This is a genomic window from Pseudomonas trivialis (genome assembly GCF_001439805.1).
In the GTDB taxonomy this organism is placed as follows: Bacteria; Pseudomonadota; Gammaproteobacteria; order Pseudomonadales; family Pseudomonadaceae; genus Aquipseudomonas; species Aquipseudomonas trivialis.
In genome coordinates, this window is sequence record NZ_JYLK01000006.1 from 222380 (window position 1) to 280050 (window position 57671).

The 57671-nt window shown below is 63.0% G+C and carries 48 protein-coding genes (2 of these 48 running past the window's edge); 15 read left to right on the forward strand and 33 right to left on the reverse strand.

Annotated features, from left to right (window positions below; translation table 11 throughout):
- Positions 1-867, reverse strand: partial view of a lipid A biosynthesis lauroyl acyltransferase gene (locus TU79_RS11775; RefSeq protein WP_057008130.1) — the 5' portion only. 69 nt of this gene lie to the left of the window's left edge; only the first 867 of its 936 coding nucleotides appear in the window; the start codon lies at positions 865-867; its stop codon lies off the left edge, out of view.
- A gap of 118 nt (positions 868-985) precedes the next feature.
- On the opposite strand from TU79_RS11775, the gene minC reads away from it, so the two are divergent.
- From minC to TU79_RS11805, 6 genes are all read left to right on the forward strand, one after another.
- A complete protein-coding gene (gene minC, locus TU79_RS11780) occupies positions 986-1723 on the forward strand; it encodes a septum site-determining protein MinC (RefSeq protein WP_057008131.1) in 738 nt (245 codons plus the stop codon).
- A 199-nt stretch (positions 1724-1922) separates the two neighbouring features.
- Positions 1923-2735, forward strand: coding sequence for a septum site-determining protein MinD (gene minD / locus TU79_RS11785; protein ID WP_057008132.1), 813 nt, complete (start codon positions 1923-1925; stop codon positions 2733-2735).
- 3 nt (positions 2736-2738) lie between these two features.
- Entirely contained in the window at positions 2739-2993 is a 255-nt protein-coding gene (gene minE, locus TU79_RS11790) for a cell division topological specificity factor MinE (protein WP_003175252.1), read from the forward strand.
- A 96-nt stretch (positions 2994-3089) separates the two neighbouring features.
- Positions 3090-3725: an RluA family pseudouridine synthase gene (locus TU79_RS11795; protein ID WP_057008133.1), complete on the forward strand. Its 636-nt coding sequence runs from the start codon at positions 3090-3092 to the stop codon at positions 3723-3725.
- Positions 3726-3837: 112 nt separating this feature from the next.
- Complete coding sequence (locus TU79_RS11800; protein WP_057008134.1) at positions 3838-5127, forward strand: M18 family aminopeptidase; 1290 nt, start codon at positions 3838-3840, stop codon at positions 5125-5127.
- Between the two features lie 105 nt (positions 5128-5232).
- Positions 5233-7404: a mechanosensitive ion channel family protein gene (locus TU79_RS11805; RefSeq protein ID WP_057008135.1), complete on the forward strand. Its 2172-nt coding sequence runs from the start codon at positions 5233-5235 to the stop codon at positions 7402-7404.
- Between the two features lie 106 nt (positions 7405-7510).
- Here the strand turns inward: TU79_RS11805 and TU79_RS11810 are convergent, their stop codons facing one another.
- The 5 genes from TU79_RS11810 to TU79_RS11830 form a co-directional block, all read right to left on the reverse strand.
- Positions 7511-7732, reverse strand: coding sequence for an MbtH family protein (locus TU79_RS11810; RefSeq protein ID WP_057008136.1), 222 nt, complete (start codon positions 7730-7732; stop codon positions 7511-7513).
- A gap of 82 nt (positions 7733-7814) precedes the next feature.
- Positions 7815-9215 carry an aspartate aminotransferase family protein gene (locus tag TU79_RS11815; protein WP_057008137.1) on the reverse strand — a complete coding sequence of 467 codons (1401 nt, stop codon included), beginning with the start codon at positions 9213-9215 and terminating at the stop codon, positions 7815-7817.
- 314 nt (positions 9216-9529) lie between these two features.
- Positions 9530-10297 carry an N-acetylmuramoyl-L-alanine amidase gene (locus TU79_RS11820; RefSeq protein ID WP_057008138.1) on the reverse strand — a complete coding sequence of 256 codons (768 nt, stop codon included), beginning with the start codon at positions 10295-10297 and terminating at the stop codon, positions 9530-9532.
- 120 nt (positions 10298-10417) lie between these two features.
- The gene (locus TU79_RS11825) at positions 10418-11740 is read right to left on the reverse strand and encodes an ATP-binding protein (RefSeq protein WP_057008139.1); all 1323 of its coding nucleotides are present in this window, start codon (positions 11738-11740) and stop codon (positions 10418-10420) included.
- Complete coding sequence (locus TU79_RS11830; RefSeq protein ID WP_057008140.1) at positions 11737-12432, reverse strand: response regulator; 696 nt, start codon at positions 12430-12432, stop codon at positions 11737-11739. The genes TU79_RS11825 and TU79_RS11830 overlap by 4 nt, the downstream gene beginning before the upstream one ends.
- Before the next feature lie 178 nt (positions 12433-12610).
- Between TU79_RS11830 and dsbD the strand changes: the two genes are divergently transcribed.
- The 3 genes from dsbD to dsbG are packed head-to-tail and all read left to right on the forward strand — an operon-like array spanning position 12611 to position 15917.
- Complete coding sequence (dsbD, locus tag TU79_RS11835; protein WP_057008141.1) at positions 12611-14335, forward strand: protein-disulfide reductase DsbD; 1725 nt, start codon at positions 12611-12613, stop codon at positions 14333-14335.
- Complete coding sequence (locus tag TU79_RS11840) at positions 14335-15180, forward strand: TlpA disulfide reductase family protein (protein ID WP_057008142.1); 846 nt, start codon at positions 14335-14337, stop codon at positions 15178-15180. The genes dsbD and TU79_RS11840 overlap by 1 nt, the downstream gene beginning before the upstream one ends.
- Entirely contained in the window at positions 15156-15917 is a 762-nt protein-coding gene (gene dsbG / locus TU79_RS11845) for a thiol:disulfide interchange protein DsbG (RefSeq protein ID WP_057008143.1), read from the forward strand. Before TU79_RS11840 ends, dsbG begins: the two co-directional genes overlap by 25 nt.
- A gap of 150 nt (positions 15918-16067) precedes the next feature.
- Here the strand turns inward: dsbG and TU79_RS11850 are convergent, their stop codons facing one another.
- The 3 genes from TU79_RS11850 to TU79_RS11860 form a co-directional block, all read right to left on the reverse strand.
- Positions 16068-17042 (reverse strand): carbohydrate binding domain-containing protein, encoded by a 975-nt coding sequence (locus TU79_RS11850; RefSeq protein ID WP_057008144.1) that lies wholly within the window; start codon positions 17040-17042, stop codon positions 16068-16070.
- Between the two features lie 130 nt (positions 17043-17172).
- Positions 17173-30063, reverse strand: a complete 12891-nt coding sequence (locus tag TU79_RS11855) for a non-ribosomal peptide synthetase (protein ID WP_057008145.1) — start codon at positions 30061-30063, stop codon at positions 17173-17175.
- Between the two features lie 50 nt (positions 30064-30113).
- Entirely contained in the window at positions 30114-30866 is a 753-nt protein-coding gene (locus TU79_RS11860; protein ID WP_057008146.1) for a thioesterase II family protein, read from the reverse strand.
- A gap of 300 nt (positions 30867-31166) precedes the next feature.
- On the opposite strand from TU79_RS11860, the gene TU79_RS11865 reads away from it, so the two are divergent.
- On the forward strand, positions 31167-31718 hold the full coding sequence (locus TU79_RS11865) for an RNA polymerase factor sigma-70 (RefSeq protein ID WP_057008147.1): 552 nt from the start codon (positions 31167-31169) through the stop codon (positions 31716-31718).
- 273 nt (positions 31719-31991) lie between these two features.
- Here the strand turns inward: TU79_RS11865 and TU79_RS11870 are convergent, their stop codons facing one another.
- Entirely contained in the window at positions 31992-32780 is a 789-nt protein-coding gene (locus TU79_RS11870) for a substrate-binding periplasmic protein (protein WP_057008148.1), read from the reverse strand.
- A 233-nt stretch (positions 32781-33013) separates the two neighbouring features.
- Here TU79_RS11870 and TU79_RS11875 point away from each other — a divergent pair, with 233 nt between their 5' ends.
- Together TU79_RS11875 and ppnP are read left to right on the forward strand one after the other, a co-directional pair.
- The gene (locus TU79_RS11875) at positions 33014-33556 is read left to right on the forward strand and encodes a 3'-5' exonuclease (RefSeq protein ID WP_057008149.1); all 543 of its coding nucleotides are present in this window, start codon (positions 33014-33016) and stop codon (positions 33554-33556) included.
- A 63-nt stretch (positions 33557-33619) separates the two neighbouring features.
- Positions 33620-33904 (forward strand): pyrimidine/purine nucleoside phosphorylase, encoded by a 285-nt coding sequence (gene ppnP / locus TU79_RS11880; protein WP_057008150.1) that lies wholly within the window; start codon positions 33620-33622, stop codon positions 33902-33904.
- A gap of 47 nt (positions 33905-33951) precedes the next feature.
- Here the strand turns inward: ppnP and TU79_RS11885 are convergent, their stop codons facing one another.
- Positions 33952-34758: an MOSC domain-containing protein gene (locus TU79_RS11885; protein WP_057008151.1), complete on the reverse strand. Its 807-nt coding sequence runs from the start codon at positions 34756-34758 to the stop codon at positions 33952-33954.
- Between the two features lie 39 nt (positions 34759-34797).
- The gene (locus tag TU79_RS11890) at positions 34798-35733 is read right to left on the reverse strand and encodes a chemotaxis protein CheV (protein WP_057008152.1); all 936 of its coding nucleotides are present in this window, start codon (positions 35731-35733) and stop codon (positions 34798-34800) included.
- A gap of 540 nt (positions 35734-36273) precedes the next feature.
- On the opposite strand from TU79_RS11890, the gene TU79_RS11895 reads away from it, so the two are divergent.
- From TU79_RS11895 to TU79_RS11905, 3 genes are all read left to right on the forward strand, one after another.
- Positions 36274-36723, forward strand: coding sequence for a hypothetical protein (locus TU79_RS11895; RefSeq protein ID WP_057008153.1), 450 nt, complete (start codon positions 36274-36276; stop codon positions 36721-36723).
- 262 nt (positions 36724-36985) lie between these two features.
- A complete protein-coding gene (locus TU79_RS11900; RefSeq protein ID WP_057008154.1) occupies positions 36986-37879 on the forward strand; it encodes a sensor histidine kinase in 894 nt (297 codons plus the stop codon).
- Positions 37876-38535: a response regulator transcription factor gene (locus tag TU79_RS11905; RefSeq protein ID WP_057008155.1), complete on the forward strand. Its 660-nt coding sequence runs from the start codon at positions 37876-37878 to the stop codon at positions 38533-38535. Before TU79_RS11900 ends, TU79_RS11905 begins: the two co-directional genes overlap by 4 nt.
- On the opposite strand, the gene yegS is transcribed toward TU79_RS11905, so the two are convergent.
- The 21 genes from yegS to fliO form a co-directional block, all read right to left on the reverse strand.
- Positions 38494-39414 (reverse strand): lipid kinase YegS, encoded by a 921-nt coding sequence (gene yegS / locus TU79_RS11910; protein ID WP_057008156.1) that lies wholly within the window; start codon positions 39412-39414, stop codon positions 38494-38496. The genes TU79_RS11905 and yegS overlap by 42 nt on opposite strands.
- 300 nt (positions 39415-39714) lie before the next feature.
- Complete coding sequence (locus TU79_RS11915; protein ID WP_057008157.1) at positions 39715-40107, reverse strand: DUF2802 domain-containing protein; 393 nt, start codon at positions 40105-40107, stop codon at positions 39715-39717.
- Positions 40108-40590: a chemotaxis protein CheW gene (locus tag TU79_RS11920; protein WP_003236843.1), complete on the reverse strand. Its 483-nt coding sequence runs from the start codon at positions 40588-40590 to the stop codon at positions 40108-40110.
- 79 nt (positions 40591-40669) lie between these two features.
- Positions 40670-41458 (reverse strand): CheW domain-containing protein, encoded by a 789-nt coding sequence (locus TU79_RS11925; protein ID WP_057008158.1) that lies wholly within the window; start codon positions 41456-41458, stop codon positions 40670-40672.
- Positions 41458-42246, reverse strand: coding sequence for a ParA family protein (locus tag TU79_RS11930; RefSeq protein WP_003236847.1), 789 nt, complete (start codon positions 42244-42246; stop codon positions 41458-41460). Before TU79_RS11930 ends, TU79_RS11925 begins: the two co-directional genes overlap by 1 nt.
- Positions 42247-42297: 51 nt before the next feature.
- Entirely contained in the window at positions 42298-43185 is an 888-nt protein-coding gene (motD, locus tag TU79_RS11935; RefSeq protein ID WP_057008159.1) for a flagellar motor protein MotD, read from the reverse strand.
- A 15-nt stretch (positions 43186-43200) separates the two neighbouring features.
- On the reverse strand, positions 43201-43941 hold the full coding sequence (locus TU79_RS11940; protein ID WP_003236851.1) for a flagellar motor protein: 741 nt from the start codon (positions 43939-43941) through the stop codon (positions 43201-43203).
- Positions 43941-45086 (reverse strand): protein-glutamate methylesterase/protein-glutamine glutaminase, encoded by a 1146-nt coding sequence (locus TU79_RS11945; protein ID WP_057008160.1) that lies wholly within the window; start codon positions 45084-45086, stop codon positions 43941-43943. The genes TU79_RS11940 and TU79_RS11945 overlap by 1 nt, the downstream gene beginning before the upstream one ends.
- Positions 45087-45135: 49 nt before the next feature.
- Positions 45136-47349, reverse strand: coding sequence for a chemotaxis protein CheA (locus TU79_RS11950; protein WP_057008161.1), 2214 nt, complete (start codon positions 47347-47349; stop codon positions 45136-45138).
- An 11-nt stretch (positions 47350-47360) separates the two neighbouring features.
- Entirely contained in the window at positions 47361-48149 is a 789-nt protein-coding gene (locus TU79_RS11955; RefSeq protein WP_057008162.1) for a protein phosphatase CheZ, read from the reverse strand.
- Between the two features lie 18 nt (positions 48150-48167).
- Positions 48168-48542, reverse strand: a complete 375-nt coding sequence (locus TU79_RS11960) for a chemotaxis response regulator CheY (RefSeq protein WP_015885173.1) — start codon at positions 48540-48542, stop codon at positions 48168-48170.
- A gap of 167 nt (positions 48543-48709) precedes the next feature.
- A complete protein-coding gene (gene fliA / locus TU79_RS11965; protein WP_057008163.1) occupies positions 48710-49450 on the reverse strand; it encodes an RNA polymerase sigma factor FliA in 741 nt (246 codons plus the stop codon).
- Complete coding sequence (fleN, locus tag TU79_RS11970; RefSeq protein WP_003192912.1) at positions 49447-50280, reverse strand: flagellar synthesis regulator FleN; 834 nt, start codon at positions 50278-50280, stop codon at positions 49447-49449. The genes fliA and fleN overlap by 4 nt, the downstream gene beginning before the upstream one ends.
- 105 nt (positions 50281-50385) lie before the next feature.
- The gene (gene flhF, locus TU79_RS11975) at positions 50386-51702 is read right to left on the reverse strand and encodes a flagellar biosynthesis GTPase FlhF (RefSeq protein ID WP_057008164.1); all 1317 of its coding nucleotides are present in this window, start codon (positions 51700-51702) and stop codon (positions 50386-50388) included.
- Between the two features lie 11 nt (positions 51703-51713).
- Positions 51714-53828: a flagellar biosynthesis protein FlhA gene (gene flhA, locus TU79_RS11980; protein WP_414896206.1), complete on the reverse strand. Its 2115-nt coding sequence runs from the start codon at positions 53826-53828 to the stop codon at positions 51714-51716.
- Between the two features lie 260 nt (positions 53829-54088).
- Positions 54089-54307, reverse strand: coding sequence for a hypothetical protein (locus TU79_RS11985; protein WP_231986865.1), 219 nt, complete (start codon positions 54305-54307; stop codon positions 54089-54091).
- 157 nt (positions 54308-54464) lie between these two features.
- On the reverse strand, positions 54465-55601 hold the full coding sequence (flhB, locus tag TU79_RS11990; protein ID WP_057008165.1) for a flagellar biosynthesis protein FlhB: 1137 nt from the start codon (positions 55599-55601) through the stop codon (positions 54465-54467).
- 3 nt (positions 55602-55604) lie between these two features.
- A complete protein-coding gene (gene fliR, locus TU79_RS11995) occupies positions 55605-56390 on the reverse strand; it encodes a flagellar biosynthetic protein FliR (RefSeq protein ID WP_057008166.1) in 786 nt (261 codons plus the stop codon).
- 4 nt (positions 56391-56394) lie between these two features.
- On the reverse strand, positions 56395-56664 hold the full coding sequence (gene fliQ / locus TU79_RS12000; RefSeq protein WP_003214552.1) for a flagellar biosynthesis protein FliQ: 270 nt from the start codon (positions 56662-56664) through the stop codon (positions 56395-56397).
- Positions 56665-56668: 4 nt separating this feature from the next.
- Positions 56669-57412 carry a flagellar type III secretion system pore protein FliP gene (fliP, locus tag TU79_RS12005; RefSeq protein WP_003236875.1) on the reverse strand — a complete coding sequence of 248 codons (744 nt, stop codon included), beginning with the start codon at positions 57410-57412 and terminating at the stop codon, positions 56669-56671.
- Positions 57412-57671, reverse strand: the 3' portion of a protein-coding gene (gene fliO, locus TU79_RS12010) for a flagellar biosynthetic protein FliO (RefSeq protein ID WP_057008167.1). Its footprint extends 175 nt past the window's final position; the window shows 260 of its 435 coding nt (coding positions 176-435); its start codon lies off the right edge, out of view — the gene reads right to left on this strand; it ends in the stop codon at positions 57412-57414. Before fliO ends, fliP begins: the two co-directional genes overlap by 1 nt.

Sequence of the window (57671 nt, forward strand, 5' to 3'; positions counted from 1 at the left end):
CAAATATTGCTCGGGGCATTCACGCACTGCGGCTTCGACCCACTGATTGATGCGCAGGCCGTCGACTTCATCGCTCTCGCCGGGGAAATCGGTCAATGGCGCGTGGATCACCAGACGATAGCCGCTGCCGTCGGCCAGACGCTCCTGGGTGAACGGCACCACCAGCGCCTTGCCCAGTTTGGCGAACTTGCTGGTGGCGGTCACGGTGGCGGCCTGGATGCCGAACAGCGGCACGAAAACGCTCTGCTTGGCGCCATAGTCCTGGTCGGGCGCGTACCAGATGGCGCGCCCGGCGCGCAGCAGCTTGAGCATGCCGCGCACGTCTTCGCGCTCCACCGCCAGCGAGTCGAGGTTGTGCCGCTCGCGGCCACGGCGCTGGATATAGTCGAACAGCGGGTTGCCGTGCTCGCGGTACATGCCGTCGATGGTGTGCTTCTGGCCAAGCAGGGCGGCGCCGATTTCCAGGGTGGTGAAGTGCAGGGCCATGAGGATCACGCCCTTGCCCTCCCGTTGCGCCTGCTTGAGGTGTTCAAGCCCTTCGACGTGGGCCAGGCGCGCCAGCCGCTGGCGCGACCACCACCAGCTCATGGCCATTTCGAAGAAGGCGATGCCGGTGGAGGCGAAGTTTTCCTTGAGCAGGCGCTTGCGCTCCTGGGCGGTCTTGTGCGGGAAACACAGCTCAAGGTTGCGCGCGGCGATGCGGCGACGCTCGCCGGCCACGCGGTACATGCCCGCGCCCAGCAGGCGACCAATGGTCAGCAGCGCGCGGTACGGCAATTGGGTGACCAGCCACAGCAGGCCGAGCCCCAGCCATAACAGCCAAAAACGCGGGTGAAAAAATGCAGCTCGAAAACGCGGGCGATCCATTACAGATTCCGGTAAAGACAGGGCCGCGCATTCTACAACGGTTCGACTCGGCTTGCGGCCAGTGGATGTTCTCGTTATAAGTCTCGACACTTTTCGTGACAAGCCGCTTTTGCCGACCATGAGCCAAACCGAACCGCTAGACCAAGATCCCGTGTTCCAGCTGAAAGGCAGCATGCTCGCCATCACTGTGCTGGAACTGGCCCGCAACGACCTCGACGCCCTGGACCGCCAGCTCGCCGCCAAGGTCGCCCTCGCGCCGAACTTCTTCAACAATGCCCCGCTGGTGCTGGCCCTGGACAAACTGCCCGCCGGCCAGGGCGCTGTCGACCTGCCCGGCCTGATGCGCGTCTGCCGCTCCCACGGCTTGCGCACCCTGGCGATTCGCGCCAGCCGGATCGAAGACATTGCCGCGGCCATCGCAATTGAATTGCCCGTACTGCCACCGTCCGGCGCGCGCGAGCGTGCGCTGGATCCAGGCGAAGGCGAGGTGAAGAAAAAACCGGAAAAACCGGCGGAACCACTGATCAGGCCTACAAAGATCATCACCACCCCCGTACGCGGCGGGCAGCAGATTTACGCCCAGGGCGGCGACCTTGTTGTAGTCTCCTCGGTCAGCCCCGGCGCGGAACTTCTCGCCGATGGCAACATCCATGTATACGGTCCGATGCGCGGCCGTGCACTTGCCGGCATCAAGGGTGATACCAGGGCCCGTATTTTCTGCCAGCAGTTGACCGCTGAGCTGGTATCCATCGCGGGTCAGTACAAGGTTGCCGAAGATTTACGCCGCGACCCGCTGTGGGGCGCCGGGGTCCAGGTCAGCCTGTCGGGCGATGTGTTGAACATCACCCGTCTTTAACGGATACTGCCGCATTTTCCAAGCATCTCTAGACTCTGATAGCAAAGCGAAACCGGCAATACTTGCGTAGGAATAACTGAAAGTTGGCGTCCCCCGTGGAAACCGAGTCTTTTTCCTGCACAGGCTGTCCGCCTGCAGCGAGTTCCAAGAGATGTTTTTCAGGGGCTGAAAAGTCCTTTTTCCTTAGGGGTGAAACACCTTGGCCAAGATTCTCGTGGTTACATCCGGCAAGGGTGGTGTGGGTAAGACCACCACCAGCGCCGCTATCGGTACCGGCCTCGCACTGCGCGGCCACAAGACAGTCATCGTCGACTTCGACGTCGGTTTGCGTAACCTCGACCTGATCATGGGTTGCGAGCGCCGCGTGGTGTACGACTTCGTCAACGTGGTAAACGGCGAAGCCAACCTGCAGCAGGCCCTGATCAAGGACAAGCGTCTTGAGAACCTGTACGTGCTGGCCGCCAGCCAGACCCGTGACAAGGACGCGCTGACCAAGGAAGGCGTGGGCAAAGTCCTCGCCGAACTGAAGGAAACCTTCGAATACGTGGTGTGCGACTCCCCGGCCGGTATCGAAACCGGTGCTCACCTGGCGATGTACTTCGCCGATGAAGCCATTGTGGTCACCAACCCGGAAGTGTCCTCGGTACGTGACTCGGACCGCATGCTCGGCCTGCTGGCCAGCAAGTCCCAGCGCGCCGAGAAAGGCGAAGAGCCGATCAAGGAACACCTGCTGCTCACCCGCTACAACCCTGAGCGCGTCAGCAATGGCGAAATGCTCGGCGTGGAAGACGTCAAGGACATCCTCGCAGTGACCCTGCTGGGTGTAATCCCGGAATCCCAGGCGGTGCTCAAGGCTTCCAACCAGGGCGTGCCGGTGATTCTCGATGACCAGAGCGACGCCGGCCAGGCCTACAGCGATGCGGTTGACCGCCTGCTGGGCAAGACCGTTGACCATCGCTTCCTCGACGTCAAGAAGAAGGGATTCTTCGAGCGTATCTTCGGAGGCAATTGAACAATGAAATTTCTCGACTTCTTTCGCGCCAACAAAAAGCCAAGTACCGCGTCGGTCGCGAAAGAGCGTCTACAGATCATCGTGGCGCACGAACGCGGCCAACGCAGCACCCCGGACTACCTGCCAGCCTTGCAGAAGGAACTGGTTGAAGTGATCCGCAAGTACGTCAATATCGGCAACGATGACGTGCATGTCGCCCTGGAAAATGACGGCAGTTGCTCGATTCTGGAACTCAATATCACCCTGCCCGATCGTTGATCGAACAGGCAGCCGCTGCGGCGGCTCGGTCACCTTGATCCCTGTGCGGGAACCGGGTGGTCGAGCCGCCGTTGGCGTTTGTTACGAGGCTGTTTAATGCCGCTGTCCAACATCCATATCCTGCATCAGGATGCCGCCGTCCTGGTGGTGAACAAACCGACCCTGCTGCTCTCGGTGCCCGGTCGGGCCGACGACAACAAGGATTGCCTGATCACCCGCCTGCAGGAAAACGGCTACCCCGAAGCGCGCATCGTGCATCGCCTGGATTGGGAAACCTCGGGGATCATCCTGCTGGCGCGGGACGCGGATTCCCATCGCGAACTGTCTCGCCAGTTTCACGACCGCGAAACAGAAAAAGCCTACACCGCCCTGGCCTGGGGCCAGCCGGCGCTGGACAGCGGCAGCATCGACCTGCCCCTGCGCTATGACCCACCGACCAAACCGCGCCACGTGGTGGACCACGAATTCGGCAAGCACGCGCTGACCTTCTGGAAGGTGCTGGAACGTTGCGGCGACTGGTGCCGTGTGGAACTGACGCCGATCACCGGGCGCTCGCACCAGTTGCGCGTGCATATGCTTTCCATCGGCCACCCATTGCTCGGGGATGGCCTGTATGCCCACGCGCAAGCCCTGGCCGCATGGCCGCGCCTGTGCCTGCATGCGAGCATGCTGAGCTTTACGCATCCGCAAAGTGGCGAGCGCTTGCGCTTCGAGTGCCCTGCGCCGTTCTAAAGCTGCAAATGCATTAAAAATGTGGGAGGTGGGCTTGCCCCCGCCCACATTTGTACTGTGCACTTCTGACCATCGAACGGTAAACTCCGCGCATTGCTGTCTGGAGCTATTTATGCGCGAAGCGTTGAATCAAGGCCTGATCGACTTTCTCAAGGCCTCCCCTACTCCCTTTCATGCTACTGCCGCCCTCGCCCAGCGCCTGGAAGCGGCCGGCTACCAGCGTCTCGACGAGCGCGACACGTGGACCACCGAGGTCAACGGTCGCTACTACGTCACCCGTAACGATTCCTCGATCATCGCCTTCAAGCTCGGCCGTCAGTCGCCGCTGCAGGACGGCATCCGCATGGTCGGCGCCCACACCGACAGCCCGTGCCTGCGCGTGAAACCTCAGCCCGAGCTGCAACGCCAGGGCTTCTGGCAGTTGGGTGTGGAAGTCTACGGCGGCGCACTGCTGGCGCCGTGGTTCGACCGCGACCTGTCACTGGCCGGCCGCGTGACCTTCCGCCGCGACGGCAAGGTCGAAAGCCAGTTGATCGACTTCAAACTGCCGATCGCCATCATTCCCAATCTGGCCATTCACCTGAACCGAGAAGCCAACCAGGGCTGGACGATCAATGCCCAGACCGAACTGCCGCCGATCCTTGCGCAGTTTGCCGGTGACGAGCGTGTGGACTTCCGCGCCGTGCTCACCGATCAACTGGCCCGCGAACATGGCTTGAACGCCGATGTGGTGCTCGACTACGAGCTGAGTTTCTACGACACCCAAAGCGCGGCCGTGATTGGCCTGCACGGCGACTTCATCGCCGGCGCGCGCCTGGACAACCTGCTGTCGTGCTACGCCGGCCTGCAGGCCCTGCTCACCAGCGACAGCGACGAAACCTGCGTGCTGGTGTGCAACGACCACGAAGAAGTCGGCTCCTGCTCGGCTTGCGGTGCCGATGGCCCGATGCTCGAACAGACCCTGCGCCGCCTGTTGCCCGAAGGCGAAGAGTTCGTGCGCACCCTCCAGAAATCCCTGCTGGTGTCGGCGGACAACGCCCACGGCGTGCACCCCAACTATGCCGAAAAGCACGACGCCAACCACGGTCCCAAGCTCAATGCCGGCCCGGTGATCAAGGTCAACAGCAACCAGCGCTACGCCACCAACAGCGAAACCGCAGGCTTCTTCCGCCACCTGTGCATGGCCCAGGAAGTGCCGGTGCAGAGCTTCGTGGTGCGCAGCGACATGGGCTGCGGCTCGACCATCGGCCCGATCACCGCGAGCCACCTGGGTGTGCGCACCGTGGACATCGGCCTGCCGACATTCGCCATGCATTCGATCCGCGAACTGTGCGGCAGCCATGACCTGGCGCATCTGGTGAAGGTACTCGGCGCGTTCTACACCAGTCGCGACCTGCCCTGATGTGGAAGGGGGCTCGCTCCCTTCCCACTTTTCCCGCCAAACTGGCTGAATGCCGCGTGCAATCGTACACTCGGTCAATCCGTCGTTCTCAAGGTTGACCGCCTCGTGCTTTCCCGTCTGTTCGCCCTGCCCTGCTACCTGTTGATCGCCCTACTCACTCTGCTGCCGCTCTCATCTGCACAGGCCGTGGGCCTGCCCGGCCTCTTGGGCAGTGGCACCAAGACCCAACCCCAGGCAGAAGTGCCGTTGGGCCAGTCGCTCGACGAGGTGATCAAGACCCTGGAAAACGACCAGCAGCGCACCCAACTGCTGAGCGACCTGAAGAAACTGCGGGCCGCCACGCAAAAGGCCCAGCCGGTGGCCGAGCAAGGCGTGCTGGGGTTGATCGGCAGTACGTTGACGGGCCTCGAATCACAATTCTCCGGGGCTGACAGCCCATTGGGGCGTTGGTCCAGTGAAGTCGATCAGGCCAGGGACGAATTGAGCGCCCTGATGCTACCGGCCACTGAATGGCTGCCAATCATCTTCGGTTTTGCCTTGATCCTCGCGGTGTGGAGTCTGCTGGCTGCCGCGCTGATCTGGCTGAGCCACCGGTTGCGCGAGCGCTTTGGCCTGCCCGAGGAACTGCCGCAACACCCGCGCACCTGGGACATGCTGCGCTTCGCCCTGCGCAAGCTCGGTCCGTGGCTGATCGCGTTGGTGATCACCGTGTACCTGAGCTACGCGCTGCCCTCGTCGCTGGGTAAATCCCTGGCGATGGTGCTGGCCTATGCGTTGGTGGTGGGCACCTGTTTCTCGGCGATCTGCGTGATTGCCTTTTCCCTGCTCGACGGACCGCATCGCCATCGCGCGCTGTACATCCTGCGCCATCAAGCGTTCCGCCCGCTGTGGCTGATCGGCAGTTTCGCTGCCTTCGGCGAGGCCCTGAGCGACCCGCGCATGATGCAGGCGCTGGGACAGCACCTGGCCCACACCGCCGCGACCGTGGCCAATGTGATGGCCGCGCTGTCCACCGGCGTGTTTATCCTGCGCTTTCGCCGGCCGATTGCGCACCTGATCCGCAACCAGCCGCTGTCACGCCGCCTCAATCGCCGCGCCATCAGCGACACCCTGTCGATCATCGGCTCGTTCTGGTACCTCCCGGCGCTGCTGCTGGTGGGCATCTCGCTATTTGCCACGTTTCTGTCTGCCGGCGACACCAGCACCGCCCTGCGCCAATCGTTGCTGTGCACGGTGTTGCTGGTGTTGTGCATGGTCATCAACGGCCTGGTACGCCGGCACGCCCTCAAGCCGCTGCGCGGGCACAAGCGCCATGCGCTGTACTCCGAGCGCCTGAAAAACTTCGTCTACACCCTGGCCCACCTGGCGGTGTGGCTGGTGTTCATCGAACTGGGCCTGCGGGTATGGGGCCTGTCGCTGATCCGCTTTACCGAAGGCGATGGCCATGAAATCAGCGTCAAGCTGTTCGGCCTGGGCGGCACGCTGCTGTTCGCCTGGCTGATCTGGATCCTCAGCGACACCGCGATTCACCACGCCCTGACCCGCTCGCGCAAGGGCCTGGCCAATGCGCGTGCGCAGACCATGATGCCGTTGATCCGCAACGTGCTGTTCGTGACCATCTTCATCATCGCGGCCATCGTCGCCCTGGCGAACATGGGCATGAACGTCACGCCGCTGCTGGCCGGTGCCGGTGTGATCGGCCTGGCCATCGGTTTTGGCGCGCAGTCGCTGGTGGCGGACCTGATCACCGGCCTGTTCATCATCATCGAAGACTCCCTGGCCATCGATGACTACGTGGACGTCGGTGGTCACCTTGGCACGGTCGAAGGCCTGACCATCCGCACCGTGCGCCTGCGCGACATTGATGGCATCGTGCACACCATCCCGTTCAGCGAAATCAAGAGCATCAAGAACTACTCGCGCGAGTTCGGCTACGCGATCTTCCGTGTGGCGATCCCCTACAACATGGAAATCGACGATGCGATCAAGCTGATGCGCGATGTCGGCCAGAAGATGCGCAACGACCCGCTGCAACGGCGCAATATCTGGTCGCCGCTGGAGATTCAGGGGGTGGAGAGTTTCGAGTCGGGCAGCGCGATCCTGCGCGCGCGGTTCAAGACCGCGCCGATCAAGCAATGGGAAGTGTCGCGAGCGTTCAATCTGGCGCTCAAGCGGCAGTTGGACGAGGCCGGAATGGATCTGGCGACGCCGCGCTTGAGTGTGCAGGTAGTGACGGCGGGATTGGAAAAAGACAAGTCGCAAGGCAGCGCGAATTAAACGGTGGGCGGGGCTTGCTCCCGATGGCTGAGTGTCAGCCGCTGCATGCATTGCTGACCCACCGCTATCGGGAGCAAGCCCCCTCCCACATTTTGATCTGAGGTGCTTAGGCCAACGCGGCGCCATCCATTTTCTGGCGCAGGCTCAACGGGCGCATGTCGGTCCAGGTTTCTTCGATGTAAGCCAGGCACTCCTTCTTGAAACCGCTCTTGCCCACGGTACGCCAGCCTTCCGGCACGGCTTTGTAGTCAGGCCAGATGGAATACTGTTCTTCGTGGTTGACCACTACCTGAAACAGGATGTCGTCGCGGTCAAATACTGAGGTCATTGCTGTTCTCCATCGCTCAAAGGCTGGCTGCGCACCACGCGCAGCGCTGATATCTGTAGAAACGTACCGGCCGTGTAAAAAATTAGAGGCCGGCGACGGCCGCTGCCAGGGCGCGGCCGAAGATGTCGGCCACGCGGTCGACCTCGGCGGCGGTAATCACCAGCGGCGGCAGAAAGCGCACCACGCTGCCATGGCGCCCGCCCAGTTCCAGAATCAACCCCCGCTTGAGGCATTCGCGCTGCACCAGTGGCGCCAACTGGCGATGCACCGGCGGGTGACCCTGGCTATCGGGCGCGCCGTGCGGGTCGACCAGCTCCACCCCCAGCATCAGCCCGCGACCGCGAATATCGCCCAGGTGCGGGTAATCGCGCTGCAGGATGCGCAGGTGCTCGCCGAGGCGCTCGCCCATGGCCGTCGCGTGGGCCGGCAGGTCGTGTTCCTTGAGGTAGCGCATCACCGCCGACCCCGCCGCCATGGCCATCTGATTGCCGCGAAACGTACCGGCATGGGCGCCCGGCAGCCAGGTGTCGAGCCAGTCGCGATACACCACCACCGCCAGCGGCAGGCTGCCGCCGATGGCCTTGGACAGCACCACCACGTCGGGGATGATGCCTGCGTGTTCGAAGGCGAACATCTTGCCGGTGCGGCCAAACCCGCTCTGGATTTCATCGACAATCAACGCGACCCCCGCCTGCCGGGTGATGCGGCGCAGGCCGCGCAGCCAGTCGAGGTCGGCCGGGATCACACCGCCTTCGCCCTGCACCACTTCGACAATGACCGCCGCCGGCAGCAACACCCCGGCTTCGGGATCGTTGAGCAGGTTTTCCAGGTAATGCAGGTTGACCCGCACACCCTCCGCGCCGCCCAGCCCGAACGGGCAACGGTAGTCATAGGGGTAAGGCAGAAATTGCACACCATTGCCGAGCAAGGCGCCCAAGGGTTTTTTCGGCCCCAGGCTGCCCATCAGGCTCAGCGCGCCCTGGCTCATGCCGTGGTAACCGCCCTGGAACGACAGCACCGTGCCGCGCCCGGTGGCGGTGCGCACCAGCTTCAACGCCGCTTCCACCGCATCAGTGCCGGTGGGGCCGCAGAACTGGATTTTCGCTTCCTGCGCCAGCTCGGGCGGCAGCAGGCCGAACAGGTCCTGCACGAACTGATCCTTGACCGGCGTGGTGAGGTCCAGGGTGTGCAACGGCAACTCATCGGCCAGCACTTGCTGGATCGCCTCGATCACCACCGGGTGGTTATGCCCCAACGCCAGTGTGCCGGCGCCGGCGAGGCAATCGATAAAGCTGCGGCCTTCAACGTCTTCCACGTAAATGCCCTTGGCGCGCTTGAGCGCCAGGGGAATACGCCGGGGGTAGCTGCGGGCGTTGGATTCCTGTTGGCGCTGGCGGGCCAGGAGTGGGGTTTCGTCGAACTGGTAGAGCGTTTCGGCGGGGTGCGCCGGGGTGGTTTCGATACGACTGGTAGCGACTGACATCTTTCGAATCCCTCAATACGCTGTTTGGTTGCTTGAGTTGGAAACGCATGAGGGTGGGGGGGATTTAGGGGGCTTTTCGGTTAGTTGGGCGCATATCCGATAGTTGGGTGAGCGGCGGCTTTAAGCAAACCCCCCTTGCCCCACCACTCGGCACCCCGCCTGCGTGCGGCCAGCGTGGTTGAAGGGGCGCCTGAGATCAAAAGCCGTGTGATATCCATCAGACCAATGGAGATCCCACATTTGGTCTTCGACGTGAACCGCCGCAAGGGCGGAACCCTAAGCCGCCGTGAGCTGAATAACGGATATACCCCCAATCAAAGCCCCCGATACTTCTCATTCAGGGCATACAAAATCGCACACGTCTCAGCATCCAGAACCCCACCATAATCGCGCCCGCGAAAATGCATCTGAAACGCCCGCGTGCGAAGCTCAAACGCTTGCCGGTTCGAAGCCGCCTTATACCCATACCGCTGAAACGCCCGCTCCACCTCCACTTCCGGCGGCAACCCCAGGTTGAAGCGCCGCTGATACATCATCCGGGTCGCCTCATCAAACCAGGCCCCCACCCCCGCCTCGAACAAACATCGCCACGGCAGCTGCGGCCCCGGATCACTCTTGCGCCAATACGCCACATCCGAATGCCCAAGAATGTCGGTCGGCCCCACGTGCGGATACCGCCCGAGCACATCGCGCATCAGCGCAATCAATACCTGCACCTGCTCCGGGGCATACGCAGGAAACGTGAACACACCCTTGTCATCCCGCGCCAGGTTGACAATCTCCACGCCAATCGAACGACTGTTGAGGTTGTCCCGCCCACCCCAATGACTCACCCCGGCATGCCACGCGCGCTGGTCTTCCTCCACCAGGCGAAACACGCGCAACTCGTCATACCCGGCAGCGCGATAGCCGGGTTCATGCGGGTCGGGCAACAGGTAGTGGGCGCTCACCCCATCCTGGGTAAGGGTGCGCAACGAGGAGGCAAACGGCGCGGCGGTGTAGTGCAGGATCACCTGCTGTACTCGCTCGCCGTTGCGCTGGTTGAAACCCGTAGCGGGGAAACTGCTGTCAATGACCAACATAAGAACCGTCCTTTTCAATACAGGCTGAATCGTTCAGCCCGTTCAAGCGCAAAGAAATTAACGCCATCCTGAAGGCTTGCACCCCAGGATGGCGGTAACTATCTGGCACCTGAAAAAGGATCAGCGCCGCAGCGGCATGCCCAGTTCGACGCGCAAACCATCCGGCTGACTGTCGAATGTCAATGAGCAGGAACAGCGCTGCACGATCGCCTGCACGATTGCCAGGCCCAGGCCACAGCCTTCGCTGTTGCCGTTGCGCCAGAAGCGCTGGGTCAGGTATTGCAGGTCTTCGCTGGAAATCTGCTTGCCATGGTCGCGCACGCGGAAGATCACGCTGTCGGCGGCGGTCAGCACGCTGAGTTCCACACGGGTGTCGGCCGGGGTATGGCGCAGGGCATTGTCGAGCAGGTTGCGCAGCGCGGCGACCGCCAGGCCCACCGGCATTTCCACCGGCGCGGCCGAGAGGTCGTCCGGCAGGATCAGGTCGATGCGCGTGTTGTCACCGGCATTCGCATCCTGAATCGCCAGCCTGGCGACGTCCTCGGCGCTGGACAGCACGCCATCATCGAACGACAGGCTGCCCTCCACCCGCGCCAGCAGCAGCAATTGCTCCAGCGTGCGGTGCAGGCGGTCGGCGCCCGCCTCGGCATGGGCCAGCGACTGGTCACGGGCCGCGCCGTCGGTCATGCGAGCCACCTGCAGGTGGGTCTTGATGGCCGTCAGCGGGCTGCGCAATTCGTGGGCGGCGTCGCCGGTGAGGCGGCGCTCGCGCTCAATGGTCTTGGCAATGCGCTGCAACAGTTGGTTCTGCGTGTCGAGCAGCGGTTTGAGCTCGCTGGGCAACGGGTGAATCTGCAGCGGTTCGAGGGAGTCGGCGCTGCGTCGCTTCAAGGCATCGCGCATGCGATTGAGCGGCAGCAGGCTCTGGCCGATGCCCAGCCACAACAGGCACAGGCAACCCAGCATCGCCGCCCCCACCGGCACCGAGGCCGCCAGCAGGATCGACGTGTTCAACGCTTCGCGCTCCGCATGGCGGTCGGCGGTGGTGATCAACAGGTCGCCACGACTGAGGGTGAAACTGCGCCAGGCCACGCCGTCGATCATCTGGTCACGAAAGCCGCTCTGGTGCGACTCCAGCCCCTCGTCCGGGGTGGTGTGGCTGCGCGCGAGCACTTCCCCGCGCAAGGAGCTGACCTGACAGGCCATGCCGCCGGGCACATGCAGGTGTTCGGCACTGAAGCGCGCGCCGCCGCTGACACTGGCCAGGCCCGGCATCTGCTCGGTCAGCCCCGCCACCATGCGCGCCGACGCGACCAGACGCTGGTCGAGGGAGAACATCATCTGGTTACGCAGGTCGTTGAGCATCCAGGTCGCCGCCAGCGCCCAGATCAGCACAAAAGCGGCGCCCAGCTTGAACGTCAGGCGCAGGCGCAGGCTTTTCACGAAACCTTGTCTCCCTCATCAGGACGACCTTCGTCGGCAGCGCCCAGGCGATAGCCGAGGCCGCGCACGGTCTCGACGATGCCATTGCCCAATTTGCGCCGCAGGTGATGGATATGCACATTGAGCGCGTTGCTTTCCAGCTCGTCGCTGAAGCCGTAGACACTGTCCTTGAGCTGCTCGCTGGAAAGTACCCGGCCCTTGTTGTGCAGCAAGGCCTGCAACAACGCCTGCTCGCGACGCGACAGATCCACCGGCTGGCCGCCGAGGAAGGTCTCGCGGCTGCTGGGGTCGTAGGCCAGACGGCCGTGCTCGATCAGGTTGACGCTGCGTCCCGCCACCCGGCGCAGCAGGGTTTGCAGGCGGGCGGCGAGTTCGCGCAGATCGAAGGGTTTGAGCAGGTAGTCGTCGGCACCGGCTTGCAGACCGTCGACACGATTGGTTACCGAATCCCGTGCGGTGAGGATCAGCACCGGGATTTCCAGGCCCTGGCTGCGCTGTTGCTGCAGCAGCTTGAGGCCGTCTTCGTCGGGCAGGCCGAGGTCGAGCACCATGATGTCGAACGCTGCGGCCTTGAGCATCGCCCGCGCCGCGCCGGCACTCGCCACGCGCTCCACGGTGAAGCCCTGGGCGGTGAGGCCGGCCACGATGCCGCTGGCGATCAGTTCATCGTCTTCACAGACCAGTACGTGCATGCTGAACCCTTCATGAAAGATGGCGTGATTAGAGAATGCAGGGATTAAGCGCGCATTATGCCGCCAATGTTCGCAACACCCGCTGATCCGTACACTCTAGAATAGCGCCCGGTTAATCATCGGTTAATCAACGCCACACATTGTGTGCCTCAACTTGTACTGGACTAAGGCTTGAACCATGCGGCATCTGTTTACCTTTCTATTGGTAATGCTCGCGGGATTCGCCCAGGCCGCGCCTGGCAACCCTTTCGACACCAAACCCGATTTCCTTCCGGTGGGCAAGGCGTTCACCTTTACTTCCGAGCGTCTGGAAAGTGGCGAGACCCAGCTGTATTGGCAGATTGCCGACGGTTATTACCTGTACCAGCAACGCATGAAGTTTGAGGGCCTGGCCGAAAAGCCGGCGCTGCCCAAGGGCGAGGCCCACAGTGATGAGTTCTTCGGCGAGCAGGAGGTGTATCGCCAGGGCCTGGAAGTGAAGATCCCTGCCGGCACCACCGGCCAGGTCAAGCTGGGCTGGCAGGGATGCGCCGATGCCGGTCTGTGCTACCCGCCGCAATCGATCACCGTCGACCTGGGCGGCAACCCGGCCGTAGCCGCCACCGCCCAGGCTCAGGACCAAAGCCTGGCCAGCGGCCTGCAAGAGCGCAGCCTGGGCTGGAGCTTGCTGGCGTTCTTCGGCCTGGGCCTGTTGCTGGCATTTGCCCCTTGCTCATTGCCGATGCTGCCGATTCTTGCGGGGCTGGTGGTGGGCAGTGGCGCAAGCCCGCGTCGTGGCCTGGCCCTGGCCGGCAGCTACGTGGTGTGCATGGCGCTGGTGTATGCCGCGCTGGGCGTGCTGGCCGCACTCGCCGGCGCCAACCTCGCCGCGTTGTTGCAAACCCCGTGGATCCTCGGCAGTTTCGCCGCCCTGTTTGTGATCCTCGCCCTGCCGATGTTCGGCTTCTTTGAACTGCAATTGCCAACCTGCCTGCGTGACCGCCTGGACAACGTCAGCCGCCAGCAAAGCGGTGGCAGCCTGGTGGGCGCCGGCATCCTCGGCGCCTTGTCCGGGCTGCTGGTGGGCCCGTGCATGACCGCGCCACTGGCCGGCGCGCTGCTCTATATCGCCCAGAGCGGCAATGCGCTGCATGGCGGTCTGATCCTGTTCGCCATGGGCATCGGCATTGGTGTGCCGCTGTTGCTGCTGGTGACCGTGGGCAACCGCTTCCTGCCCAAACCGGGCACCTGGATGAACGTGCTCAAGGGCATCTTCGGTTTCCTGTTTCTGGGCACGGCCGTGCTGATGATTCGCCCAGTGGTCGGCGACAGCCTGTGGCTTGGCCTGTGGGGCGCACTGGCGCTGGTGATGGCCTACTGCGGCTGGGGCCTGGCCCGTGAATACGGTCTGGCCGCCAAGGTATTTGGCGCCGGTTCCGTGGTGCTGGGCCTGTGGGGTGCGGTGCTGGTGGTGGGCGCAGCCGGTGGCAGCGACGACCTGTGGCAACCGTTGAGCGTCTACAGCGGCTCGCGCGCCGCTACCGCCGAGGCACACGACGCCTTCACCACGATCAACGACCCGGTCGCCCTGCAAAATCAACTCGACAGCGCCAGGGCCCAGGGCCAGTGGGTGCTGGTGGATTACTACGCCGACTGGTGCGTGTCGTGCAAGATCATGGAAAAACAGGTGTTCGGCAACGCCGAGGTGATGCAGGCCCTCAAGGACGTGCGCCTGCTGCGCCTGGACGTCACCGCCGACAACGCGGCCAGCCGCGAACTGCTCGGCCGCTACAAGGTGCCGGGGCCGCCAAGCTTCGTGTGGATCGGCCCCGACGGTGAAGAACGCCGCGCCCGGCGCATCACCGGTGAAGTCGACGCCGATGCCTTCCTGCAACGCTGGACTCAGACCCGGGACGCCCGCTGATGCTGACGCTGACCATTGGCACGTTCGCCATCGCCCTGAATCACATCCTGCTGATCAGCGCGCTGATTTTCGCCACCCTGGTGGGCTGGCGTGTGGCCAAGCGTGGTGGTGAGAACCCCGAGTCGGTGCTGTTCAGCCTGTTTCTGCTGGGCATGCTCGCCGCGCGGGTGAGCTTCGTGCTGATGTACTGGAGTGACTATCGCAACGACTGGCTGCAGGTGATCGACCTGCGCGACGGCGGTTTTCTCGCCTGGCCCGGCATCATCGTGCTGGTGCTCGCCGCCCTGGCGTACGGTTGGCGCCGTCCGCCCCTGCGCAAGCCACTGAGCGCGGGCGTCATCACCGGTCTGTTGTTCTGGGGCATCACCAGCCTGTCGCTGAACCTCTACGACAAGGGCTCGCAACTGCCGTCAATCACCCTGCGCACTGCCGATGGCCAGGAGGTACAACTCGCCGATTACAAGGGTGGCCCCCTGGTGATCAACCTGTGGGCCACCTGGTGCCCGCCGTGCCGCCGCGAAATGCCGGTGCTGGAACGCGCGCAACGCCAACGCCCCGACGTGACGTTCCTGTTCGTCAACCAGGCCGAAAGCATGCAGAGCGTCAGCACCTACCTCGCCACTCAGGGCCTGACCCTCGACAACGTGCTGTTCGACGCTGGCGGCAGCCTCGGCCAGGCCGTGGGTTCCATGGCCCTGCCGACCACCTTGTTCTACCAGGCCGACGGACGCCTGATCAACAGCCACCTCGGTGAATTGTCTCAGGCCAGTCTGGCCCGTGCCCTGGAACCCTTCGACACCGCCCCACAAAGGAAACCCACATGCCAAGCCTCCGCCACCTGCTGACCCTGCTGCCGTTGACGCTCGCCGCCGCCCTGGCCCAGGCCGAAGACTGGCCCGCGCCGATCAAGCAGATCGAAGCCAAGGGCGCCAGAATTCTCGGTAAATTCGACGCCCCCAGCGGCCTCACCGGCTACGCCGCGCAATACCAGAACCGTGGCATGGCGCTGTACCTGACCGCTGACGGCAACAGCGTGATCGCCGGCAACCTCTACGACGCCCAGGGCAATGACCTGAGCAGCGCGCCTCTGGACAAGCTGGTTTATGCGCCAATGGCCAAGGAAATCTGGGCCAAAATGGAAAAAAGCAGCTGGATCCAGGACGGCGACACAAACGCGCCGCGCATCGTCTATCTGTTCAGCGACCCCAACTGCCCCTACTGCAACATGTTCTGGGAACAGGCGCGTCCATGGGTGAAGGCCGGCAAAGTGCAGTTGCGCCACATCATGGTCGGCATCATCCGCGAAGACAGCGCCGCCAAGTCCGCCGCGCTGTTTGCCGCCAAGGACCCGCAAAAGGCCCTCGAAACACACGAGGCCGCCGGCAAGGGCAGCAAGTTGCAGGGGCTGGACAAGATACCGGCCGATATCGAGGCCAAACTCGATGCCAACATGAAGTTGATGGAAGAATTGGAGTTGCGGGCGACGCCGGCGATTTTCTACCGGGATGACAAGGGTGGGTTGCAACAACAGCAGGGCGCGCCTGCGCCGGACAAGCTGGTGAAGATTCTGGGTCCGAAATAAAATATCCGGTCGTTCCTCCGCACGAGGAGTGGCGTTATCAAAAAAGACCAATCCCGAAGTCGCCTCACCGTGCCCAAAGGTCACCCGCCACAAGACGAAGTCTTTAACAAGAGTGCCCGCTTAAGAGCGGGCACTGCAGGAGGGCCTCAGCTAAACTTCCTCGACGAGCAAATAGTCAATAAGATAGTCATTACCCGTCATACCATTACGCTCGTGGCTATGGAGAACCAGCAGTGCGGAATCGCTGCTCGCCACAAAGGTGCCAGTGAGTGTCACCCACTTATTCAGGTCAGTAAGAGTTTCGATACCCGTGATGGCTGCGTTGTCTACTTTCAATGAAAGTTTTGGCGTTGGATCAGCCGTGTTATACCGGCGAACACGCGCGGAGAACGCATAGGTAGTGCCGCTTTCCAAATCATCAAACCCCCGATGCAAGACCGCCCCGAGATTTTTATCTGTATAGGTGATGTTTCTAACGGCGTAATTCTCGGTGCCGTCGTTTGCCACACCCAATGATTCAAAAGTGAGATCCCTTGGGTCCGGAGCCGCCGGGCCGACTTCCCAGCGTCCAAATGTGCGGTCATTGAAATGCGTCAGGTCTCGATAATACTTGCGAAGCGTATATTTCGACTCCGGAAAAGTAATCACCGGTCCGTCTTCACAGCAGGCATCGACCGTGGTTCTGAATACGACAGTCAACTCGGTCTTGTTAGGAAACTTATTCAGTTCTTTACGTAGAAGCGGACGTGATACCCCGTCCTTTTCATCAGTATCCGTAAGGGGCTCACCGTCCATCAACTTGACAGTATGGGAAGTACCATCCTTTAGAAGGCCTGTGACCTCCAGCCACCCCGGCTGCCCTGCTTTCATGAAGCCCCATTTTTCCACAACGACAGCGACGCTCCCTTCATCGCCGCGCAACTCCAACACCTCCTCAACGGCCTCGGGCACTTTCGGTTTCGACAACGCTACCGGCACACTGAAGTGCAGGTCGGTGATCACTTCACAGACCCGGGTCACGGTACTTCTGATCGTCATGACTTTAGTGACGTCAGGACGCTCCAGCGCCGCGGGTGTCTGATCACATTTGATGCCACTTTTCGACGTTAACTGTTTACTAGTCACTGTAAGCCTCCGGGGTCCAGCCAAATAGTCGTTATCCTTAAACAAGGTCTATTTACTGCCTGAGCGCCAGAAGCTGTCTACTGTCAACCTTGACAGGTACTTCAGGCCAGCGGCTGGCGGAGCCGTCCCGTTAAAGCCCCTCCAACTCGGCCATCAAATCACTCAGCCGGTCCACCTTCTCCACGCTGATCTCATTGCCCGCCAACCCCTCGATATACTCGGCCAGCTCCGCCACCGTGCTGCACTCGAACATCGCCCGCAGCGGCACATCCCGTTGCAGGGTTTTCTGCACCCGCGAGGCGATCTGTGTGGCGAGCAACGAGTGGCCGTCCAGTTCGAAGAAGTTGTCCCGTACCCCTACCCGTTCGACTTTCAGCACCTCTGCCCAGATTGCAGCCAGAGTGATTTCCAGTTCGTTGCGCGGAGCCAGGTAATCCTGACTGTGCAATGGGCCGATTTCCAATTCCGGCAACGCGTTGCGGTCAAGTTTGCCATTGGCGTTGAGCGGCAGGCGGTCAAGCCATAGCCAGTGCAGCGGCACCATGTATTCCGGCAGTTCGGCGCGCAGGCGTTGCTTGATGCGGTCCAGGCGTTCGCCGGGGTCAAGCGCCGCGTCGGCGGTCACCAGGTAGCCCACCAGGTGTTTGCCGTTGACACCTTCCTGCACGCCCACCGCCGCGTCGCGTACTTCGGGTTGCTCGTGCAGACGCGCTTCGATTTCACCCAGTTCGATGCGGTAACCGCGAATCTTCACCTGATGGTCGACACGCCCCACGTATTCCAGCACGCCATCACTGCGGCGCCGGGCAAGGTCGCCGGTGCGATAGAGACGCTCGCCCGCCGCGCCGAACGGGTTGGGTACAAATGCCTGGGCGGTGCGCAACGGATCGCTGACATAGCCGCGGCCCACACCGGTGCCAGCCACGCACAACTCACCCACGGCGCCTTGCGGCACCAGGTCCAGCGCACCGTCCAACAGGTACAACCGGTTGTTGTCGGTCGGCGTGCCAATCGGCAGGTACGTGCCGCGTGTCGAGGCCAGATCGACGCGGAAGAACGCCACGTCGTCCGAGCATTCAGCCGGGCCGTAGGCATTCACCAGGCCAATCTGCGGATAGCGTTGCAGCCATTGATGGGCCAGCTCCGGCGGCATCGCTTCACCCGTCGGCAGCATCCAGCGCAGCCCGTCCAGACTGACGCGTTCCTGGGCCAGCATGCCCTGGATCAGCGAAGGCACGCTTTCCAGCACGGTAATGCCTCGCGCCTGCACATGTTCGAGCAAGCCCTGGGGATCATGGGCGATGGCGTTCGGCACAATATCCACCCGCGCACCGAACAGCGGCGCCGCGAGAAACTGCCACACGGAAATATCGAAGCTTTGCGAAGCGGTCTGCGCGATGACGTCCGCCGGCGAAAGCTCCAGATACGGCACCTTGCTCAACTGGTTGTTGAGCATGCCGCGCTGTTCAACCATCACGCCTTTTGGCTGACCGGTAGAGCCCGAGGTGTAGATCACGTAGGCGAGGTTGTCCGGCGCACTGTAAACGCCCGGATTTTCACCACGGGCCGGCACCTCTTCCCATACCAGCAACTGGCAATCGGTGCCTTCGAGCAACTCGATGGCCTGTTCGCGACACGCTTCACTGCACACCAGCAACGGCGTGCGGCTCAGCGCAATGATGCGGCTCAGCCGCTGAGCAGGCAGGCCCGGGTCCAGCGGCAGGTAACCGGCACCGGCCTTGAAGCTGCCGATGATCATGCCCAGCAAGTCGAGGTTGCGCTCGGCCAGCAACGCCACCGGTTGATCCACGCCGACACCCGCGCTGATCAACGCATGGCCCAGGCCGTTGCTGCGGCGGTTCAGTTCCTCATAGGTCCATCGCTGGTCCAGGCAACTGGCGGCAATGCGCTGCGGATGCTGCGCCACCTGTTCTTCGAACAGCTCAACGTAGCTGCGCGCCAGCGGGTAATCCTGTGCGCTCTGGTTACAGCCCTCCACCAGAAACCTACGCTCCTGCTCGCCGATCAGCGGCAGGTCGGCCATGTCGCCATGAAAGCCCTGCATCAGCGCCAGGAGCAGGCGCTTGAACTCGCCGAGCATGCCTTGCACGGTGGCTTCATCAAAGTAGCGCTGGTCGTAGGACAGGTGCAAACCGAGGTCATCGCCCGGATAGCACACCGCCGTCAGCGGGAAGTTGGTGTGGGTGCGACCGGAATCCGAGGTGGCGCTCAGGCTCTGCGCACGGTCCAGCACCGAGGTGTCCACCGGGGCGTTTTCGAACACGAACAGGCTGTCGAACAGCGGCTGGCCCTTGGGCAGTTCGCTGTGTTCCTGAATCGTCACCAACGGCAGGTATTCGTACTCGCGCAGTTGCATGTTGCTGTCGAGCAGGCCGCTCAACCACTGGCGCACGCCGCACGGCTGGTCGTCCTCGGGCAGCTTCACCCGCAGCGCGATGCTGTTGATGAACAGGCCAACGGTGCGTTGCATCTCGGGCATGTCCACCGGGCGCCCGGCCACGGTGACACCGAACAGCACGTCACGCTCGCCGCTCAACCGCCGCAATACCAGGGCCCACGCCGCCTGGGCAAAGGTATTGACGGTCAGTTGATGGGCCTGGGCCAGTTCGCGCAGTTGCGCGCCGTCGCGGGTATCCAGCCGGGTGTAGCAGTCGCCCACCAGCATGCCGCCGCTGTGGCCGGCATGTTCGCGCAGGAACGGCCGGTCGCTGGGGATCGGCGTGGTGCGCTCGAAACCCTGCAGGTTGCGCTGCCACCACTGGCGCGCTTCGTTGAGGTCCTGGCGTTGCAGCCAGGCGATATAGTCACGGTAACGCGGCGGCGTGGCCAGTTGCGCCGTGCGGCCTTCGCCCAGGGCCAGGTAGATCTCGAAGAAGTCATTCATCAGCAGCGAACGGCACCAGGCGTCGATGAGGATGTGGTGGTTGCTCATCATGAACCAATAGCGCGCTTCGCCCACACGGATCAGGCGCAGGTGGAACGGCGCCTGGTTGAGCAGATCGAACCCGGCTTCGCGCTCCTGCTTGAGCAACGCTTGCAGGCGCGGCTCATGCTCGTCTTCGCGGTCGCCGCGCCAGTCCAGGTACTCAATCGGCGTGTTGCCGGGTTTGTGGATCACTTGCAGCATGTCTTCGCCGACGTTCCAGCAAAACGACGCACGCAGGGCCTCGTGGCGTGCGATCACCGCTTGCCAGGCCTGGGCGAAACGCTCGGGGTCGAGCACGCTGTTGATGCGGTAGCGGTCCTGCATGTAATACAGGCCGGTGCCCGGTTCGAGCAAGGTGTGCAGCAGTAAGCCTTCCTGCATCGGCGTCAGCGGGTAGACGTCTTCGATCCGGTTCGCCGCCACCGGCAGGCTGTCGAGCTGCCCCTGGCTCAGGTGCGCCAGGGGGAAGTCGGACGGCGTGAGGCCAAAAGCTTCGTCTTCCAGGCAATGGGCGATCAGGCCTTGCAGCTCGGCCAGGTACCCATCGGCCAGCGCGCGAATGGTCTGCGGCTCATGGCGTTCGCGGCTGAAGGTCCAGCGCAGCACCAGTTCGCCGCCGTACACCTGGCTGTCGACGCTCAGCTCATTGGGCAGCGGCGCGTCCGGGTCGTGCGCCAGGCCGGCCGACGCATCCAGCGGATGGAACAGCGCGTCGCTGCCAAAACTCTGGTCGAACTGGCCGAGGTAGTTGAAGGTAATAGGCGCGTCCGGCAGCGCCGCCAGGGTCTGTTGGCACAGGTCGTCGGCCAGGTAACGCAGTACGCCGTAGCCCAGGCCTTTGTGCGGCACGCCGCGCAGTTGCTCCTTGATCGCCTTGATCGAATCGCCCTGCGCAGCCGCCGGCGTCAGGCGCACCGGATAGGCGCTGGTGAACCAGCCGACGCTGCGGGTCAGGTCGATGTCATCGAACAACGCTTCGCGGCCGTGGCCTTCCAGTTGGATCACGGCCGAGTCGTGGCCGCTCCAGCGACACACCACCCGCGCCAGGGCGGTCAGCAGCAGGTCGTTGACCTGAGTGCGGTAAGCGCTGGGCGCCTGCTGCAACAGTTGGCGGGTGCGCTCGGCATCCAGGCGTACGCTGACCGTCTCGGCATCGCGGTTGCGCAACGTGCCCTGTGGCCGCGCCACCGGCAACAGCAGGGCAGGCCCGGCCAACTGACGTTGCCACAGGTTCAACTCTTCGCGCAGGGATTCGCTATGGGCATACGCCTGCAAGCGTGCCGCCCACTCGCGCAGCGCGCTGGTCTTGGCCGGCAGGCTGACGGAGCGGCCTTCGCTCAGTTGGCGATAAACGTTCTGCAAGTCTTCGAGCAACACGCGCCACGACACGCCATCCACCACCAGGTGATGGATCGCGATCAGCAGCCGTTGCTGCCCCTCGCGACCGTCGACCAGCAACGCACGCAACAGCGGACCCTGCTGCAGATCGAGGCTGCGCTGAGTCTCGGTGAACAGCGCGGCGCACTGCGCCATGTCCTGCACTTGCGCCTGCAGCAGCACACCACCGTGCGGCACACCCAGGTGTTCGGCGTGCCACTGCGCATCGCGCCGGGTGAAGCTCAGGCGCAGCGCATCGTGATGTTCCAGCACCGCCAGCAACGCCTGCTCCAGGCGATGAGGCTCAAGCCGTTGCAGCGGCTTGAGCAGCAACGCCTGATTCCAGTGCTCACGCGCCGGGATGTCGGTGTCGAAGAACCAGTGCTGGATGGGCGTGAGCGCCGAGGCGCCCGTGAGTACCCCTTGCTCCGCCATGACCTGCTCGGCACGCGTGGCAACGGCGGCGAGGGTCTGCACGGTCTGGTGCTGGAACAGATCGCGCGGGCTGAAGTGAATGCCGACCTGACGCGCGCGGCTGACCACTTGGATCGACAGGATCGAATCGCCGCCCAACTCAAAGAAGTTATCGTCGAGGCCAACCTGGCGCACGTTCAACACCGCGCACCAAATGGCGGCCAGGGTGCTTTGCAGTGCGGTGCGTGGCGCCACGTACTGTTGGCGATTGGCCTCGGGGTCGGGCTGCGGCAAGGCGCGGCGGTCGAGTTTGCCGTTGGCGGTGAGCGGCATGCTGTCGAGCACGATCAGGTGCGCAGGCACCATGTAGTCCGGTAACTGCGCCTTGAGGTGCGCCTTCAGCGCATCGCGCAACGCGCCGTGCTGCGCATCGCTGACCAAATAAGCGACCAGTTGTTTGCCGCTCGGCGCATCCAGCGCCAGCACCACCGCTTCACGCACGGCCGGGTGTTCGAGCAGGCGGGTTTCGATCTCGCCCAGCTCAATGCGAAACCCACGAATCTTTACCTGATGGTCGATGCGGCCCAGGTACTCGAGCAGCCCGTCGGCACGCTGGCGCACCAGATCACCGGTGCGGTAAAGGCGACCGCCCTCGCGGGCAAACGGGTCCGCGACAAAACGCTCCGCCGTCATGCCCGGCCGTTGGTGATACCCCTGGGCCAGACCGGCACCGCCGATGTACAGCTCGCCGGTTGCGCCTTGCGGCACCAGGGCCAGGTCGGCGTCGAGAATATAGGCGACGCGCGCGCCGATGAGGCTGCCGATCGGTACGCTGGCGGCACCCTCCTCCAGTTGCTCCGGGGCCAGGCTGGCGAGCGGCATCACCACGGTTTCGGTCGGGCCATAGGCATTGAAAAACACCTGCGGCTGGAACGCGGCACGAATGCGCTGCAGGTGTTCACCGGTCAGCGCTTCGCCACCGGTGATGCACATGCGCACCGGCAACGTCTGCTGCTGCGTGGCCAGCCATTGCGCCAACTGGCTGCCGTAGCTGGGGGTAAAGCCGAGGATATTGATGCGATGGGTACGGATCAGCGCGCAGACTTCCTCGGCATCCCACTGCCCCTGGGCGCGCAGTACCACCTGCGCGCCGCTGAGCAGCGGCACCAGTAAACGTTCGGTGGCGGCGTCGAAGTTGATCGAATAAAAATGCAGCTCGCAGTCGTCCGGGCGCATGCCGAAACGCTCGATCACCGCCTGGCAATGCATGGCGATTTCACCGTGGGACACCACCACGCCCTTGGGCTTGCCGGTGGAGCCCGAGGTGTAGATCAGGTACGCCTGGTGCTGCGCCAGGTTGATAAACGGCAGCTCATCGGCCGGGTAGTTCGCCAGCGCCGGCAGGTCGTCTTCCAGGCACCAGCAGGCCACGCTCGCCGGCAATGGGCCAAGGGCTTGGAACATCGCGGCATCGCTGAGCAACAGGCCGATGCCGCTGTCTTCGATCATGTAGCGCAGACGATCCAGCGGGTATTCCGGGTCCAGCGGCACGTAGGCGCCGCCGGCCTTGAGGATCGCCAGCAAGCCAACGACCATTTCCAGTGAGCGCGGCAACGCCAGGCCCACTCGCACCTGCGGGCCCACGCCGCGCTCGCGCAGCATCCACGCCAGGCGATTGGCGCGCGCATCGAGTTCTGCGTAGGTCAGGGTTTGACCGGCAAAGGTCAGCGCCGGTGCGTCGCCACGCTTGAGCGCCTGTTGGCTGAACAGAGAATGGATGCACTGGTCGAGACGGTGCTCGCCGGCTTCAACGCCGAGGCTGTCCTGCAACGCACGTTGCTCAACCGCCGTGAGCAACGGCAACTCACTGAGGCGCTGCTGCGGATCGGCGATCAGCGCTTCGAGCAGGTTGCGCCAATGCACGGCCATGCGTGCAATGCGTGGTTCATCGAACAGGTCGGTGCTGTAGGTCAGGCAGCAACCCAAGCGATGGTCGAGGTCGGTGACTTCCAGGTTGAGGTCGAACTTGGTGGCGCGCGCATCGTTGGCCAGGTACTCGACGCTCATGCCGGCCAACTGGCGGCTTTGCTGGAATTCCCAGCGCTGCACGTTGCACATCACCTGGAACAGCGGGTTGTACGCCGCGCTGCGTGGCGGTTGCAGGGCTTCAACCAGATGGTCGAACGGCAGGTCCTGGTGAGACTGGCCCTCGATCACCGTATGGCGCACCTGCTCGAACAGCTCGCCGACGCTCATCTGCCCGTTGAGCCGGCAGCGCAGCACCTGGGTGTTGAGGAACGCGCCGATCAGCCCTTCGCTTTCCGGGCGAATGCGGTTGGCCACCGGCGCGCCGATGCGCAGGTCGGTCTGGCCGCTGTAGCGGTAGAGCAACACGGCCAGTGTCGCGGTCATGGTCATGAACAGCGTGAGGCCGCGTTCGGCGTTGAACGCACGCACGCGCGCCGCCAGATCATCGCTCAGATCAAAGCGATACAACTCGCCACGATGGCTTTGCACGGACGGCCGAGGACGGTCGCCGGGCAGCTCCAGCAACGGATGCTCATGCCCGAGTTGCGCGGTCCAGTAATCGAGCTGGCGCTGCCGCTCGCCGGCTTCCATCCACTGGCGTTGCCACACGCTGTAGTCCAGGTATTGCACGGGCAGCGGCGCCAGCGGCGAGTCGCGCTCGTCGATAAAGGCTTCGTACAGGGCGCTCAGTTCACGGGCAAAGATGTCCATGGCCCAGCCTTCGGTGACGATGTGGTGCAGGGTCAGCACCAGGTAGTGTTCCTGCTCGGCGGCCTTGACCAGGCACGCGCGCAGCAACGGCCCGGTTTCCAGATTGAAGGGGGTGTGGGCTTCGTGATCGGCCAGTTGCTGGATGCGTTGCTGGCGCTCGGTTTCGTTCAGCGCAGAGACATCCTGCCAGTCCATGCGCAAGCCGGTTTGCGCCGCGACCCGCTGATACGCCACGCCATCGACGCTCGGGAACGTGGTGCGCAGGGTTTCGTGGCGCATGATCAGGGCCTGTAACGCCGCCTCGAACCGCCCCACATCCAGCACGCCGCGCAGACGCGCCATGCCGCCGACGTTGTAGGCCGGGCTGTCGGGCTCCATTTGCCAGAGGAACCACATGCGCTGCTGGGAGTAGGACAGCGGCACCTTCTGGCTGCGGTCGACCCTGGCGATGGCGGTTTGCTGATTGCGCTGGCCGGCGTCCTGGATCAGCGCGACCTGCGCGGCAAAGGCGCCCAGTTCGCTGGCGTCGAACAGGGTGCGCAATGGCAGCTCGACGTCGCAGGCCTGGCGGACGCGCGAGATGATTTGCGTGGCCAGCAACGAGTGGCCACCGAGGGCGAAAAAGTCGTCGTGCAGGCCGATGCGCGGCAGGCCAAGCACGTCGCGCCAGATCGCGGCGATTTGCTGCTGCAGTGGAGATTGCGGCTCGACGTGTTCGCGGGTGTGCCACACCGGCTCCGGCAATGCGCGGTGGTCGAGTTTGCCGCTGGGGCTCAGGGGCATCGCGTCCAGGCGCATCAGTACGGCGGGCACCATGTACTCCGGCAGCTCGGCAGCCAGAGCGGTTTTCAGCGTATGAGCGTCCAGCTCGGCATGGCCGGTGTAGTAGCCAATCAACTGCGCATCGCGCACCAACACCACGGCCTGGGCGACACCGGCCTGGGCGAGCAGGCGCGCCTGGATTTCTTCCGGCTCCACGCGAAACCCGCGCAGCTTCACTTGCTGATCCAGACGGCCGAGGTATTCGAGCACGCCGTCACTGCTCCAGCGCGCGCGGTCGCCGGTGCGGTACAGGCGCGTGCCTGCCTCGCCCAGCGGGTCGGCGACAAAGCGTTCGGCGGTCAGCCCGGCACGGCCCAGGTAACCCCGGGCCAGGCCGCTGCCGCCGATGCACAGTTCGCCCGGCACACCGGCCGGCAGCGGGTTGAGTTGCGCGTCCAGCACGCGGCAGATCACGTTGCCCAGCGGCCGGCCAATCGGCGAGCGCTCGCCATCGGCCAGCGCGCACTGCCAGTGGGTGACGTTGATCGCGGTTTCCGTCGGGCCATAGCGGTTGTGCAACTGCACCGCCGGCAACTGCGCCAGCACGCGGTTGCGCAACTCGGCGGGCAAGGCTTCGCCGCCCGAGAACAGGCGACGCAGGGTAGTGCACTCGGCTGCCAGCGGTTCGTCGATAAACACCTGCAACAGTGGCGGCACGAAGTGCAGCGTGGTCACGCCATGTGCCTGCACCAACTGCGCAATGCGATGAGGATCGCGATGCTCGCCGGGACCTGCCAGCAGCAGACGGCACCCGGTGATCAATGGCCAGAAGCATTCCCACACCGACACGTCGAAACTGATCGGCGCCTTTTGCATCAGCACGTCGCTGGCGTTGAGCTGATAGGTGGCCTGCATCCACTGCAAGCGCTCGGCCAGGGCCGCATGGGTATTGCCCACGCCCTTGGGCTGGCCGGTGGAGCCGGAGGTGTAGATCACGTAGGCAAGATTGTCGCCGTGCAGGTGCAGACCGGGTGGCTGGGTTGGCCAGCTGTCCAGGTGCAGGCTGTCCATGGCGATGACGCACACCCCTTCGGCGCTGGGCAGTTGCGCCAGCAGTGAGGTCTGGGTGAGCAGCAGGTGCGCGCCGCTGTCCTTGAGCATGTAGGCCAGGCGCTCGGCCGGGTAATCCGGGTCGAGTGGCACGTAGGCGCCGCCAGCCTTGATGATCGCCAGCAGGCCGACCAGCAGCTGCGGCGAGCGCTCGGCGGCGATGGCCACGCACACGTCCGGGCCGACGCCTTTGTCGCGCAGGTAATGGGCCAGGCGGTTGGCCTGGGTGTGCAGTTGGGCAAAGCTCAGGCTGCCGTGCTCCCAGACCAGCGCGGTAGCGTGCGAGGTGTGCTGATTGAGCCACTCGGGCAGCCACTGGGTGGCAGGCGCACAGGGCGCGGTGCTCCATTGCTGCTGCTCGTCATGGTGCATCAGCGGCAAATCGCCAATCGCCTGTTGCGGCTGCGCGCAGGCGGCCTGCAGCAGCGTGAGGTAGTGTTCGGCGAGGCGCTGGATGGTTGCGCCATCGAACAGCTCATCGGCGTAGTCGAACGCCAGGCTCAGGCGCCCATTGCGGTCTTCTTCGCTGTGCAGTTGCAGGTCGAACTTGGCTTCGCGGCTGTGCCATGGCAGCTCATCGGCGAGCATGCCGGGCAGGCGACGCAATGCACCGAGGTCACGTTGCTGGTGGTTGAACATGACCTGGAACAGGCCCTGTTCGCGGGCCTGGGGGAAGGCTTCCAGCAATTGCTCGAAGGGCAGGTCCTGATGGGCCTGGGCGCCGAGTGCGGCCTGGCGCGTTGCCGCCAGCAGCTCATCGAATGGCAGGCACCCGTCCAGTTCGGCACGCAGCACCAAGGTGTTGATGAAGAAGCCGACCAGCCCCTGGGTTTCCTGGCGCGGACGGTTGGCGTTGGGCACGCCGATGCGAATATCGCGCTGGCCGCTGTAGCGATGGAGCAGCGTCTGGAACGCGGCGAGCAACAGCATGAACGGCGTCGACTCGTGGGCCTGGGCCGCGTTGCGCACCGCGTCGCTGAGGGCGGCGCTCAGGCGCACGCTGTGGCGCGAGGCACTGTGGCGGTGACGGGTTGAGCGTGGGTGGTCGGTGGTCAGGCTCAAGGCCGGATGCTCATCACCAAGTCGAGCCTTCCAGTAGGCCAGTTGCCGCTGGCCTGCGCCTTCGGCCAACCATTGGCGCTGCCAACTGCCGTAATCGGCGTATCGCAAGGTCAGCGGCGCCAGCTCCAGGGGCTGCCCCTGGGAGGCGGCGGCGTACAGGCGCGAGAATTCATCGATAAGGATATTCAGCGACCAACCATCGGCAATGATGTGGTGCAGGGTCACCAGCAAGTGGTGCTCTTCATCGTTCAGACGCACCAGGGTCACCCCCAGCAGCGGGCCCTTTTCGAGATCGAACCGGGTATGCGCCTGGTCCTCGCGGATCTGCTGGGCGCGGGCGTCACGCTCAGTGACGGGCAGGTCGCTGAGGTCGATGACGTGCAGCTCGAACGGCCTGCTCGCCTCGATGCGCTGGAAGGCCTGGCCGTCGCGCTCGTAGAAGCGCGTGCGCAGCGCTTCGTGACGCTGGACCAGGTATTGGAAGCTTGCGCGTACGGCGTCTTCATCCAGTTCGCCGCGCAGGCGCAGCGCGCCGGGAATGGTGTAGGCGCTGCTGTCAGGCTCCAACTGCCAGGTAATCCAAAGACGGTTCTGCGCCAGGGATTGCGGCAGTTCGCCCCCGCGCGACAGGGCCTGAATCGCGCCTTCGGCGACGCCGCCGTCCTGCTGCAAGCGGGCGACGCTGGCAGCAAAACCCTGCAGGGTGGGCGCTTCGAACAGCAGGCGCAGGTTCAGCTCCAGACCCAGGCGTTCGCGCAGCCGCGCGACCACCTGGGTGGCGGTGATGGAGTTGCCGCCGAGCAGGAAGAAGTGATCGTCGGCAGCGACCTGGGGGATTTGCAGCTGCTCGCACCAGATCGCGGCGATCTGGTGTTGCAGGTCGGATTGCAGCGCCGCATCACCGGCCTGCGCATGCGAACCGGGGAATTGCGCATAGCTGTCAAGGCTGCCATCGGCGTAACGAAGCGCGCAGGCGGCGCGCTGCACCTTGCCGCTGGAGGTCTTGGGCAGCGCGCCCGGATTGAGCAGCACCACCACGCTCGGCGCCTGTTGATACGCCTCGGCCACCGCCTGGCGAATGGCTTTGATCAGCGCTTCGGCCGGCAGGATTTTCTGCACGCTGCGGCTGACTTCGGCAGCGATGCCGATGCCCTCCAGCCCCTCTTCGTTTACCGCAAACGCGGCGACCCGGCCCTTGCGCACCACGTCCACTTCGCGCTCGATGGTCTGTTCGATGTCCTGGGGATACAGGTTGTGGCCGCGCACGATCAGCAGGTCCTTCAGACGACCGGTGATGTACACCTCGCCGTCGCGGATGAACGCCAGGTCACCGGTGCGCAGCCAGGTACGGCCAGCGCGCTGCACGAAAGTGTTGGCGGTGGCTTCAGGGTTGCGCCAGTAGCCGTGGGCGATGCTCGGGCCGCTGGCCCAGAGTTCGCCGACGTGGTTGTCCGCCAGTTCGCTCAGGGTATGCGGGTCGGCGATCAGCACGGCGTGGCCGGGCTGAGCGGTGCCGCAGCTCATGATCGCACTGCCCTGCCCCGGTTCGGCGCGGTTGCCGGTCAGGGCCTGGTCGTCCATGCGCAGCGCCGGGATGCCCTGGCCACGGCGGCCACCGGCGACAAACAGGGTCGCTTCGGCCAGGCCGTACGAGGCGAAGAAGTTGTTGGCGCTGAACCCGCACGCGGCGAATTTCTCGGCGAAGCGTTCCAGGGTATCGAGGCGGATCGGCTCGGAACCGGAATAGGCCACGCGCCATCGGCTCAGGTCGAGGCGCTCCAGTGCGGACTCGCTGACCCGTTCGCTGCACAGGCGGTAGGCGAAATCCGGACCGCCGCTGATGGTGCCGCCGTATTCGCTGATCGCTTCCAGCCAGCGCAACGGCCGGCCGAGAAAGTAGGCCGGCGACATCAGCACGCAGGGCACGCCGCTGAAGATCGGTTGCAGCAGGCCGCCGATCAGGCCCATGTCGTGGTACAGCGGCAGCCAGCTGACGATCACGTCTTGCGGGTTCAGGTCGATGCCAAAGCCACGGCGGATCAGCACTTCGTTGGCCACCAGGTTGCCATGGCTGACCTGCACGCCCTTGGGCAGCGCGGTGGAGCCGGAGGTGTATTGCAGGAAGGCGATGTCGTCGGGCTGCAGCTCGGGGGCGGCCCAGTCGCCGTCGCCCGGCAAGGTATCGACGCAGAGTATCGGCGGCGCGTTTTCTATCTGTGCCAGCCCCCCGGCGAGGCTGGCGATGGTCAGCAGCAGGCGCGGTTCGGCATCGCTGATGATCGACAGCAGACGCTCCTGGTGATGACGCCGGGTGGACTCCGGCGGGTAAGCCGGCACCGCGATCACCCCGGCGTACAGGCAGCCGAAGAACGCCGCCACATAGTCCGGCCCGCTGGGGAACAGCAACACTGCACGATCACCCTGTGCGGCGCTGGTTTGCAGGGCGGCGGCGATGGTGCGTGCGCGCAGGTCGAGGTCGCGGTAACTGAGCACCACGTTGTGCTCGGCGGACTCGGCGAGGAAGCGCAGGGCGACCTGGTCCGGTGTCTGCGCGGCGCGGCGTTGAAGGGACTGGACCAGGGTGCGGGGAAGTTCGAAGGCGTCCATCATGGGGTTCCTGCCTGAAATCGGCTTGCGGTAAATCGGGAAATAGGGGGCTGTCAGCCGGCGGCCAGCTGCCGCGCCGCGCCATTGCGCCAGCGGGCCAGGTGGTCTTCGGCGTAGCGGCGCAGGCAGCGCAGCACGGCGCTTTCGTGCTGCATGAGAAAGAAGTGGTGACCGTCGAACATGTCCAGGGAAAAACCGCTGGCGGCGTCAAGTTGCCAGTCGAGCAACTGGTCGGCGCGCACGCTGTCCTGCTTGCCGCCGAACACATGGATCGGCAGGCCCAGCGGCTCACGCCGGCCGTAGGTGAAACTGCCGCACAGCAGGAAGTCGGCGCGCAGGATCGGCAGCATCAGTTGCATCAATTCAGGGTTGGCCAGGGCTTCTTCGGCGGTGCCCTGCAGTTCGCGCAGACGGGCGATCAGTTGTTCATCGGTCTTTTCGACGGCGTATTCACTCACATCCCGACATGCCGGACCGGCCGTGCCTGAGGCAAACAGCGCCAGCGGCGCAGGCACATTGAGGGCACGCAGGGCGTGGACCAGTTCGAAGGCCAGCAGGCCGCCGAGGCTGTGGCCGAACAAGGCGTATGGGCCGTTCAAGTCACGGCTGATTTCCTCTGCAAGCTGCGCGGCCAGGGCCTTTATATCGCGCTGCAGCGGCTCGTCCATGCGCATGCCGCGCCCGGGCAATTCCACTGGGCACACCTGCAGCCAGTCCGGCAAGGATCGACGCCAGCGCGCATACACCATGGCGCTGGCGCCTGAGTAAGGCAGACAAAACAGCCGCAGTCGGGTTGGCGTACTCATTGAGCCGGAACTCCAGACAAAGACATGCTGTGCGCGCGGTACAAACCCATTGCGTCCTCCTGCGGGTGCTGGTCCATGGCCGTTTTTCCAACGAGCCTGTCACCCAGAAGAACGGACGGCAGCGGCAAATAATTAGTCGTCGAGGGCGAGCAAGAACGCTCGCTGCACACAAGACGCGCCCAAGATTAGTTCGCCTTCTCATTTGACAATCATTATCATTAAGCATAATTTGTTGCCCGATGTGTAGGAGGCCTCAGCAAGGAAGCCCTCCCCTAACCTATTAGCAGTCAGGTGATTTCCATGACGGAACAAGTATTCACAGGCAGGTGCGACTCACCGCTTCTCCAGGCCTTTGTCGACAATCGGCTGATTCTGGTGAAGATCGCAGCGCGTATTACCGGGTGCCGTTCCCGGGCCGAAGACGTGGTGCAGGACGCTTACTTCCGGCTGCAATCGGCGCCGACGATCACGTCATCGTTCAAGGCCCAGCTGAGTTACCTGTTCCAGATCGTGCGCAACCTGGCCATCGATCACTATCGCAAGCAGGCGCTGGAGCTCAAATATTCGGGAACCGAAGAGGAAGGCCTGAATGTGGTGATTCAAGGCGCTTCACCGGAAACCTCGCATATCAATTTCAGCACCCTGGAAAACATCGCCGACGCCCTGACGGAGCTGCCCCAGCGCACCCGCTATGCGTTCGAGATGTATCGTCTGCACGGCGTGCCGCAGAAGGACATCGCCAAGGAACTGGGGGTTTCACCGACGCTGGTGAACTTCATGATCCGCGACGCGCTGGTGCATTGCCGCAAGGTGTCGGGCAGCCACAGCGATACGTTTGCGCGCCGGATCTAAGCACACAGCGCAAACCAATGTGAGAGGGCGCAAGCCCCTTCTATCAAACACAAAATAACTGGTTGATTTAAAAACTGAAATTTCAGACAGCCACACTCCTGTGGCGAGCGGGCTTGCCCCGCGTTGGGCCGCGTAGCAGCCCCAAAACCAGGCTCTGAGCAGTATCAGGTACAACGCGCTTTCCTTAGATTGGGGGCGCTTCGCCCCCCAACGCGGGGCAAGCCCGCTCGCCACAACAAGCCCACTTGCCAAACAGACTCCAGTTTGCCAGCTTCAGTGCGCCGGCATCACATCGATGCGATACGGCTCGAAAATCTTCAACAACTGGCCGCCGTCGCGCAGGCGTTTGAGCAACTCGGCGAACGCCTCGCCGCTGATCGGCGCGTTCGGCCGCAGCAGTGCGTAGTGGTGATACACCTGGTCAACGCGTTCGGAGACCAGGTATTGCCCGGCCATGTCGGCATTGCGCACCAGAAAATCACTCAGGTAGGAGCGCGTCACCAGCGCGATATCGGCCCTGCCGCGTGCGACCATCAACAGGTTGCTGTCGTGGGAGTAGGTCAACGTGGCGTTGAACTGCTCGGCCATGAACCTGGGGTCGGGGTTGAAGTTGGCAAAGGCGTAGTGGTAGCCGCTGAACACTGCCAGGCGCTTGCCCTGGAGGTCGGCGAAATAATCCTGGCCGCGCCCGGGCTGTCGCTGGGCGACGAACACCTCGGCATCTTCCAGGCCCATGTCGACGGTGGTGTGGGGGATTTCCTGCCAGCCCCAGTCGGGGTTCTCGAAGATGGCCATGTCGATACGACCTTGCTCCAGATCGCGAAAACGCCGCGGGATCGAGGTGGGCACCAGCACAAAGCGGTAGTCACCCTGCGTGGCATTCAGCGCTTCGATCAATTGCGGCAGCAGGCCGGTATCGGCGCCCTGCTCGGGGCGTACGGTGTAGGGCGGGAAATGCGCGGCGCCGATCCTGACCACTTGCGCGGGATTGGTCTGCGCCCACCCTGCGGTGCCCAGCGCCCATAAAGTCAATCCTGCAGCCAGCCGCCATGGCGAAAACATCAAGGCACACACCGTTCGATTCTCTGATGGCGATAAGCTAGGCGTTTTTGTCCGCCGAGACAACTTTGTACTGGCAAATTAATAGTTTGCGTCTCCATCGGCGTTGCGCACCGCCATCCGCGCCAGCCCGGACACATCCGCAGCCCGGGCCCTGATCAAAACGTGGCGCGGAACTACAGGCCCCGGCTACGCTCTATCCCCATCAGGACGGGAACAGTACGGGAACCTGCACCATGCCTCATTGGCTGATTATTGACCTTGAAGCCACAACGGATGAAGGCGGCTGGCCCGTGACGGAGATGGAAGTCATCGAGATCGGCGCGAGCCTGGTCAACCGCCAGGGCCGCGAGCTGGATCATTTTCAGCGTTTTGTACGGCCGTTGCGCCGACCACTGCTGACGCCCTTTTGTCGCCAGCTCACCCATATCACTCAGGCGAATATCGACACGGCTGCGCCGATCACCGAGGTGTGGCCACTGTTCGAACGCTGGCTGGGCCAGCATCAATCGCGCCTGGAAGGCTGGGCCAGCTGGGGTGACTATGATCGCGCGCAGCTGGAGCTTGAATGGCAGCGTCATGGCCTGGCCAGCGCGCTCGCCCATACACTGCACGTGAACCTCAAGCAACGCTTCGCCAAGGCCCGGCGCCTGGACAAACCGCTGGGGCTCAACGGCGCTCTGCAATTGGCCGGCCTGCAGTTCCATGGCCAGCAGCACCGGGCACTGGAGGATGCACGCAACACTGCGCGCCTGCTGCCGCTGATTTTGCCGGTCTAGGCAGCTACAGCGGCCTTGGGCATACTGGCCGACCTTTCCAGACCCTTTTGCGAGGATTCGCCCATGTTCAAAGTCAACGAGTACTTCGACGGCACCGTCAAGTCGATCGCCTTCGGCACCGCAGAAGGTCCAGCGACCATCGGCGTCATGGCCCCGGGTGAATACGAATTCGGCACCGACCAGCGCGAAATCATGCACGTGGTGTCCGGCGCCCTGAGCGTCAAGCTGCCGGACGCCAGCGACTGGAAAACCGTCGCTGCCGGCAGCCGCTTCGACGTGCCGGCCAACAGCAAGTTCCAGCTCAAGGTCGCCGTCGACACCGCTTACCTGTGCGAATACCGCAGCTAAGCATTACGGCTTGAAAAAATGCCCGCCTCCTGCGAGACGGGCATTTTTTATTCCAGCACCGTCACCGGCATCCCCACCGCCAATTCACCGATGCCATCGTTGACCAGGTTCTGGCCGAACATCGCGCCGTTCTCGGTCTTGCGATAGGTTTCGAGCGTAGCGAAAGGCTCGCGGTCGGCGCTGCGCTCGCCGGTCTGCGGGTCGATGGTGGTGAGAATGCAGCGCGAGCAGGGCTTGACCAAGCGAAATTCGATATCACCGATGCGCAGGCGTTTCCAGCCGTCCTCGGCGAAGGCTTCGGCGCCTTCGATCACCAGGTTGGGGCGAAAACGCAGCATCGGCATGGGCCGGCCGATGCGCGCGGATAAATCATCGAGAGATGCCTGGCCGATCAACAGCAGCGGGTAGCCGTCGGCAAAGCCCACCTGGTCGCTGTCCTTGCCGAAGCCTGCACCGGTGGCGCGCGCACGCTCCAGCGGCATGTGCACCAGGCGCGTCGGTTTGCCGATGAAGTCACTGGCCCAGCGGGCGGCTGCGTCGCCTGCATCCGGCACGCGCAAGGTGTCGCGCCAGATCGTGATGCCGCGCAGTTCAGCCGCGCTGTCGGGCAGCGCCACGTCCAGCGTGGCGTAGCCCGGCGAGCTCAGGGTAAGGCCGCCGGCAGGATTGCACAGCGCCGACAGCTGGCTCATTTTCGCCACCGCCCGCTGCGTAAGGAATCGCCCGCTGGCTTCGTCCACCAGCATCCAGCGTCGGTCCCCTTGCAGCCCGAGTTTATCCAGGCCGATGTGCTGCAGGGTGTCGGCCTTGCCGGACTTCAAAGGGTAACGGTACAACGCGCTGAGACGAAGCATGAGCCTGCTTTCCTGAGGGGCAAAGCCGTCACCCTAAGGTCAAGCCGACACTTCGTCCAGCATCAGGCGTTGACGCACTACATCCACCAGCTTGTCGGGCTGGAATTTGGAGAGGAAATTGTCGCAGCCGACTTTCTTCACCATGGAGTCGTTGAAGCTGCCGGACAGCGAGGTGTGCAGCACCACATACAGTTCCCGCAGACGCGGATCGTTGCGGATCTCGGTGGTGAGACGGTAACCATCCATCTCGGGCATTTCGGCGTCGGTGAAGATCATCAGCAGTTTGTCGGTCATCACCTGGCCGCTGTCAGCCCAGCCTTTGAGCATGTTCAGCGCCTTCAGGCCGTCGCTGGCAATGTGCATTTTCATGCCGAGCTGACCCAGGGTGTCGCGCAGTTGCGACAGGGCGACATTGGAGTCGTCCACCAGCAGCACTTCGCGGCCACGGGCGCGCTCGAGCACCGGGTCTTCGAGTTTTTCGCGGGAAACCTTGGCGTTGTACGGCACGATTTCAGCCAGCACTTTTTCCACGTCGATGATTTCCACCAACTGGTCGTCGACCTTGCTGATGGCCGTGAGGTAGTGCTGGCGCCCGGCGCTGGCCGGCGGCGGCAGGATGGCCTCCCAGTTCATGTTGACGATGCGGTCGACGCCGCCCACCAGAAATGCCTGCACCGAGCGGTTGTACTCAGTGACGATGATGGTGCTGTTCGGACCCGGTACCAGTGGGCGCATGCCGATGGCCTGGGACAGGTCGATGACCGGGAGCGTCTGGCCACGCAGGTTGACCACGCCGCACACGAACGGATGACGCTGGGGCATCAGGGTCAGCTTGGGCAGTTGCAGCACTTCCTGCACCTTGAACACGTTGATCGCGAACAGTTGCCGCCCGGCCAGGCGAAACATGAGGATCTCCAGGCGGTTCTCACCCACCAGTTGCGTGCGTTGATCTACCGAGTCGAGAATGCCGGCCATTGAAAGCTCCTGGTGCGCTGAGGGATTGTGCTGTTCGCTTAAGGTTGGTTATCGGCGGCGAACGCCAGACCTTGACCCCTGTAAAATGCCATTTAAACGCATTGATGTCACACTGATATCATGCTTTACTTCGTCGGTGCCTCCATACGGCCTGGCAACGACGCAGCGCGACCCTCAAAACCACGCGAGGTTCCGTCGCGTAAGGGGTTCCCCTAGGCGCAATCAGGCCTGACCTGATATTCGCGATATCTAATAGCCATTAATGTGACGCCATTCTCATTACATGAATGGAGTCAGGCCTTTGCTCGCCATCGCCAGCCCACGGCCCAAAGGCCTTCCAGACGTCAACCAGACGGCAACCGACGCGGGCCGAATGCACCCGACTGCCGGCGGCACGAGGACGCGCGGCCCATTTTTAAATAAACTTCCTACTAAAATATCGGAAGCTACCTACAGATCTCAGTCATATTTCAGCGCTAGTTTTAAGCCATTCACCCAGTGCGGCATCTCATCACCCGACCTTATGTTGTGGAGACTTGCATGATGAACGACGCTAACGAATGGCAAGTTGCACTTTCCCGGTTTCAGCAGGAGTCCGAAAAGCTGCTGGCCAAGTCGGAAGAATGCCTGAGCCACCTGCAGATGATTCGCAACGACAGTGATGCCATCGACTGCATGCAAAGCAGCCTCAGCACGCTGGCGGAAAAGGCCGACAGCCTGGCTCTGCAGGGGATCGGGGAGTTTTCCAGGCACATCCAGCAGCTGATCGCCAACGCCGAAAACCCCTTGCAATTGCATGATCAGGCGCTGGCAGCGCTGCACGATTGTCTGACATTACTGGCGTGGCAACTTGAACTGATAGATGCCCGTACCGGCCGCTTGCAATTGGACGAAACTGAACAAACCACGCTGATCGCAACGGCCTCCCTGCAGATTCCGCAGAAGAACTTCAGCTATAAACCCCAGCAACGTTTGCACCACAGCGCCTGAGTTGCAGGCGGGCATAGAGTCGTTAACGACGCGAAACGCCGCCGTTTGAACTTTACTGGCCGGGAAAAATATCGATTGGTCATAAACAGTCCTGACCACTACATGCGCGCCTGAACCGCAATGCCTCCTCCCTGACTACCGAAACTGCCGCCCGAGCCATTGGCCTGAACGGGCCAGGCGACGTCATGCGCCTGGCGACCAACGGTAATAGTGGTGGTACTATGCGCCGCTCGAAGACTCAACTTCATTGGCTCCATCCGCTATGTACGCCAGCCTCAAGTCACTCATTACAAGGTCTGTTTCGCGCGGCAATGCACGCCGCATGGTCCTCGTCCTGTGCCTTGGCTCGCTGTCGCTGAGTCTGTGGGCCTACGCCCGCTCCAGCCCGCTGCCACTGGCGGTGCTGCTGCTCAACGCGGCGATGTTGCTGATGGTCGGCCTGCAACAGTGGAAATCACGCAAGGCCATCAGGTTCCAACCCCGGGAGTTGGCCGAGCGTCTGCTGCAGGTGCAGGAAAACGAACGCCACCGCCTCAGCCGCGAACTGCACGACGACATCGGCCAACTGCTCACCGCCGCCAAGCTGCAAAGCGACTGGCTGCAGCGCCGCCTGCCGGACGACCTGCAGGGGCAATGCACGGTGTTGTGCAACACCCTGAATGAAACCCTGGCCAAAGTGCGCGACGTGTCCGCCATTCTCAACCCGCGCCAATTGTCCAGCCTCGGTCTGGAAGCCAGCCTGCGCGCCCATCTGCTCAAGACCCTGGCGAACACCCCGGTGCACTGGAGCCTGGAATGCCAGCAGCGGCTGACTGGCATCCCGGAGGAAATGGCCGTGGCGGCCTTTCGCATTACCCAGGAAGCGGTCACCAACATGCTGCGTCATGCCCAGGCGAACAATCTGCTGGTACGCCTGCAACGCTTGCCCGAAGGCCTGTCGCTGATGGTCTGCGACGACGGCCAGGGCTTCTCCCCTGCCAGCAACCCCGCTCTTGAAGGCCAACGCGGCATGGCCGGGATGTGCGAGCGGGTCGACCAACTGGGGGGCACCCTGGTGGTGAGCAGCCAGCCTGGCACAGGCACCCGCATCGACGCACTGTTCCCCTGGGCACCGCGCGCCCTCGAACGCGCCAATCGTCCGAAGGTCATCGAGTGACCTGCAGTGTGCTCCTGGTGGATGACCACGCGCTGATCAGAGCCGGCGTGCGTGCATTGATCATGGATATTCCCGACTACGCGGTGATCGGCGAAGCCAGCGATGGCGCGCAGTTGCTGGAGCGGTTCGCCGCTCTGCAACCGGATATCGTGCTCCTGGACCTGTCGATGAAACACACCGGCGGCCTCGATGCCCTGCAACAGCTCAAGGGTGCGTATCCCAAGAGCAAGGTGTTGATTCTGTCGATGCACACCGACGCGGAGATGATCATGCGCGCCCTGGAGTGCGGCGCCCATGGCTACCTGCTCAAGGACACCACCGCCACCGAGCTGGAACACGCCCTGCGCGCACTGCGCGACAACGAGCGCTACCTGAGCCCGGCCATCGCCCACACCGTGATCAACCAGGCGCTGGTGCGCAGTCAGGGCACCGCTTCGGCTGCCGTGCCGAGCCACACGCTCACAGCGCGGCAGTTGGAGATCCTGCGCCTGATCGTGCGCGGCAAGTCCACCCGCGAAATTGCCCATGGCCTGGGCCTAAGCATCAAGACCATCGAAGCGCACCGCTCGCAGATCATGAAGCGGCTGCAGATCTTCGACGTGGCGGGGTTGGTGTTATTCGCCGTGCGCGAGCAGATTATCAGCCTGGACGACTAGCGGCGAACCCTCGGGCAGGTGCACGCGCAGGGCCTTGGGCAACGCCTCGAAGCGCAGGTCATCGCCGCTGAGCGGCTCGCCGTCGAGGTTGATGTAAAGCTCCCTCGCCTGCCTGATCTGCACCCATGGCAGCCTCGCCCGCACAAACATCGCGTCCAGGCCCCAGCCATTGTTCATCAGCTCGCGCAGTGTACCCACCACTTCCTGGGGTGCCGGGAGAATGCTGACGTCGAGCAGGCCATCATCAGCCATTGCGTCGGGGCACAGCTCATGCCCACCGCCCGCCTGCCGACCGTTACCGATCCCCAGCGCCAGCAGCTCGCCCTGCCAGTGAAAGTCCGGCCCGTCCAGCTCGGCATAGGCAGCCTTCAACTCGCTGAAGCGCGTGAGGCCGGTGAACAGGTAGGCGGCGCCTCCGAGGACTTTTTTCAGATCTTCCGAGGTATTGGCGGTGACCTGGCTGCCGAAGCCACCGGTGGCCATATTGAGGAAGATCTGCCCGCCCACCTGACCGAGGTCGATCGCCCTGGCCGGCGTATCCAGCAGCGCCAGGGCCTGGGCCGGCTCCTGGGGCACACCGGCGGCCTTGGCGAAGTCATTGGCGGTGCCCAGGGGCATCAGCACCAGGCTGGCATCCGCCTTGGACTGGGCCATGGCTTCGGCCACATCGCGCAAGGTGCCGTCGCCGCCGCCGGCGATGATGTGGGTGTAGCCGCCGGCCAGTGCTTCATCGACCAGGCGCCGTGCATCTCCGCCTTCCCATGTCACCCGAACCGCCAATTCCCAGCCCAGTTCGCGCCTGGCGTTCACTGCACTGCGCACGTCCTCGTTGAGGGCTTGCTTGCCGTGGAGGATCAACAGGGCTTTGGGGGTGGTCATTGGTGGGTTACTCCGGGAGTTGAAGGTGCATGAGGCATGTGACCTTTGCCGAGGGCGATTGGTTTACCGGGGTTGGCGCGATTTTTTGATGAGGGCGGCTTTGGGCGATGCAGGCAGATTGGGAACATATCCGTTATTCAGGTAAGGGTTACTGGCGGATCCGCTCTATACAAAAAGCCCCAAAGCAAGCAAAGGGGGCTTGCTCCCGATGGCGGTGGGTCAGTCAACTTATGGGTAGCTGACACACTGCCATCGGGAGCAAGCCCCCTCCCACAAAAGCCAGGCACTCCAACCGCACAACTAGCTCTTGTGCAACTTGCTCATCAACTGCGCCTCAGCCTGGGTCAACCCGCACGACTGCGTCAGCTCATCCACCGTCGCCCCCATGCCGACCAACCTAGCCGCCTGAGCAAACGACAGATTCGCCGGATCGCGCTGCTCCAACTGCTCCAGCTTGTCCGGGATAGGCGCCAGGATCGCGCGCAGTTCATGCACCTCATCCCCCACCTTCACCGCACTCTGCTGGTAGTGATCCACCCGCCGGACCAGATCGAGAATGCGCCGCTCACGCAGCGCATCCCGCTCGGCCTGTTGCAGGGCCAACTCCCGTTGCTGGCGCATGTAACGCAGCACGAACGCCACCGTCCCGGCCCACAGCAGGGCCAGCACAATCACCAAGGCTTCAAAGAACAATCAGATGTTCTCCAGATCCGACCACTCTTCCTCGCTCATCATCTTGTCCAGTTCAACCAGAATCAGCAGTTCGCCGTTCTTGTTGCACACGCCCTGGATGAACTTGGCGGATTCTTCGTTACCCACGTTCGGCGCGGTTTCCACTTCCGATTGGCGCAGGTAGACCACTTCGGCCACGCTGTCGACCATGATCCCGACCACTTGCTTGTCGGCTTCGATGATGACAATACGCGTGTTGTCGTTGACCTCGGTCGGCACCAGGCCGAAGCGCTGGCGGGTGTCGATCACCGTCACCACGTTGCCGCGCAGGTTGATGATACCCAGCACGTAGCTGGGCGCACCCGGGACCGGCGCGATCTCGGTGTAGCGCAGGACTTCCTGCACGCGCATCACGTTGATGCCGTAGGACTCGTTGTCCAGTTTGAAGGTAACCCATTGCAGGATCGGATCATCCAAACCTTGTGCGGACGCTGACTTGTTCATTTCTCTGACCCCTTCAAATACCGTAGACACGGCGTGTGTACTTGCCTGACCGCACTTGCGCGCAGCCCTTATTGTTCACTCAACTGCGTTTGGCGTGCGCCATCGTCTTGACCGCACCGCTGGCGATCAACTCGGCCAGTTCGGCGACGTCGAGCAACGCGCACATGTGTTCGATCACGGTGCCTGCCAGCCACGGCCGTTGGCCACGGTGGCTGCGCCATTTGATTTCGTTCGGGTCCAGGCGCAACGAGCGGCTGACTTGATGCACCGCCAGCCCCCACTCGTAGCCCTGCACCGAGATCACGTATTGCAAGCCCTGGCGGAAGTCGTCGCGATAGCGATCGGGCATCACCCAGCGCGCGGTGTCGAGCACCTTGAGGTTGCCGGCCTGGCTCGGCAGGATGCCGAGGAACCACTCCGGTTGCCCGAACAGCGGCGTCAACTCCTGGCCTTCGAGCGAATAGATCGAGCCCAGGCATACCAGCGGCACCGCCAAGGTAAGGCCGGCGACATCGAACAGCAGGCATTCGAACGGCTCCGCGGCCCAGGCCGGGCGCTCGTCGCCACGCACCGGCGGTGGCGTGATGCTCGGCGGCAAGTGCACTTCGACCACGGGCTCGACCACCGCCGGCGCAGCCACCACCGGCTGCGGAACAATCGGCACCACCACCTGCGCGTCGCGCGCCTGCTCTTCGAGCACCGCCAGCTGAAACTCATCCAGCGGGGCTTGCACCGCAGGGGCCGGTTCGAGCACCAGGATCGGCTCGGGCAATTCTTCAGCGGTCGCTTCCTGCAGCAAGGCATCCAGATAGGATTCGAGTGCCAGTTGCGGCCGGGTCTTGAGCTTGAAGTCGACAGGTCGGTTCATCATGCCACCTGCGCCACGAGCTGCTGCGACAACAGATGCTTGAGCAACGCACGGTAGGCCAGCACGCCACGGCTCTTGCCGTCGAACTGCGACGGCGTGAGCCCCGCGCGGCTGGCGTCACGCAGGCGCGTGTCAACCGGGATGTAGCCGTTCCAGATCGCATCCGGGTAGCCGTCGCGCAGCACGCGCAAGGTGCCGAGCGATGCCTGGGTACGCCGGTCGAACAGGGTCGGCACGATGCTGTAGGGCAGCGGCTGTTTGCGCGAGCGGTTGATCATCGCCAGGGTGCTCACCATGCGCTCCAGGCCTTTGACGGCCAGGTGTTCGGTCTGCACCGGGATCACCAGCTGCTGGCTGGCCGCCAGGGCGTTGACCATCAGCACACCGAGCAACGGCGGGCTGTCGATGATCGCGTAGTCGAATTCCTGCCACAGCTGCGCCAGGGTCTTGGCGATCACCAGGCCCAGGCCGCTCTGGCCGGGGGACTGTCGCTCAAGGGTGGCCAGCGCGGTACTGGACGGCAGCAGGGAAATACTTTCGTTACTGGTGGGCAGCAGCAATTGCCCCGGCAAGTCGGCCGGCACGCTGCCCTTGTGCAGGAACAGGTCATAGCAGCTGTGTTCCAGCGCATCCGGGTCGTAGCCGAAATAGCTGGTCATCGAGCCGTGAGGGTCCAGATCGACCACGACCACACGCTTGCCCGCCTCGGCCAGCAAGCCGGCTAACGCGATGGAGGTGGTGGTCTTGCCGACTCCACCTTTTTGATTGGCAACTGCCCAGACTCTCATTCGGTTGGTTCCTCCCGGCAGGCAATGGCGCGACCGAGACAGTGCATAAAATTAGTGAGCCGGCGACGGGGAATTGACGGAGCCCTGTCGAACCGGCGGCTTAACCGCTGGCGGTGCAGTTTGTGTGCCAGCGCGCTTCAACGCGGCATCCGGTGTTGCATTTGCAGTGCCGGTGCCCGTAAGGCTGCGGCGTACATCCAGGTTGCGTGACACCACCAGCACCACACGGCGGTTGCGCGCACGGCCCTGCACCGTGGCGTTGTTGGCCACCGGCTGGAACTCGCCATAGCCCACCGACGCCAGGCGCCCGGGGTTCACACCCTGCATGGCGAGCATGCGCACGATGCTCGCCGCGCGCGCCGACGACAGCTCCCAGTTGGTCGGGTACTGCGCGGTGCTGATCGGCAGGTTGTCGGTAAAGCCTTCCACATGAATCGGGTTTTCAAACGGCTTGAGGATCGCCGCCACCTTGTCGATGATGCTGAACGCCTGGTCGCTGGGTATGGCATCGGCACTGGCGAACAACAGGCTGGAGTTGAGTTCGATCTCCACCCACAGCTCATTGCCGCGCACGGTCATCTGATTGGAGCTGATCAAGTCGCCGAATGCGGCGCTGATGTCATCGGCGATGCTTTTCAGCGGGTCGCTGGTGCCACCTATGCCCGCGGCGGTCTCGTCGCTGTCATTGACCAGCGGCTTGGCCGGCGTCACGGTTTTGGGCCGCTCATCGCCAATGGGAATCGGCTTGAGCGCGCGATCCGTGTCGTTGAACACGCCCACCAGCGCCTGGGAAAGGATTTTGTACTTGCCTTCGTTGACCGACGAGATCGAATACATCACCACGAAAAACGCGAACAACAAGGTGATGAAATCCGCGTAGGACACCAGCCAGCGTTCATGATTGACGTGTTCTTCAGGCTCGCGGCGACGACGGCTCACTGGCAACTCCCCCCATCAATCCATGAAGCCCTGGAGCTTCAATTCGATGGAACGCGGGTTCTCGCCCTCGGCAATCGACAGGATGCCTTCGAGCAACATTTCGCGATAACGGGACTGGCGCAGGGCAATCGACTTGAGTTTGCTCGCCACCGGCAGCAGCACCAGGTTGGCACTGGCCACACCATAGATGGTGGCGACGAACGCCACGGCAATCCCGCTGCCCAGTTGCGACGGATCGGCGAGGTTGCCCATCACGTGGATCAAGCCCATCACCGCACCGATGATGCCGATGGTCGGCGCGTAGCCGCCCATGCTTTCGAAGACTTTGGCGGCGTTGATATCGCGGCTTTCCTGGGTGTAGAAATCCACTTCCAGGATGCTGCGGATTGCCTCCGGCTCGGCGCCGTCAACCAGCAGTTGCAGGCCTTTGCGTGCGTAGCTGTCGGGCTCGGCATCGGCCACGCCCTCCAGACCCAGCAGGCCTTCCTTGCGCGCGGTGAGGCTCCAGTTGACCACGCGGTCGACGCCGCCGGCGAGGTCCACACGGGGCGGAAAAATGATCCACACCAGAATCTGCATGGCGCGCTTGAACGAACTCAAGGGCGCCTGCAGCAAAGCCGCGCCCACGGTGCCGCCGATCACGATCAACGCCGCCGGGCCGTTGGCCAGGGCGCCGAGGTGGCCGCCCTCCAGGTAGTTGCCGCCAATGATGGCGACAAAGGCCAGGGTGATGCCGATCAGGCTCAACACATCCATCAGAGACAAGCCTCCACCAGATGCCGGCCGATGTCATCCAGGCTGTACACCGCGTCGGCTAGGTCGGCCTTGACGATGGCCATGGGCATGCCATAGATCACGCAGCTGGCTTCGTCCTGGGCCCAGATGGCGCTGCCGCCCTGCTTGAGCAGGCGTGCGCCTTCACGGCCGTCGGCGCCCATACCGGTGAGCACCACCGCCAGCACCTTGTCGCCGTAGGACTTGGCGGCGGAGCCAAAGGTGATGTCCACGCACGGCTTGTAGTTGAGGCGCTCATCGCCCGGCAGGATTTTGATCGCGCCACGCCCGTCCACCATCATCTGCTTGCCACCCGGGGCCAGCAGCGCCAGGCCAGGACGCAGGATGTCGCCATCCTCGGCTTCCTTGACGCTGATCCGGCACAGCTTGTCCAGGCGCTCGGCGAATGCCTTGGTGAACGCAGCGGGCATGTGCTGGATGAGCACGATGGGCGCCGGAAAGTTGGCTGGCAGTTGGGTCAACACCCGTTGCAAGGCCACCGGGCCACCGGTGGAGGTGCCGATGGCGACCAGCTTGTAGGCCTTGCGCTTGGGCGCCGGTGAATGCGCATGCGCATGCGCGGCGGGCGCGGGGTTACGGGTCGGCGCGACGGGAGCAGGCCGGGCCGTCGGCGCAGGCGCCGGGCGGTTGAACGAGGAACCGGCGGGCGCAACCGGTGCGGCCGTCGGTGCAGGTGCTGGCGCAGGTGCACTGGACAGGCTGCGACGGTTACTGCGCGCAATGCTGTGCACCTTCTCGCACAGCATCTGCTTGACCTTCTCGGGGTTGCGCGAGATGTCTTCGAAATTCTTCGGCAAAAAATCCACCGCGCCGGCGTCCAGCGCGTCGAGGGTCACTCGGGCGCCTTCGTGGGTCAGCGAGGAGAACATCAATACCGCGGTGGGGCAGCGTTGCATGATATGGCGCACGGCCGTGATGCCGTCCATCATCGGCATCTCGTAGTCCATGGTGATCACGTCCGGCTTCAACGCAATTGCCTGGTCAATCGCCTCTTTGCCGTTGGTGGCCGTGCCGACCACCTGGATGCTTGGATCGGCGGAAAGAATTTCCGAGACGCGGCGGCGGAAGAAACCCGAATCGTCCACCACCAGGACCTTGACTACCATAAACACTCCGTTAGGTGGGGGGGGCGTTACCGCCTGAGCCCCACCAAAATCAAATACGCCGTGCGGCGTAACGCTTGAGCATGCTCGGAACATCGAGAATCAGCGCGATCCGACCGTCACCGGTGATGGTCGCGCCCGACATGCCCGGCGTCCCCTGCAGCATTTTGCCCAATGGTTTGATCACCACCTCTTCCTGGCCCACCAGTTGGTCGACCACAAAGCCGATGCGCTGGGTGCCCACGGACAGGATCACCACGTGGCCTTCGCGTTGTTCTTCATGCTTGGCCGATGCCACCAGCCAACGCTTGAGGTAGAACAGCGGCAGGGCCTTGTCGCGCACGATCACCACTTCCTGGCCGTCGACCACGTTGGTGCGCGACAGGTCGAGGTGGAAGATCTCGTTGACGTTGACCAGCGGGAAGGCGAACGCCTGGTTGCCCAGCATCACCATCAGGGTCGGCATGATCGCCAGGGTCAGCGGCACCTTGATGACGATCTTGGAGCCCTGGCCCTTGGTCGAGTAGATGTTGATCGAGCCATTGAGCTGGCTGATCTTGGTCTTCACCACGTCCATGCCGACGCCACGGCCCGACACATCGGAAATCTCGGTCTTGGTCGAAAAGCCCGGGGCGAAGATCAGGTTGTAGCACTCGGTGTCAGTGAGGCGGTCGGCGGCGTCCTTGTCCATCACGCCACGCTTGACGGCGATATTGCGCAGGATTGCCGGGTCCATGCCTTTGCCGTCGTCGGTGATCGACAGCAGGATATGGTCGCCTTCCTGCTCGGCCGCCAGGATCACCTTGCCGTTGCGCGACTTGCCCGCCGCTTCACGTTCTTCCGGGGTTTCGACGCCGTGGTCGACGGCGTTGCGCACCAAGTGGACCAACGGGTCGGCCAGGGCCTCGACGAGGTTCTTGTCGAGGTCGGTTTCTTCGCCCACCAGTTCCAGGTTGATTTCTTTCTTGAGCTGGCGAGCCAGGTCGCGAACCAGACGCGGGAAGCGGCCGAAGACTTTCTTGATCGGCTGCATGCGGGTTTTCATCACCGCGGTCTGCAGGTCGGCGGTGACCACGTCGAGGTTCGACACGGCCTTTTGCATGGCTTCATCGCCACTGCTCAGGCCCAGGCGCACCAGGCGGTTACGCACCAGCACCAGTTCGCCCACCATGTTCATGATGTCGTCCAGGCGCGCGGTGTCTACCCGTACGGTGGTTTCGGCTTCGGTGGTGACCGGCTTTTCGGCCACGGCGGCAGCCGGGGCGCGTGCAGGTGCTGCGGCAGGTGCCGGGGCGGGCTTGGCGGCCGGAGCGGGTGCCGGCTTGGCGGCGACAGGCGCGGAAGTTGCCGCTGCGGCCGGGGCCACTTCGGTGAACTTGCCCTTGCCGTGCAGTTCGTCGAGCAACGCTTCGAATTCGTGATCGCTGATCAACCCATCGCCGGCCGGTGCTGCGCTGGCTGCCGGAGCGGCTGGCGCGGCGGCGGCAGGCGCCGTCGCGGCGACTTCCGGCAAGGCGTCAACGGCAAAGGTGCCCTTGCCGTGCAGTTGATCGAGCAAGGCTTCGAATTCGTCGTCGGTGATATCAGTGCTGGCGCTCGCTGCGGCTGCGGGCGGCGCGGCGACCGGTGCCACGGCGTCGGCAGCGAACTGCCCCTTGCCATGCAACTGGTCGAGCAGGGATTCGAATTCGGCGTCGGTGATGTCTTCGCTGGTCGGCGCGGCAGGCGGTGGCTGTGGCGCTTGCGGTGCCTCGGCCTCGGCCTTCACGGCGTTGAGCGAATCGAGCAGTTGTTCGAACTCGCTGTCGGTGACATCCGCCTCGGGCTCAGGCTCGGCTACCGGCGCAACCGCAGCTTGCTCAGCGGGCGCCTCGGCAGCCGGCTCCGCCAGGCGCGCCAGGGCGGCCAGCAGTTCCGGAGTGGCCGCCGTGATCGGGGCACGTTCGCGCACTTCGCTGAACATGCCATTGACCGCATCCAGTGCTTCGAGAATCACGTCCATCAACTCCGAGTCGACCTTTCGCTCACCCTTGCGCAGGATGTCGAACACGTTCTCGGCGATGTGGCAGCACTCCACCAGCTCATGGAGCTGGAGGAAGCCGGCGCCCCCTTTTACAGTGTGAAAACCGCGAAAAATTGCATTGAGCAGGTTCGCATCATCCGGTCGGCTTTCCAGCTCAACCAGTTGTTCGGACAGTTGCTCTAAAATTTCGCCGGCCTCTACAAGGAAATCCTGAAGGATTTCTTCATCGGCGCCGAAGCTCATGTGGGTGCTCCTTAGAAGCCTAAACTGGATAACAGGTCATCGACATCATCCTGACCTGACACAACGTCTTCACGTTTATCGGCATGAATCTGCGGACCTTCACCCTTGGCGAGATGTTTTTGTGGATCTTTTTCCGAGAGGATCGCCGCGCGGTCATGTTCGATGCCGGCAAAACGATCGACCTGCCCGGCCATGAGCACCAGTTTGAGCAGGTTGCTTTCCACTTCGGTGACCAATTGGGTCACGCGCTTGATCACTTGACCAGTGAGGTCCTGGTAATCCTGGGCCAGCAGAATATCGTTGAGGTTGCTGGCCACCGTGCGATTTTCCTGTTCGCTGCGCGACAGAAAACCGTCGACCCGACGGGCCAGCTCACGAAACTCTTCAGCGCCCACTTCGCGGCGCATGAAACGGCCCCAGTCGTGACTGAGCGACTGGGCTTCGGTGGCCATGCCATTGACCAGAGGCGTGGCGTTTTCCACCAGGTCCATGGTGCGGTTGGCCGCCGCCTCGGTCAGCTTGACCACATAGGACAGGCGTTCGGTGGCATCGGTGATCTGCGAAATTTCTTCGGCCTGGGGCATGTGCGGGTCAATCTGAAAATTGACGATCGCACTGTGCAGCTCGCGCGTGAGCTTGCCCACTTCCTGATACAGGCCGCGGTCACGGGTCTGGTTAAGCTCATGGATCAACTGCACCGCGTCGCCGAAGTGGCCTTTCTCAAGGCTGTCGACCAACTGGTGAGCATGCTTTTTCAGGGTCGACTCAAAATCGCCCAATGTTGTTTCTTTATGCTCCATAGCTCCCCCGCGATGGCATTAGCCGTGGATGCGTTCGAAGATTTTTTCGATCTTCTCTTTTAACGCCAATGCCGTGAATGGCTTGACCACGTAACCGTTTACCCCAGCCTGGGCGGCTTCGATAATCTGTTCACGCTTGGCTTCGGCGGTCACCATCAGTACAGGCAGGCTGCGCAGCTTTTCGTCGGCGCGCACGTGGCGCAACAAGTCGATGCCGGTCATGCCCGGCATGTTCCAGTCGGTTACCAGAAAGTCGATGCTGCCGCTGTTGAGGATTGGAATCGCCGTAATGCCGTCATCCGCCTCGACCGTGTTCGTGAACCCAAGGTCACGCAACAGGTTTTTTATGATCCGCCGCATCGTTGAGAAGTCATCAACGATGAGGATTTTCATGTTCTTGTCCAATTCGACCTCCAAGCAGTCTTAAACGCGCCCAGCACCTGGACGCGCCATTTCAATCAACAGGCGTTACACAAAAAGGACTGCCGGGTCCACCACGGGTCGACCCCGCGAAGGTCGTGACCCTCGCGGTATCGTCTGCAGTGTCCCCACACTGCCTGTCAGCGCGCGCGCCACTCTCCCAAACGCCCCCGCAAACGGGCTGCGCACTGGCTATGCAACTGGCTGACACGCGATTCGCTGACCCCCAGGACCTCACCGATTTCCTTGAGGTTCAGCTCTTCGTCGTAGTACAGCGCCAGGACCAGGCGCTCACGCTCCGGCAAGTTGGCAATGGCTTCCGCCAATGCGCCCTGGAAACGTTCATCTTCCAGGTCGCGTGACGGTTCCATATGCGCACTCGCGCCGTCCTCGTGCAGCCCTTCGTGTTCGCCGTCCTGCAACAGGTCGTCGAAACTGAACAGGCGGCTGCCCAAGGTATCGTTCAAAATCCCGTAATAATCATCGAGACTCAATTGGAGTTCGGCCGCAACTTCGTGATCTTTAGCGTCGCGACCGGTTTTTGCTTCAATTGAGCGAATTGCGTCACTGACCATCCGCGTATTGCGGTGCACCGAACGCGGCGCCCAATCCCCTTTACGCACTTCATCGAGCATGGCGCCGCGTATGCGAATACCCGCATACGTCTCGAAACTGGCGCCCTTGCTCGCGTCGTACTTGGTCGACACTTCGAGCAGGCCGATCATGCCGGCCTGAATCAGGTCTTCGACCTGCACACTGGCGGGCAAACGGGCCAGCAGGTGATAGGCAATGCGCTTGACCAGCGGCGCATAGCGCTCGATCAGTTCGCCCTGGCTGTCGCGTGCCGATTTTTTATAGAGGTTGTAGCCGCTGGATGTCATAGCACAGGACCCGCGCTTGTCTGATGCACCAATCGCTCGACGAAGAACTCCAGATGCCCGCGCGGGTTGGCGGGCAGCGGCCAGGTATCGACCTTCTGGGCAATCGCCTTGAATGCCAGCGCGCACTTGGAACGGGGGAATGCTTCGTAGACCGCACGCTGTTTTTGCACAGCCTTGCGCACACATTCGTCGTAGGGAACTGCGCCGACGTATTGCAGGGCGACATCGAGAAAACGATCCGTGACCTTGGTCAGCTTGGCGAACAGGTTGCGCCCTTCCTGCGGGCTCTGGGCCATGTTGGCCAGCACGCGGAAGCGGTTCATGCCGTAATCACGGTTAAGCAGTTTGATCAGAGCGTAGGCGTCTGTGATCGAGGTGGGCTCGTCGCACACCACCAGCAGCACTTCCTGCGCGGCGCGCACAAAGCTGACCACGGACTCGCCGATGCCGGCGGCGGTGTCGATCACCAGTACGTCGAGGTTGTCGCCGATGTCGCTGAACGCCTGGATCAGGCCGGCATGCTGCGCCGGGCTCAGGTGCACCATGCTCTGGGTGCCGGAGGCAGCCGGCACGATGCGGATTCCGCCGGGCCCTTGCAGCAGCACATCGCGCAGCTCACAGCGCCCTTCGATCACATCGGCGAGGGTATGTTTGGGGGTCAGCCCCAGCAGAACGTCCACGTTCGCCAGGCCCAGGTCAGCGTCCAGCAGCATGACGCGACGGCCAAGCTCTGCCAGGGCCAGGGACAAATTCACTGACACGTTAGTTTTCCCGACGCCACCTTTGCCGCCGGTCACCGCGATCACCTGTACGGGATGCATGCTGCCCATTTTATTTCTTTACCTTGTCTTGCTTAGACGCAGGCTACATGGCTTGGCCGCTTGAATCGCTTGCAGACCATCGATGTAGGTACATTTCACGGTGTTCATCCTGCCTCAACCGACCCGTTTTGCCGGGTTGTGGTAAAGGTCGGCGAACATATCAGCCATCGCTTCCTCGCTAGGCTCGTCTTGCATTTGCACACTCACGGCACGGCTGACCAACTGATGACGACGCGGCAGATGCAGATCATCCGGAATCCGCGGGCCGTCGGTCAGGTAGGCGACCGGTAATTCATGGCTGATTGCCAGGCTCAGCACTTCGCCCAGGCTCGCGGTTTCATCGAGCTTGGTGAGGATGCAGCCGGCCAGACCGCAGCGCTTGTAACTGTGATACGCAGCGGTAAGAACCTGTTTCTGACTGGTGGTTGCGAGCACCAGGTAATTTTTCGACTTGATCCCGCGGCCGGCCAGGCTTTCCAGCTGCATGCGCAACGCCGGATCGCTGGCTTGCAGGCCGGCGGTGTCGATCAGCACCACGCGCTTGCGCAGCAGCGGGTCGAGGGCGTTGGCCAGGGACTGGCCCGGGTCGACGTGGGTCACTGGCACATTGAGAATGCGGCCCAGGGTCTTGAGCTGCTCCTGGGCGCCGATACGGTAGCTGTCCATGCTCACCAGCGCGATGTTGTTGGCGCCGTACTTGAGCACGTAACGGGCGGCCAGCTTGGCCAGGGTGGTGGTTTTGCCCATGCCGGCAGGGCCGACCATGGCGATTACACCGCCCTCTTCCAGAGGTTCGATTTCCGGGGTGGCGATCATCCGCGCCAGGTGCGCCAGCAGCATGCGCCAAGCCTGGCGAGGCTCTTCGATGCTGCCGGTCAGCGCCAGCAGGTCGCGCGACAGCGGGCCGGACAGGCCGATGCGTTGCAGACGACGCCACAGGTTGGCCTGTTGCGGCTTGCTGCCTTGCAACTGGTTCCAGGCCAGCGAGCCCAGCTGTACTTCGAGCAGTTCGCGCAGGCCATTGAGCTCAAAGCGCATCGAATCGAACACGCGTTGATCGACGCTGGCGGCCGGGGCCGGCGCGGCAGGACGCGGCGGCTCGACAAAGGTCGGCTCCACCAGCGGCTCGGCAGCGGTCAGCGGCAGGCCGGCGAACAGCTGGCGATTGGTGGTGGTATCGCTGTCGCCGCGCATGCTCAGTTCAGCCTGGGCCGACACAATGCGCGAGGCGGTCTTGCGCAGCTCGTCTTCGAGCTCCATGTTCGGCACACGTGGCGTCAGGGCCTGGGGGGTGTAATCCAGGGCAGCCGTCAGCTCCACACCGCCGGCGATGCGGCGGTTGCCGATAATGGCGGCATCGGCGCCCAGCTCATCACGCACCAGTTTCATGGCCTGACGCATATCGGCGGCGAAAAAACGCTTCACTTGCATAACCCACTACCTCAGCCGTTGGGCCCTACTGTCGCGACGATAGTCACTTGCTTATTGTCAGGAATTTCCTGGTAAGCCAACACGTGCAAATTCGGTACTGCCAGGCGTCCAAACCGCGACAACATCGCTCGGACCGGGCCTGCCACCAGCAGAATCACCGGTTGGCCCTGCATTTCCTGGCGCTGTGCGGCGTCGATCAACGAACGCTGCAGTTTTTCAGCCATGCTTGGCTCCAGCAGAACGCCCTCTTCCTGGCCTAATCCTGCCTTCTGAATACTATTGAGCAAAATCTGTTCCAACCTTGGCTCCAGGGTGATAACAGGCAGCTCGGAGTCAAGCCCTACAATGCTTTGCACGATTGCGCGGGACAATCCAACGCGCACCGAAGCCACCAGCGCGGCGGTATCTTGACTCTTGGCGGCGTTGTTGGCGATAGCCTCGGCAATGCTGCGAATGTCGCGCACCGGCACTTGTTCGGCCAGCAGCGCCTGCAGCACCTTGAGCAACTGCGACAACGAGAGCACGCCGGGCACCAGCTCTTCGGCGAGTTTTGGCGAGGCCTTGGCGAGCAAACCCATCAATTGCTGGACTTCCTCGTGGCCGATCAGCTCGTGGGAGTGCTTGTAGAGGATCTGGTTGAGGTGGGTGGCGACTACGGTGCTGGCGTCCACCACGGTGTAACCGAGCGATTGCGCCTGGCTGCGCTGGCTGACTTCGATCCACACCGCGTCCAGGCCAAAAGCCGGATCTTTGGCGGTGATGCCGTTGAGGCTGCCGAACACCTGGCCCGGGTTGATCGCCAGCTCGCGGTCCGGGTAGATCTCGGCTTCGGCGAGAATCACGCCCATGAGGGTCAGGCGGTAGGCGCTGGGGGCCAGGTCGAGGTTGTCGCGGATGTGCACGGTGGGCATCAGGAAGCCCAGGTCCTGGGACAACTTCTTGCGCACACCCTTGATCCGCGCGAGCAACTGGCCACCCTGGTTGCGGTCCACCAGCGGAATCAGCCGGTAGCCGACTTCCAGGCCGATCATGTCGATCGGGGTCACGTCGTCCCAGCCCAGCTCCTTGGTTTCCTGGGCGCGGGCCGGGGACGGCAGCAATTCCTGCTGGCGCGCCACCTCTTGCAGGGCTTGTACCTTGACCGCGTTCTGTTTTTTCCAGAACAGGTAGGCACCGCCGCCCGCCATGGCCGCCATGGTCAGGAACGACACGTGGGGCATGCCCGGCACGATGCCCATGATCGCCATGATGCCCGCTGCCACAGCCAGGGCCTTGGGCGAAGCGAACATCTGCCGGCTGATCTGCTTGCCCATGTCTTCGGAGCCAGAAGCACGGGTCACCATGATGGCTGCTGCTGTGGATAACAACAGTGATGGCAATTGCGCCACTAAACCGTCACCGATGGTCAGCAGGGCGTAAACCTTGCCCGCATCGCCGAAGGTCATGCCGTGCTGGAAGATGCCCACGGCCATGCCGCCGATGAGGTTGATGAACAGAATCAGCAGGCCGGCGATGGCGTCACCACGCACGAATTTGCTGGCGCCGTCCATGGAGCCGTAGAACTCGGCCTCCTGGGCCACTTCCAGGCGGCGGGACTTGGCCTGGTTCTGGTCGATCAGCCCGGCGTTGAGGTCGGCGTCGATTGCCATCTGCTTGCCGGGCATGGCGTCGAGGGTGAAGCGCGCGCTCACCTCGGAAATACGCCCGGCGCCTTTGGTCACGACCACGAAGTTGATGATCATCAGGATTGCGAACACCACGATACCGACCACGTAGTTACCGCCGATCACCACCTCACCGAATGCCTGGATCACCTTGCCCGCGGCGGCGTGACCGTCCTGACCGTGCAGCATGACCACACGGGTGGACGCGACGTTCAGCGCCAGCCGCAGTAGCGTCGCCACCAGCAGGATGGTGGGGAACACAGCAAAATCCAGCGGCCGCAGCGCGTATACGCACACCAGCAACACGACCACGGACAGCGCGATGTTGAAGGTGAAGAACACGTCGAGCAGAAACGGCGGCATCGGCAACATCATCATTGCCAGCATCACCAGCAACAACAACGGCACACCCAGATTGCCCCGCGAAAGGTCAGTCAGGGTCGTACGGGCCGTGCCGAACATTTGAGAGCGATCCACCACCGGTATTCCTCGTAACGTAAAGCAAACTTTTGACGCCGGGAGGCGACTTGCAGGCGGTATTGCAAGAAGCTGTCCAACTTTGGTTTTGGCTGCAGGATCAAAAATACGGGAGGGGGCTTGCTTCCGACAGCCGTGGGTCAGTCCACCGCTGGAGTGACTGATCCATCGCTATCGGGAGCAAGCCCCCTCCCACATTCTGCTCTGCGTATAGGCTGGATGTGCGCCGTTGGCGCCTTGCGTCATCAAGGTTTTGGTGTGGCTGATCCGATCGGCGGCAGCGCGTACGGGCCTTTGGGCCGATGGATCATGCGGAATGCCATTTGCTGGCCAATCGAAAACTCAATCCCGTCCCAATCACTTTCGTCGACAAATACCTCATCGTCCCAATCATCAGACCCAATCACCCACTCGGCCCTGATCGGATCGTAGGATTTGACAGCACCGCTATACACCTTCAACACCTTTCCCCCTGTATATCCCTCATAAGCTGCGTACAGTTTCCACTGCAATGGAACCGCGCACAGGCGCTGCTGGCTACTGTCAAAGTTGACAGGTAGACGCAACCCAACGACGAGTGGTAGAGATGTAAAAATGCGTCACTGTGGGAGCCACACAGCGTCAGGAATCGCGACGCAGCTCCGGCGGAATCGGCAGGTCCTTGAGCGGGTCCGGCCGTTTGCCTTTACCCGCGCGGTACTGGCGGATCTGATAGACATAGGCCAGTACCTGCGCCACGGCCAGATAAAGGCCGGCGGGGATTTCCTGGTCCAGGTCGGTGGAATAGAAGATCGAGCGCGCCAGCGCCGCCGATTCCAGCAGCAGGATGTCGTTGGCCACGGCAATTTCACGGATTTTCAGCGCAGTAAAGTCGCTGCCCTTGGCCAGCAGCATCGGCGCGCCGCCTTTTTCCGGGTCGTACTTGAGGGCGACGGCGTAGTGGGTCGGGTTGGTGATGATCACGTCGGCGTCGGGCACCGAGGCCATCATCTTGCGCTGGGACATTTCACGCTGCAGCTGGCGGATGCGCTGCTTGACCTCCGGCCGCCCTTCCTGGTCCTTGTGCTCGTCACGCACTTCCTGCTTGGTCATCAGCAGCTTCTTGTGGCTCTCCCACAGCTGGATCGGTGCGTCTATCGCCGCAATGATGATCAACCCGGCGGACATCCACAGCGCGCTCCAGCCCACCAACTGCACGCTGTGGATGATTGCCGACTCCAGCGGCTCGTGGGCGATGCGCAGCAGGTCGTCGATATCCGACGACAACACCGCCAGCGCCACGAACAGAATCAGAATGAATTTGGCCAGGGCCTTGAGCAACTCCACCAGCGCCTTGGTGGAAAACATGCGTTTGAGCCCTGCCCCCGGGTTCATGCGACTGAACTTGGGCGCCATACTGCTGGCGGCGAACAGCCAGCCTCCCAGCGCCACCGGGCCGATCAACGCAGCCAGCAACAAGGTAATCAGGATCGGCAGCACCGCCAACAGCGCGATATTGCCCGAATGCATCAGGTACTGACCCATGGCATCGGGATTGAGCAGCACCTCGCGCGGCAGGCTGAAGTTGTATTTCATCAACTCCAGCAAATCCAGGGCCAGGCCGCCGCCATAGATCAGCAGGGCGCCGGAACCGGCCATCATGGTGGCGACGGTGTTGAGTTCCTTGGAGCGGGCGATCTCGCCCTTTTCACGGGAGTCCTTTTTGCGTTTCTCCGTGGGGTCTTCTGTCTTGTCCTGACCACTCTCGCTCTCGGCCATGGCTCAGCGCGCCCGTGCCAGGTCACGTAAAAACTGCAGGGCGTCGGTCGCCAGCGGTTGATACTGATTGAGAATGTCAGCCAGGCCGACCCAGAAAATCACCATGCCCATCACGAGGGTCAGCGGGAAACCGATGGAGAAAATGTTCAACTGCGGCGCCGCGCGCGTCATCACGCCGAACGCGATGTTCACCACCAGCAATGCGGTGATCGCCGGCAGCACCAGCAACAGCGAGGCACCCAGCACCCAACCGAGACGCCCCACCACTTCCCAGAAATGGTTGACCACCAGCCCCGATCCCACTGGCAAGGTGGTGAAGCTTTCGGTCAGCACCTCGAACGCCACCAGATGGCCGTTCATGGCCAGAAACAGCAAGGTCACCAGCATCGTCAAAAACTGCCCGATCACTGCCGCCGAGACGCCGTTGGTGGGGTCGACCATGGAGGCGAAGCCCATGCCCATCTGGACCGAGATGATTTGCCCGGCAACCACGAACGCCTGGAAGAACAGGCTCAGGGAAAAACCCAGCATGGCGCCAATCAGCACCTGCTCGGCAATCAGCAGCAAGGCGCTGAGGTCAAGGGCGTTGACCGGCGGCATCGGCGGCAGGCCGGGCACGATCACCACCGTGATGGCCACCGCAAAATACAGACGCACACGCCGGGGAACCAGGGTGGTGCCGAACACCGGCATGGCCATCAGCATCGCCGTGACGCGAAACAGCGGCAGGATGAACGAGGCCACCCAGGTACTGATCTGGGTGTCGGTCAGCGCCAGCAGTGATTGCATGGGCTCAGCCGATCAACTGCGGAATACTGCCGTACAGCTGCAGGATGTATTCCATGAAGGTTTGCACCAGCCACGGGCCGGCGACGATCAGCGTGATCAGCATCACCAGCAGGCGCGGCAGGAAGCTCAGGGTCTGTTCGTTGATCTGGGTCGCGGCCTGGAACATCGCCACCAGCAGGCCCACCAACAGGCTCGGCACCACCAGCACGGCGACCATCATGGTGGTCAGCCACAGCGCTTCACGGAACAGGTCGACCGCTACTTCTGGCGTCATGGCCTCATACCCCTCCGAAACTGCCGGCCAGGGTGCCAATTATCAGCGCCCAGCCATCCACCAGCACAAACAGCATGATCTTGAACGGCAACGAGATGATCAGCGGCGAAAGCATCATCATGCCCATGGCCATCAGCACGCTCGCCACCACCAAGTCGATGATCAGGAACGGGATGAAGATCATGAAGCCGATCTGGAATGCGGTTTTCAGCTCAGAGGTGACGAATGCCGGTACCAGGATGGTCAGCGGCGCCTGATCCGGCGTGGCAATGTCGGTGCGCTTGGACAGTCGCACGAACAGCTCCAGGTCGCTGGAGCGGGTCTGCGACAGCATAAAGTCCTTGATCGGGCCCTGAGCCCTGTCGATCGCAACCTGGGGCGTGATGGTCTCGGCCAGATAAGGTTGCAGGGCTTGCTGGTTCACCTTGTCGAATACCGGCGCCATGATGAACATGGTCAAAAACAGCGCCATGCCGGTGAGGATCTGGTTTGACGGCGTCTGCTGCAGGCCCAGGGCCTGACGCAGGATCGAGAACACGATGATGATCCGCGTAAAGCTGGTCATCAGCATGACGAACGCCGGGATAAAACTCAGCGCGGTCATGATCAGCAAAATCTGCAGGCTGACCGAATATTCCTGCGCGCCGGCCGCGTTGGTGCCCAGGGTGATCGCCGGGATCGACAACGGGTCGGCGCCCAGCGCCAGTGGCGCGACCAGCAACAGCATGAGCGTCAATAAAACGCGCATTACTTCTTATCCTTCTGATCCTTGCCCAGCAACTCCATCAGGCGCTGAGCGAATTCCGGCGTGGCAGGCGTGGGCGTGTCCACGTTCACCGGGTTCTTGAGCACGTGCAGCGGGGTGATGCGGCCCGGGGTGATGCCCAGCAAAATCTGTTCGCCGCCGACCTGCACCAGCACCAGCCGGTCACGTGGGCCGAGCGCACGCGCGCCGATCATCTCGATCACCTGGCCGTTGCCCGGACCGATGCGCTGCATGCGACGCA

Bases quoted from the DNA above. Each gene is read 5' to 3' on its own strand.
- fliA (WP_057008163.1), bottom strand. From the start codon at position 49,450: ATGACATCCAGCGGCTACAACCTCTATAAAAAATCGGCACGCGACAGC.
- minC (WP_057008131.1), top strand. From the start codon at position 986: ATGAGCCAAACCGAACCGCTAGACCAAGATCCCGTGTTCCAGCTGAAA.
- fliR (WP_057008166.1), bottom strand. From the start codon at position 56,390: ATGCAATCACTGCTGGCGCTGACCGACACCCAGATCAGTACCTGGGTG.
- TU79_RS11885 (WP_057008151.1), bottom strand. From the start codon at position 34,758: ATGCTTCGTCTCAGCGCGTTGTACCGTTACCCTTTGAAGTCCGGCAAG.
- TU79_RS11925 (WP_057008158.1), bottom strand. From the start codon at position 41,458: ATGAACCGACCTGTCGACTTCAAGCTCAAGACCCGGCCGCAACTGGCA.
- TU79_RS11920 (WP_003236843.1), bottom strand. From the start codon at position 40,590: ATGAACAAGTCAGCGTCCGCACAAGGTTTGGATGATCCGATCCTGCAA.
- TU79_RS11795 (WP_057008133.1), top strand. From the start codon at position 3,090: ATGCCGCTGTCCAACATCCATATCCTGCATCAGGATGCCGCCGTCCTG.
- TU79_RS11855 (WP_057008145.1), bottom strand. From the start codon at position 30,063: ATGATGGACGCCTTCGAACTTCCCCGCACCCTGGTCCAGTCCCTTCAA.
- TU79_RS11840 (WP_057008142.1), top strand. From the start codon at position 14,335: ATGCTGACGCTGACCATTGGCACGTTCGCCATCGCCCTGAATCACATC.
- yegS (WP_057008156.1), bottom strand. From the start codon at position 39,414: ATGACCACCCCCAAAGCCCTGTTGATCCTCCACGGCAAGCAAGCCCTC.
- minE (WP_003175252.1), top strand. From the start codon at position 2,739: ATGAAATTTCTCGACTTCTTTCGCGCCAACAAAAAGCCAAGTACCGCG.
- flhB (WP_057008165.1), bottom strand. From the start codon at position 55,601: ATGGCCGAGAGCGAGAGTGGTCAGGACAAGACAGAAGACCCCACGGAG.
- fliP (WP_003236875.1), bottom strand. From the start codon at position 57,412: ATGCGCGTTTTATTGACGCTCATGCTGTTGCTGGTCGCGCCACTGGCG.
- dsbD (WP_057008141.1), top strand. From the start codon at position 12,611: ATGCGGCATCTGTTTACCTTTCTATTGGTAATGCTCGCGGGATTCGCC.
- TU79_RS11960 (WP_015885173.1), bottom strand. From the start codon at position 48,542: ATGAAAATCCTCATCGTTGATGACTTCTCAACGATGCGGCGGATCATA.
- TU79_RS11860 (WP_057008146.1), bottom strand. From the start codon at position 30,866: ATGAGTACGCCAACCCGACTGCGGCTGTTTTGTCTGCCTTACTCAGGC.
- TU79_RS11870 (WP_057008148.1), bottom strand. From the start codon at position 32,780: ATGTTTTCGCCATGGCGGCTGGCTGCAGGATTGACTTTATGGGCGCTG.
- TU79_RS11950 (WP_057008161.1), bottom strand. From the start codon at position 47,349: ATGAGCTTCGGCGCCGATGAAGAAATCCTTCAGGATTTCCTTGTAGAG.
- dsbG (WP_057008143.1), top strand. From the start codon at position 15,156: ATGCCAAGCCTCCGCCACCTGCTGACCCTGCTGCCGTTGACGCTCGCC.
- TU79_RS11875 (WP_057008149.1), top strand. From the start codon at position 33,014: ATGCCTCATTGGCTGATTATTGACCTTGAAGCCACAACGGATGAAGGC.
- TU79_RS11865 (WP_057008147.1), top strand. From the start codon at position 31,167: ATGACGGAACAAGTATTCACAGGCAGGTGCGACTCACCGCTTCTCCAG.
- TU79_RS11900 (WP_057008154.1), top strand. From the start codon at position 36,986: ATGTACGCCAGCCTCAAGTCACTCATTACAAGGTCTGTTTCGCGCGGC.
- TU79_RS11830 (WP_057008140.1), bottom strand. From the start codon at position 12,432: ATGCACGTACTGGTCTGTGAAGACGATGAACTGATCGCCAGCGGCATC.
- TU79_RS11940 (WP_003236851.1), bottom strand. From the start codon at position 43,941: ATGGATGTGTTGAGCCTGATCGGCATCACCCTGGCCTTTGTCGCCATC.
- TU79_RS11890 (WP_057008152.1), bottom strand. From the start codon at position 35,733: ATGGCCGGCATTCTCGACTCGGTAGATCAACGCACGCAACTGGTGGGT.
- TU79_RS11815 (WP_057008137.1), bottom strand. From the start codon at position 9,215: ATGTCAGTCGCTACCAGTCGTATCGAAACCACCCCGGCGCACCCCGCC.
- TU79_RS11800 (WP_057008134.1), top strand. From the start codon at position 3,838: ATGCGCGAAGCGTTGAATCAAGGCCTGATCGACTTTCTCAAGGCCTCC.
- TU79_RS11810 (WP_057008136.1), bottom strand. From the start codon at position 7,732: ATGACCTCAGTATTTGACCGCGACGACATCCTGTTTCAGGTAGTGGTC.
- TU79_RS11955 (WP_057008162.1), bottom strand. From the start codon at position 48,149: ATGGAGCATAAAGAAACAACATTGGGCGATTTTGAGTCGACCCTGAAA.
- TU79_RS11930 (WP_003236847.1), bottom strand. From the start codon at position 42,246: ATGAGAGTCTGGGCAGTTGCCAATCAAAAAGGTGGAGTCGGCAAGACC.
- ppnP (WP_057008150.1), top strand. From the start codon at position 33,620: ATGTTCAAAGTCAACGAGTACTTCGACGGCACCGTCAAGTCGATCGCC.
- TU79_RS11945 (WP_057008160.1), bottom strand. From the start codon at position 45,086: ATGGTAGTCAAGGTCCTGGTGGTGGACGATTCGGGTTTCTTCCGCCGC.
- TU79_RS11895 (WP_057008153.1), top strand. From the start codon at position 36,274: ATGATGAACGACGCTAACGAATGGCAAGTTGCACTTTCCCGGTTTCAG.
- fliQ (WP_003214552.1), bottom strand. From the start codon at position 56,664: ATGACGCCAGAAGTAGCGGTCGACCTGTTCCGTGAAGCGCTGTGGCTG.
- TU79_RS11820 (WP_057008138.1), bottom strand. From the start codon at position 10,297: ATGTTGGTCATTGACAGCAGTTTCCCCGCTACGGGTTTCAACCAGCGC.
- flhA (WP_414896206.1), bottom strand. From the start codon at position 53,828: ATGTTCGGCACGGCCCGTACGACCCTGACTGACCTTTCGCGGGGCAAT.
- flhF (WP_057008164.1), bottom strand. From the start codon at position 51,702: ATGCAAGTGAAGCGTTTTTTCGCCGCCGATATGCGTCAGGCCATGAAA.
- fleN (WP_003192912.1), bottom strand. From the start codon at position 50,280: ATGGGCAGCATGCATCCCGTACAGGTGATCGCGGTGACCGGCGGCAAA.